This window comes from Corynebacterium sp. L4757 (assembly GCF_043673995.1).
Lineage (GTDB): Bacteria > Actinomycetota > Actinomycetes > Mycobacteriales > Mycobacteriaceae > Corynebacterium.
In genome coordinates, this window is record NZ_JBIMEN010000016.1 from 1 (window position 1) to 49,271 (window position 49,271).

General features: G+C 54.9%; 41 protein-coding genes and 1 other RNA gene. 20 read left to right on the forward strand and 22 right to left on the reverse strand.

Annotated features, from left to right (window positions below):
- From sucB to ACG98I_RS12560, 9 genes are all read left to right on the forward strand, one after another.
- A partial coding sequence (gene sucB / locus ACG98I_RS12520) for a 2-oxoglutarate dehydrogenase, E2 component, dihydrolipoamide succinyltransferase (RefSeq protein ID WP_394720956.1) occupies positions 1-1,398 on the forward strand: 1,398 nt, incomplete at its 5' end.
- Between the two features lie 355 nt (positions 1,399-1,753).
- Positions 1,754-4,609, forward strand: coding sequence for an aminomethyl-transferring glycine dehydrogenase (gcvP, locus tag ACG98I_RS12525; RefSeq protein WP_394720955.1), 2,856 nt, complete (start codon positions 1,754-1,756; stop codon positions 4,607-4,609).
- Between the two features lie 3 nt (positions 4,610-4,612).
- Positions 4,613-5,716 (forward strand): glycine cleavage system aminomethyltransferase GcvT, encoded by a 1,104-nt coding sequence (gene gcvT, locus ACG98I_RS12530; protein WP_394720954.1) that lies wholly within the window; start codon positions 4,613-4,615, stop codon positions 5,714-5,716.
- 178 nt (positions 5,717-5,894) lie between these two features.
- Positions 5,895-6,224, forward strand: a complete 330-nt coding sequence (locus ACG98I_RS12535; protein ID WP_394720953.1) for an antibiotic biosynthesis monooxygenase family protein — start codon at positions 5,895-5,897, stop codon at positions 6,222-6,224.
- A gap of 101 nt (positions 6,225-6,325) precedes the next feature.
- On the forward strand, positions 6,326-7,453 hold the full coding sequence (locus tag ACG98I_RS12540; RefSeq protein ID WP_394720952.1) for an FAD-dependent oxidoreductase: 1,128 nt from the start codon (positions 6,326-6,328) through the stop codon (positions 7,451-7,453).
- A 220-nt stretch (positions 7,454-7,673) separates the two neighbouring features.
- Entirely contained in the window at positions 7,674-8,066 is a 393-nt protein-coding gene (gene gcvH / locus ACG98I_RS12545; RefSeq protein WP_394720951.1) for a glycine cleavage system protein GcvH, read from the forward strand.
- A 59-nt stretch (positions 8,067-8,125) separates the two neighbouring features.
- Entirely contained in the window at positions 8,126-8,935 is an 810-nt protein-coding gene (gene lipB, locus ACG98I_RS12550) for a lipoyl(octanoyl) transferase LipB (protein ID WP_394720950.1), read from the forward strand.
- Between the two features lie 225 nt (positions 8,936-9,160).
- On the forward strand, positions 9,161-10,225 hold the full coding sequence (gene lipA, locus ACG98I_RS12555) for a lipoyl synthase (RefSeq protein WP_394720957.1): 1,065 nt from the start codon (positions 9,161-9,163) through the stop codon (positions 10,223-10,225).
- A gap of 149 nt (positions 10,226-10,374) precedes the next feature.
- On the forward strand, positions 10,375-11,160 hold the full coding sequence (locus ACG98I_RS12560; RefSeq protein WP_394720949.1) for a DUF4191 domain-containing protein: 786 nt from the start codon (positions 10,375-10,377) through the stop codon (positions 11,158-11,160).
- A 161-nt stretch (positions 11,161-11,321) separates the two neighbouring features.
- On the opposite strand, the gene ACG98I_RS12565 is transcribed toward ACG98I_RS12560, so the two are convergent.
- Entirely contained in the window at positions 11,322-11,792 is a 471-nt protein-coding gene (locus ACG98I_RS12565) for an RDD family protein (protein WP_394720948.1), read from the reverse strand.
- 272 nt (positions 11,793-12,064) lie between these two features.
- Between ACG98I_RS12565 and glnA the strand changes: the two genes are divergently transcribed.
- The 4 genes from glnA (at position 12,065) to ACG98I_RS12585 (ending at position 16,838) form a co-directional block, all read left to right on the forward strand.
- The gene (gene glnA / locus ACG98I_RS12570) at positions 12,065-13,501 is read left to right on the forward strand and encodes a type I glutamate--ammonia ligase (RefSeq protein ID WP_394720947.1); all 1,437 of its coding nucleotides are present in this window, start codon (positions 12,065-12,067) and stop codon (positions 13,499-13,501) included.
- A 255-nt stretch (positions 13,502-13,756) separates the two neighbouring features.
- A complete protein-coding gene (locus tag ACG98I_RS12575) occupies positions 13,757-14,086 on the forward strand; it encodes a hypothetical protein (protein WP_394720946.1) in 330 nt (109 codons plus the stop codon).
- Positions 14,087-14,101: 15 nt separating this feature from the next.
- Positions 14,102-15,193, forward strand: a complete 1,092-nt coding sequence (locus ACG98I_RS12580; protein ID WP_394720945.1) for a HigA family addiction module antitoxin — start codon at positions 14,102-14,104, stop codon at positions 15,191-15,193.
- Positions 15,194-15,359: 166 nt separating this feature from the next.
- Positions 15,360-16,838: an MFS transporter gene (locus tag ACG98I_RS12585; RefSeq protein ID WP_394720944.1), complete on the forward strand. Its 1,479-nt coding sequence runs from the start codon at positions 15,360-15,362 to the stop codon at positions 16,836-16,838.
- Here ACG98I_RS12585 and ACG98I_RS12590 read toward each other — a convergent pair.
- The 6 genes from ACG98I_RS12590 to thrC form a co-directional block, all read right to left on the reverse strand.
- Positions 16,835-17,791 (reverse strand): cation diffusion facilitator family transporter, encoded by a 957-nt coding sequence (locus tag ACG98I_RS12590; protein ID WP_394720943.1) that lies wholly within the window; start codon positions 17,789-17,791, stop codon positions 16,835-16,837. The genes ACG98I_RS12585 and ACG98I_RS12590 overlap by 4 nt on opposite strands.
- A gap of 51 nt (positions 17,792-17,842) precedes the next feature.
- Positions 17,843-18,376 (reverse strand): NUDIX domain-containing protein, encoded by a 534-nt coding sequence (locus ACG98I_RS12595; RefSeq protein ID WP_394720942.1) that lies wholly within the window; start codon positions 18,374-18,376, stop codon positions 17,843-17,845.
- A gap of 3 nt (positions 18,377-18,379) precedes the next feature.
- The gene (locus tag ACG98I_RS12600; RefSeq protein WP_394720941.1) at positions 18,380-19,318 is read right to left on the reverse strand and encodes a S1 family peptidase; all 939 of its coding nucleotides are present in this window, start codon (positions 19,316-19,318) and stop codon (positions 18,380-18,382) included.
- A gap of 70 nt (positions 19,319-19,388) precedes the next feature.
- Positions 19,389-19,583 carry a hypothetical protein gene (locus ACG98I_RS12605; protein ID WP_394720940.1) on the reverse strand — a complete coding sequence of 65 codons (195 nt, stop codon included), beginning with the start codon at positions 19,581-19,583 and terminating at the stop codon, positions 19,389-19,391.
- Positions 19,584-19,649: 66 nt separating this feature from the next.
- Positions 19,650-20,297 carry a siderophore-interacting protein gene (locus tag ACG98I_RS12610; RefSeq protein WP_394720939.1) on the reverse strand — a complete coding sequence of 216 codons (648 nt, stop codon included), beginning with the start codon at positions 20,295-20,297 and terminating at the stop codon, positions 19,650-19,652.
- A 479-nt stretch (positions 20,298-20,776) separates the two neighbouring features.
- Entirely contained in the window at positions 20,777-22,234 is a 1,458-nt protein-coding gene (gene thrC / locus ACG98I_RS12615; protein WP_394720938.1) for a threonine synthase, read from the reverse strand.
- 37 nt (positions 22,235-22,271) lie between these two features.
- Between thrC and ACG98I_RS12620 the strand changes: the two genes are divergently transcribed.
- Positions 22,272-23,600, forward strand: coding sequence for a nitrate/nitrite transporter (locus tag ACG98I_RS12620; protein WP_394720937.1), 1,329 nt, complete (start codon positions 22,272-22,274; stop codon positions 23,598-23,600).
- Here ACG98I_RS12620 and ACG98I_RS12625 read toward each other — a convergent pair.
- From ACG98I_RS12625 to ACG98I_RS12645, 5 genes are all read right to left on the reverse strand, one after another.
- Complete coding sequence (locus ACG98I_RS12625) at positions 23,493-24,482, reverse strand: AAA family ATPase (protein WP_394720936.1); 990 nt, start codon at positions 24,480-24,482, stop codon at positions 23,493-23,495. The two genes, ACG98I_RS12620 and ACG98I_RS12625, sit on opposite strands and share 108 nt — an antisense overlap.
- A gap of 40 nt (positions 24,483-24,522) precedes the next feature.
- Positions 24,523-25,059, reverse strand: a complete 537-nt coding sequence (locus ACG98I_RS12630) for a hypothetical protein (protein WP_394720935.1) — start codon at positions 25,057-25,059, stop codon at positions 24,523-24,525.
- Positions 25,060-25,258: 199 nt separating this feature from the next.
- Positions 25,259-26,581 (reverse strand): hypothetical protein, encoded by a 1,323-nt coding sequence (locus tag ACG98I_RS12635; RefSeq protein ID WP_394720934.1) that lies wholly within the window; start codon positions 26,579-26,581, stop codon positions 25,259-25,261.
- Between the two features lie 232 nt (positions 26,582-26,813).
- Entirely contained in the window at positions 26,814-29,933 is a 3,120-nt protein-coding gene (locus ACG98I_RS12640; RefSeq protein ID WP_394720933.1) for a bifunctional [glutamine synthetase] adenylyltransferase/[glutamine synthetase]-adenylyl-L-tyrosine phosphorylase, read from the reverse strand.
- 12 nt (positions 29,934-29,945) lie between these two features.
- Positions 29,946-31,283: a glutamine synthetase family protein gene (locus tag ACG98I_RS12645; RefSeq protein WP_394720932.1), complete on the reverse strand. Its 1,338-nt coding sequence runs from the start codon at positions 31,281-31,283 to the stop codon at positions 29,946-29,948.
- 242 nt (positions 31,284-31,525) lie between these two features.
- On the opposite strand from ACG98I_RS12645, the gene ACG98I_RS12650 reads away from it, so the two are divergent.
- Positions 31,526-32,644 carry a DUF2786 domain-containing protein gene (locus tag ACG98I_RS12650; RefSeq protein WP_394720931.1) on the forward strand — a complete coding sequence of 373 codons (1,119 nt, stop codon included), beginning with the start codon at positions 31,526-31,528 and terminating at the stop codon, positions 32,642-32,644.
- Between the two features lie 178 nt (positions 32,645-32,822).
- Positions 32,823-34,655: a CHAD domain-containing protein gene (locus ACG98I_RS12655; RefSeq protein ID WP_394720930.1), complete on the forward strand. Its 1,833-nt coding sequence runs from the start codon at positions 32,823-32,825 to the stop codon at positions 34,653-34,655.
- Between the two features lie 116 nt (positions 34,656-34,771).
- On the opposite strand, the gene ACG98I_RS12660 is transcribed toward ACG98I_RS12655, so the two are convergent.
- Positions 34,772-34,984, reverse strand: a complete 213-nt coding sequence (locus ACG98I_RS12660; RefSeq protein WP_394720929.1) for a hypothetical protein — start codon at positions 34,982-34,984, stop codon at positions 34,772-34,774.
- 161 nt (positions 34,985-35,145) lie between these two features.
- On the opposite strand from ACG98I_RS12660, the gene ACG98I_RS12665 reads away from it, so the two are divergent.
- Positions 35,146-36,417: a galactokinase family protein gene (locus tag ACG98I_RS12665; RefSeq protein WP_394720928.1), complete on the forward strand. Its 1,272-nt coding sequence runs from the start codon at positions 35,146-35,148 to the stop codon at positions 36,415-36,417.
- A 10-nt stretch (positions 36,418-36,427) separates the two neighbouring features.
- Positions 36,428-36,943, forward strand: coding sequence for a GNAT family N-acetyltransferase (locus ACG98I_RS12670; protein WP_394720927.1), 516 nt, complete (start codon positions 36,428-36,430; stop codon positions 36,941-36,943).
- Between the two features lie 157 nt (positions 36,944-37,100).
- Here the strand turns inward: ACG98I_RS12670 and ACG98I_RS12675 are convergent, their stop codons facing one another.
- The 6 genes from ACG98I_RS12675 to ACG98I_RS12700 all read right to left on the reverse strand — a co-directional run bounded on the left by ACG98I_RS12675 (position 37,101) and on the right by ACG98I_RS12700 (position 43,438).
- A complete protein-coding gene (locus ACG98I_RS12675; RefSeq protein WP_394720926.1) occupies positions 37,101-38,231 on the reverse strand; it encodes an HNH endonuclease signature motif containing protein in 1,131 nt (376 codons plus the stop codon).
- Positions 38,232-38,356: 125 nt separating this feature from the next.
- Positions 38,357-39,757, reverse strand: coding sequence for a ribonuclease catalytic domain-containing protein (locus ACG98I_RS12680; RefSeq protein ID WP_394720925.1), 1,401 nt, complete (start codon positions 39,755-39,757; stop codon positions 38,357-38,359).
- A 64-nt stretch (positions 39,758-39,821) separates the two neighbouring features.
- Positions 39,822-40,217, reverse strand: an RNA gene (gene rnpB, locus ACG98I_RS12685) — RNase P RNA component class A.
- A gap of 9 nt (positions 40,218-40,226) precedes the next feature.
- On the reverse strand, positions 40,227-41,441 hold the full coding sequence (locus ACG98I_RS12690; protein WP_394720924.1) for a bifunctional RNase H/acid phosphatase: 1,215 nt from the start codon (positions 41,439-41,441) through the stop codon (positions 40,227-40,229).
- Between the two features lie 90 nt (positions 41,442-41,531).
- Positions 41,532-42,257, reverse strand: coding sequence for a zinc ribbon domain-containing protein (locus tag ACG98I_RS12695; protein WP_394720923.1), 726 nt, complete (start codon positions 42,255-42,257; stop codon positions 41,532-41,534).
- Positions 42,258-42,289: 32 nt separating this feature from the next.
- Positions 42,290-43,438 (reverse strand): Nif3-like dinuclear metal center hexameric protein, encoded by a 1,149-nt coding sequence (locus tag ACG98I_RS12700; protein WP_394720922.1) that lies wholly within the window; start codon positions 43,436-43,438, stop codon positions 42,290-42,292.
- Positions 43,439-43,504: 66 nt separating this feature from the next.
- Between ACG98I_RS12700 and ACG98I_RS12705 the strand changes: the two genes are divergently transcribed.
- Both ACG98I_RS12705 and ACG98I_RS12710 read left to right on the forward strand, forming a co-directional pair.
- Positions 43,505-44,029 (forward strand): low molecular weight protein-tyrosine-phosphatase, encoded by a 525-nt coding sequence (locus ACG98I_RS12705; RefSeq protein WP_394720921.1) that lies wholly within the window; start codon positions 43,505-43,507, stop codon positions 44,027-44,029.
- A 13-nt stretch (positions 44,030-44,042) separates the two neighbouring features.
- Positions 44,043-45,131, forward strand: coding sequence for an SURF1 family protein (locus tag ACG98I_RS12710; protein ID WP_394720920.1), 1,089 nt, complete (start codon positions 44,043-44,045; stop codon positions 45,129-45,131).
- Between the two features lie 112 nt (positions 45,132-45,243).
- Here the strand turns inward: ACG98I_RS12710 and ACG98I_RS12715 are convergent, their stop codons facing one another.
- From ACG98I_RS12715 to ACG98I_RS12725, 3 genes are all read right to left on the reverse strand, one after another.
- Entirely contained in the window at positions 45,244-46,848 is a 1,605-nt protein-coding gene (locus ACG98I_RS12715; protein WP_394720919.1) for a PTS ascorbate transporter subunit IIC, read from the reverse strand.
- 21 nt (positions 46,849-46,869) lie between these two features.
- Complete coding sequence (locus ACG98I_RS12720) at positions 46,870-47,700, reverse strand: PTS sugar transporter subunit IIA (protein WP_394720918.1); 831 nt, start codon at positions 47,698-47,700, stop codon at positions 46,870-46,872.
- A gap of 208 nt (positions 47,701-47,908) precedes the next feature.
- Positions 47,909-49,252: an IS256 family transposase gene (locus tag ACG98I_RS12725; protein WP_394719581.1), complete on the reverse strand. Its 1,344-nt coding sequence runs from the start codon at positions 49,250-49,252 to the stop codon at positions 47,909-47,911.
- Between the last annotated feature and the right edge of the window lie 19 nt (positions 49,253-49,271).

Sequence of the window (49,271 nt, forward strand, 5' to 3'; positions counted from 1 at the left end):
GGCTCCTCTGACGCTTCCGGTGACGCAACCGATGTGGAGATGCCAGAACTCGGTGAGTCCGTCACCGAAGGCACCATCACCCAGTGGCTGAAGTCCGTTGGCGACACCGTCGAAGTAGACGAACCACTACTCGAGGTCTCCACCGACAAGGTCGACACCGAGATCCCATCCCCAGTCGCAGGCACCCTGGTAGAAATCCTCGCTGACGAAGACGACACCATCGACGTCGGCGCAGTTATCGCACGCATCGGCGACGGCAACGCCAAGCCAGCAGCAGAAGAAAAGAAGGAAGAGCCAGCAAAGCAAGAGGCTCCAGCCAAGGAAGACACTCCAAAGGAAGAGGCTCCAGCCAAGGAAGACACTCCAAAGGAAGAGCCAAAGAAGGAAGCTCCAGCTGCCGAGGAGAAGAAGGAAGAACCTAGGAAGGAAGCTTCTTCTGCGAAGGTAAACACCGGCGACAACGTTCCTTATGTCACCCCACTGGTACGCAAGCTCGCTGAAAAGCACGGCATCGACCTCAACACTGTTGAGGGCACCGGTGTTGGCGGCCGTATCCGTAAGCAGGATGTTCTGGCTGCAGCCGGCGAGGGAGACGCACCAGCTGCTGATTCCGCAGCCGCACCTGCTGGTGAGCGCGCTAACTGGTCCACCAAGTCTGTGGATCCAGCTAAGCAGGAACTGATTGGCACCACCACCAAGGTCAACCGCATCCGCGAGATCACGGCGACCAAGATGGTTGAGTCCCTGCAGATCACTGCGCAGCTGACTCACGTCCAGGAAGTCGACATGACCACCGTTGCTGCGCTGCGTAAGAAGGCAAAGCCAAAGTTCGTTGAGAAGTACGGCGCAAACCTGTCCTTCCTGCCAATCATCGTGAAGGCAACCGTTGAGGCTCTGGTGTCCCACCCGAACGTCAACGCGTCCTACAACCCTGAGACCAAGGAAATGACCTACCACGCTGACGTCAATGTTGCGATTGCAGTTGACACCCCACGTGGTCTGCTCACCCCAGTCATCCACAAGGCACAGGATCTGACGCTGCCTGAGATTGCACAGGCAATCGCAGACTTGGCTGACCGTGCACGCAACAACAAGCTCAAGCCAAATGACCTGACCGGTGCAACCTTCACCGTCACCAACATTGGCTCCGAGGGTGCACTACTGGATACTCCGATTCTGGTTCCACCACAGGCTGGTATCTTGGGCACCGCTTTGATTGAGAAGCGCCCAGTTGTTGTGACCGAAGATGGCCAGGATGCAATTGCTATCCGTCAGATGAGCTACCTGCCATTCTCCTACGACCACCAGGTCGTCGATGGAGCTGACGCGGGCCGCTTCATCACCACCATCAAGGACCGCCTTGAGACCGGAGACTTCGAGTCTGACTTCGCTCTCTAATCTCGCCCTTAATGAGGTAAGAAGCTAGAGGCTAGTGCCTGAAACAACAGCCGCTGTTGTGGAGAAATCCACGTCAGCGGCTGTTGCCGTTTTACCACCCCCGCTCTGTGACACTTTCGGGGGTGTGTAATGCTTACAAATTAACCTAACAAGCTTCACTTTTCGGGATTCGTTGATATCCGCGCTGGTACACGCGATAATCAAAAATGTGATGTGGTTCGCCATTACCGCGTGGGGGTGGAAAAGGCGATGGAAATGCGGGTCAAACCATATAATGAGGGGCGTTGACTGCGGTTCGTGGTCTTATTAGCAAGCCTGAACAAATGTTAGTTTCCTCAAAAGGAGTTTGACACATATGGATTTCATTGCCCGCCACCTTGGGCCAGATGCCGATGAATCAAAGGACATGCTGGCGCGAGTGGGTTATGACAGCGTAGAAGCGCTCGTCAACGCAGCTATCCCACGATCCATCCGCACGGAAGCGGACCTCGATATGCCAGCGGCACTGAGTGAGACTGACGCGCAGGCCAAGCTTCGCGCTTACGCTGACAAGAATGTCGTCTTGAAGTCCTTCTATGGACAGGGCTACTCCGATACCATTACCCCAGCTGTTATCCGCCGTGGTTTGGTCGAAGATGCCGGTTGGTACACCGCATATACCCCTTATCAGCCAGAAATTTCCCAGGGCCGCTTGGAAGCTCTGCTGAACTTCCAGACCATGGTCCAGGACCTGACCGGTCTGCCAATCGCTAACGCATCCCTTCTGGATGAGGCATCTGCTGTCGCTGAAGCAGTTGGTCTGATGTCACGTGCGGTCAAGAAGGGCCGTCGTGTTCTGCTGGATGCTCGCCTGCACCCACAGGTTCTGACTGTTGCTGCTGAGCGCGCTCGTGCGATTGACTTGGAAGTTGAAATTGCTGACATCAGTGAAGGCGTCGTCGGCGAAGACCTCGTTGGTGCAGTTGTTGCCTACACCGGTACTGAAGGCGATATCTTCGACCCACGCGCTGTGATTGAGGAAATCCACGGCCGTGGTGGCCTAGTTTCTGTCACCGCGGACTTGCTCTCGCTGCTCTTGCTTGAAGGCCCTGGTGGTTTCGGCGCCGATATCGTTATTGGTTCCTCCCAGCGCTTTGGTGTCCCACTCTTCTTCGGTGGCCCACACGCGGCGTTTATGTCCGTTTCCGACAAGCTCAAGCGTCAGATGCCTGGCCGCCTCGTCGGCGTGTCGGTTGACGCAGAGGGCCGTCCGGCATATCGCCTGGCACTGCAGACTCGTGAACAGCACATCCGTCGTGAGCGCGCGACCTCCAATATTTGTACTGCACAGGCACTGCTTGCCAATGTTGCGTCCATGTATGCGGTCTACCACGGCCCAGAAGGTCTGAAGAAGATTGCTACCCGCGCACATGAGCTGGCAGCTTCCTTCGCAGCTGCTGTTGAAGCACAGGGCCTGGAGATTTCTTCCAAGGACTTCTTCGATACAGTTACCGTTTCCGGTGTTGATGCTCAGGCCATTAAGGATAAGCTGCAGGACGCTGGCTACCTTGTCCGCGCTATTGGTGATGACAAGGTTTCTGTCTCCTTCGGTGAATCCGCTAATGAAGGTGACGTTTCTGTTCTGGCTGATGCTTTCGGTGCATCCGTTGCTGATAGCGCTGACTACCCACTGCCTGAGGCTCTGGTACGTACCACCGAGGTATTGACCCACGAGATTTTCAATAGCATCCACTCTGAGACCCAGATGATGCGTTACCTGCGCAAGCTTGCGGATAAGGACCTGGCGCTGGACCGCACGATGATTCCATTGGGTTCATGCACCATGAAGCTCAACCCAACTGCTGCGATGGAGCCAATCACCTGGCCAGAGTTCGCAAACGTTCACCCATATTCCCCAGAGAACACCACCGAGGGTTGGCGTGCACTCATTGATGAACTTGAGGGCTGGCTGTCTGAGCTAACCGGTTACGCGAAGGTCTCCATCCAGCCAAACGCTGGCTCCCAGGGTGAGCTTGCTGGTCTGCTCGCGATTCGCCGCTACCACGTGGCAAATGGAGACACCAACCGCGATATCGTATTGATTCCAGCTTCCGCACACGGCACCAACGCTGCTTCTGCAACGCTGGCTAACCTGCGCGTGGTTGTGGTGAAGACCGCTGAAGACGGCTCCATTAACCTGGAAGATCTGGATGAGAAGATCGCAAAGCACGGCGAGAACATGGCCGGCATCATGATCACCTACCCATCCACCCACGGCGTATTTGACCCAGAGGTGCGCGAGGTCTGCGATAAGGTCCACGCTGCAGGCGGCCAGGTCTACATTGATGGCGCCAACATGAACGCATTGACCGGCTGGGCACAGCCAGGCAAGTTCGGTGGCGACGTCTCCCACCTGAACCTGCACAAGACTTTCACCATTCCGCACGGTGGCGGCGGCCCAGGCGTTGGCCCAATCGGCGTGGCAGAACATCTCATCCCATTCCTGCCAACTGACGCGGCATCGGATGAACTCGATGCTGCCAACCCAACGCCAGTGGGCAAGGGTGTCCCAATCACCGCTTCCCAGTTCGGTTCCGCAGGCGTACTGCCAATTACCTGGGCTTACATTGCTATGACCGGTGCAGAAGGCTTAACCGATGCCACCGCTTATGCAATCTTGGGCGCCAACTACATCGCGTCTGAGCTCAAGGATTCCTTCCCGATCCTCTACACCGGTAATGAGGACTTGGTTGCTCACGAGTGCATCTTGGACTTGCGCGCGCTGACCGATGCCTCCGGTGTCACCGCAGCAGACGTGGCGAAGCGTCTCATTGACTTCGGCTTCCACGCTCCTACGCTGGCATTCCCAGTGGCAGGCACCTTGATGGTGGAGCCAACCGAGTCTGAGGACTTGGGCGAGCTGCAGCGCTTCATTGAAGCAATGCGCACCATCCGCGCTGAGATTCAGGAAATCATTGATGGCCAGGTCGCATATGAGGATTCCGTCATCCACAATGCTCCATACACCGCGCTGTCCGTGTCTTCTGATGAGTGGAACTACTCCTTCCCACGTGAGAAGGCAGCATGGCCTGTTCCTTCCCTGCGTCTGAATAAGTACTTCCCACCAGTACGCCGTCTGGATGAGGCATATGGTGACCGCAACCTGGTGTGCTCCTGCCCACCACCAGAGGCATTCGATTTCGATGCTGATTCCGAATCTGAGGAGGCTTAACTTATGTCTGAACTACGTCAATCCCCACTGCACGCAGAACACGAGAAGCTCGGCGCAACCTTTACCGCTTTCGGCCCATGGAATATGCCGTTGAAGTATGGCAAGGAGCTCGACGAGCACCATGCAGTACGCAACGCCGCTGGCATGTTTGATCTCTCCCACATGGGCGAGATTTGGGTCAATGGTCCAGATGCTGCCGCATTTATGTCCTATGCACTGATTTCCAACATGGATATCGTCAAGGTCGGCAAGGCAAAGTACTCCATGATTGTCGCAGAAGACGGCGGCATCATCGATGACCTGATTTCCTACCGTTTCTCTGAGACCAAGTTCTTGGTTGTTCCAAACGCCGGCAACACTGATGCTGTGTGGGAAGCATTCAATGCGCGTACCGAAGGCTTCGATGTTGAGCTCAACAATGAGTCCCTTGACGTTGCCATGATCGCTCTGCAGGGCCCTGAATCTGCCAAGATTTTGATCGAGCAGGTTGCTGAGGAATCCAAGCAGGAAGTTGAAGAGCTTTCCTACTACGCCTCCACCATGGCAAAGGTCGCTGGCATTGACACCATCGTTGCCCGCACCGGCTACACCGGTGAAGATGGCTTCGAGCTGATGGTCTACAACGCTGATGCCACCACGATCTGGGAGACCTTCGCTGCACACGAGAGCGTCACTCCTTGTGGCCTCGCAGCCCGTGACTCCCTGCGCCTCGAAGCTGGTATGCCACTTTATGGCAATGAGCTCACTCGTGAGATCACCCCGGTCGAAGCTGGCATGGGCATGGCATTTAAGAAGAAGACCGCTGACTTTGTCGGTGCTGAGGTTCTTCGCCAGCGCCTGGAGGAAGGTCCACAGAAGATCATTACCGCGTTGACCTCTCAAGAGCGTCGTGCAGCACGTGGCGGCGCAGAGGTCTACGTCGGCGACAACCTCGTGGGCACCGTGACTTCCGGTCAGCCTTCACCAACCTTGGGCCACCCAATTGCTTTGGCTCTCATTGACACCGAAGCAAACTTGGAAGAAGGTACTGAGGTTGAGGTAGATATCCGCGGTAAGCGCTACCCATTCACTGTCACCAAGACCCCGTTCTACAAGCGCGAGAATTAATCTCATTCTCCCCCGCTTAAACGCACTCCGTGTATTCAGCCCTTTCGGTTGAATGCACGGAGTGCGGTGGTTTTCACACTCAATATCCCTGCCGATCTATTCGAACTTTCGTTAAGCTAGATATCAACCTTAAGTTTGAAGGTTTCCCGTCCCGCATTACACGCAAGGAGTGTGCACCATGTCTGTTATCAAGATCAATGCCATCGAAGTTCCTGAAGGCCAGGGTCCTGAACTGGAATCCCGTTTTGCAGCTCGTAAGCATGCTGTTGATTCTTCCCCAGGCTTCAAGGGCTTCCAGCTCCTACGCCCCACCAAGGGTGAAGACCGCTACTTTGTTGTGACCGAATGGGAAACCGCAGACGACTTTGAAAATTGGCGTTCCAACCGAGCACCAGCGGAGCACGCCACCGGCCGCAAGCCAGTTGCCACCGGCGCATCCCTTTTGGAGTTCGAGGTTGTCAACCTCGACGAGGTAGAACCAGCAGCGCCCGCCAATCCAGAGGCTTAACAGCTTCCCACCCTCCCCACCTGCTACCAAAGCACTTATCCCCAAAGCCAGCATCCACTTTTAGGTGAAACGTCAACTAAATGTCGGGTATGCTGGCTTTTATGACATTCAAGGCAACTGTCGCAGTAATCGGCGCCGGTCAGGCCGGACTTTCTGCCGCCTATCACCTGGCACGGCGCGGATTCATCTCCGCGCTAAATCCAGATACCTCTGGCGCCGCCGGAGAGGCGCCAGAGACGTTCATTGTCTTCGATGCAGAAAATGCACCGGGTGGCGCGTGGTTGCACCGTCAGGAATCACTAACCATGGCTACGGTCAATGGAATCTTCGACCTTCCCGGCATGGAGCAGGTGGAGATCGACAAATCCACACCGGCACGCGAGGCCGTACCGGATTACTTCACCGCCTATGAAGAACAGATGAATCTTCCCATTATCCGCCCAGTCAGGGTGCGCGAAGTGCGTGAGAATCCTGCTGGCGGCTATATCGTGGAAGTGGCAGACGAAGGTAGATCCGAGTTGGCTGGCTCCACATGGGAAGTAGAAGCGGTCATCAACGCAACTGGTACATGGAATAACCCAGTTCAGCCCGATTACCCCGGCATCGATAATTTCCAGGGACGCCAGCTACATTCCAAGGACTATGTCACCCTCAACGAATTTTCAGGCCAGCGCGTGGCCATCGTCGGCGGGGGAATCTCCGCGGTGCAGTTGCTGGGAGAGGTCTCAGATGTGGCAGAGAAAACTTATTGGTACACACGCACTAAGCCAAAGTTTCGCTCGAAATTCACCGCGGAAGAGGGCGGGCGCCAAACCATTGAAAAGGTCACCGCACACACTGAGGCAGGCAATGCGCCTCGTTCCATCGTCTCTTATACCGGCTTAATCTATAACCAGGATGCCCAACGTGCGCACAAAAATGGCGCACTGCAGCGCCGCCCAATTTTTACGTCCATCTATGAAGACGGTGTCATCGAAGAAGACGGAACCCACGTGGAGCTCGATGCCATCATCTGGGCCATCGGCTTCCGTCCCAGTCTTGAACACCTCGCACCACTCGATCTCTTCAATGACAAAGGTGGAATCGACATCAAGGGAACCGGGGTGATTGGAAAGCCCAACCTGCACCTGATTGGCTACGGCCCTTCACAATCAACGGTGGGCGCTAACCGTGCGGGCCGCGATGCGCTCCTCAGCATCGTCAAAGCACGACGCGCAGCCAAGGTCTAACCCTGACCTAGCGCATCCTCTGCCCAATTTTCACCCATTGCCCGGGATACTTGGAGTAATACCTTTCTCAATACACCCCCACTAGGTGAGTCTTTGGACGCATTTGATGCATGAACAATGCTTCGGTGCGCTAAAGTAAAAGCGAAACGAACCCAATGCATCCCACCCAGGGCAATTCTGCGCGCGGGCGGGGGCACAGTCGATGAAAGGATAGTTCCTCATGGCTAACCTGCCTCAAGAATTTACCTACTCCGAGGATCACGAGTGGATCAATGCCGCTCAGGACGCAATTGTTGGCAACAACGTACGTATCGGCATCACCTCTGTCGCAGCAGACCGCTTGGGCGAAGTTGTCTTCGCTGAGCTTCCTGCAGTCGGCGACACCGTCACCGCTGGTGAGACCTGTGGTGAAGTTGAATCCACCAAGTCTGTTTCTGACCTGTACTCCCCTGTCACCGGCAAGATCACCGCTGTCAACGAAGCTGTGCACGATGACTACGAGGTCATCAACAACGATCCTTTCGGTGAAGGCTGGTTGTTCGAGGTCGAGGTTGAGGAACTCGGCGAGGTCATGACCGCTGAAGAGTACGCTAAGGAAAATGGCGTCGATTAATTTCGGTAATTAACTAAAAACACGCGGCGCAGTTTGCCCCAAGTATTACACTGAAGGGCATGACTGCGCCGCGTGACCCGTTTTTCCCTGCTGATCGTTCCATCCGTGCCTCAGAGAAGCCCATTGAGGTTTCGCACCTCGGGCTCATGGATTACCAAGAAGCCTGGGATTACCAAGCAGATGTTGCCGCCAAACGCGCTAAAGACGAGGTTGGAGACACCATCTTGGTAGTTGAGCATCCAGCGGTCTACACCGCGGGCAAGCGTACTCAGCCGGAAGACATGCCAACCAATGGCCTGCCTGTCATTGGTGTAGACCGCGGCGGCAGGATTACTTGGCACGGCGAAGGCCAGCTGGTGGTCTACCCCATCATCAAGCTTGCCGAGCCCGTGGATGTGGTGGATTATGTTCGCCGCTTGGAAGAAGCCATCATCCAGACCGTGCGTGAGATGGGTGTGACCACCGCCGGCCGTATCGATGGCCGCTCAGGTGTGTGGGTGCCATCCACCACGCAAGCTGCCGACCCTGCTGCATCCAAGCGTGACCGCAAGATTGCAGCCCTAGGCATTCGCATCACCCGCGGAGTAACCATGCATGGTTTGGCACTGAACTGCAATAACGTACTAGATTACTACGATCACATCATTGCCTGCGGTATTGATGACGCAGATATCACCACCCTGGCATTGGAGCTGGGCCGCGACGTCACGTTGGATGACGCCACCGACCCACTCCTCGTTGCGCTCGATGACGCTCTTGCTGGCCGGCTGACCGTAGCCGACCACACCTTCGCTTCTGCCCCTGATCCCATCAAAGTGGCCAATGAGAAAGCCCGGAAGGCCAAAGCACAATCCAACCTCGCGCATTAGGCACGCGCGTTCGCATGCCCGTTGATTCCTCCTGCATGCCCCCGTTTGGGTTCACACTATTGATAATGGAATATTCCTTAAACGGTTTTCATTGGAATACTTAAGGACTCAACCCGACCCCGACAACAGGGTCAATAATCCAAGGTCCGTACTATATTTAGTTGAATTCAAAATCGCACAACACGTAGGGTGGAATTTGTGACTATTAAGCCTGAAGGACGCAAGATGCTCCGCATTGAGAAAAAGAATGCGGAGTCACCCATTGAGCAGAAACCACGGTGGATCCGTAACCAGGTCCGCACTGGTCCGGGTTATGAAGACATGAAAAAGCGTGTTGCTGGCGCTGGCCTGCACACCGTCTGCCAGGAGGCAGGCTGTCCGAATATCCACGAATGCTGGGAGTCCCGCGAAGCTACCTTCCTCATTGGTGGTGACCGTTGTACCCGCCGTTGCGACTTCTGCGATATCGCAACCGGCAAGCCACAGGCACTGGATACTGATGAACCACGCCGCGTAGCAGAAAACATCAAGGAGATGAATCTGAACTACGCCACCATCACCGGCGTGACCCGTGATGACCTCCCTGATGAGGGCGCATGGCTCTACGCTGAGGTGGTCCGCAAGATCCACGAGGAAAACCCTCACACTGGTGTTGAGAACCTCACCCCTGACTTCTCCGGCAAGCCAGACTTGTTGCAGGAAGTCTTCGAAGCTCGCCCAGAGGTCTTTGCTCACAACGTGGAGACTGTCCCACGTATCTTCAAGCGCATTCGCCCTGCGTTCCGCTACGAGCGTTCCTTGGACGTTATCCGCCAGGCACATGACTTTGGCCTGATCACCAAGTCCAACCTGATTCTGGGCATGGGTGAGACCAAGGAAGAGATTCAGGAAGCGCTGAGTGACCTGCACTCTGCTGGCACTGACATCATCACCATTACGCAGTACCTGCGCCCAGGGCCTCGTTTCCACCCAATTGAGCGTTGGGTACGCCCTGAGGAGTTCATTGAGCACTCCCAATACGCAAAGGAAATCGGCTTCGGTGCTGTCATGTCCGGCCCACTGGTTCGTTCTTCTTACCGCGCGGGCCGTCTGTACACCCAGGCAATGAAGGCACGCGGCTTCGAGCTGCCAGAGAACCTCAAGCACTTGGAAGAGACCACTGAGGGCGCAACTGCTCAGGAAGCTTCTTCCCTATTGCAGAAGTACGGTCCTTCTGATGAAACTCCAGTCACCACCCGCATGGGCAAGGCTCCTGCGAATGAGACTAAGGTTTCTGCAACGATCCGCTAATACCGGCTCGGGCCTGTACTCGGCTAAAGCGTGAAACGCGACCGAGTTAAGGCCTGATGACTGCGGCTGCTGCTCGCCCTCAATAGAATGGGTGGGCGGTAGGCCGCAGATTTTTTTGTTTTCCACTGAACACCCCTAAAGTAGGAGCTATGGCACAAGGTCAAGATAAAGCAGCAATGAAAGCTGCCAAGAAGGAAGAGCGCGCAGCAAAGCGCGCAAAGCGTAAAGAGACTCGCGGGCAAATGTGGCAAGCGTTCCAGATGCAGCGCAAGCAGGATAAGGCGCTCATCCCGCTGATGCTGCTGGCCATCTTGGGTATTGGCTTGCTCTTCTTCCTCATTGGCCTGCTCTTTAATGGCCAATGGTTCATGCTGATTCTGGGTCTGGGTATTGGTTTCCTAGTTGCCATGATCATCTTCACCCGCCGCCTTGAGCGCGATATGTATAAGCGCGTTGAGGACCAGCCTGGTGTTGCCGGTTGGGCTTTGGACAATCAGCTCAAGAACACCATTGGTGTGGCCTGGAAGATTGAACAGGGTATCGCCATGACTCGCCAGCAGGACATTGTCCACCGCGTCATTGGTAACCCAGGTGTGGTTTTCGTGGCAGAAGGCTCCAAGCAGCGCCTTCGCCCTACCATGCAGCAGCTGCGTCGACGTGTGGATAAGCTCGCCGGTGGTGTTCCAATCCACGAGGTCTACGTCGGTGATGGCGAAGATGAGGTTCCAGTAGGCAAGCTACGCAATCACATCATGCGTCTGCCACGTAACTTCAACAAGAATGAAGTTTATGCCGTAGCCCGCAAGATTGAGGCTATGGATAACGCACCAGGCCAGATGCCAGGTGTACCAAAGGGCCCAATGCCACGTCAGGCGCAGAACATGGCCGGCATGAACCGCCGTATGCGCCGCGCTCAAGAGCGCAAAGGCAAGTAAAACAACTACATAATCAAAAGCATCCCGCTTCATTGACATGCACTAGACCTTGTGCCGAGAATCAAAGAATTCTTAGCCAATGCATGTGGTGAAGCGGGATGCTTTGTTATTTCTTCCCACTGTTCATGTTGATAGAGAAAAGCCCAGCGAGGCGGCGTTTTCTAAGAGCGGATTACGACAGTGCCGGTTGCACGGTCGTGGATACCGCGACCATCTGCATCCACCATTGCGGCCGGGAAGAGACACGCGGTGAGCAGGGTACGAACAATCCCGCGCCAGATTCCAACGCGGGTACCTGGGATATCCATGCGGGCCACGCCCATGCCCAAAATAGCCATGCCTGGGGTGCGAGCAAACAGGATGCCGCCGATGATGCCCATGCAGACCCACAAAATTAATGTCGCGGTGGAAGTGCCACCCAGCACGCCGGTGAAGCGAACAAGGACGCTTGCGATAAGAAGGCAGAGAATCCAGTCAATAAAGACTCCGGCCGCACGGCGGGATACGGATGCTAATGCACCAGGTCCATTTTCGGGGAAGCCCAAATTTTCACCGGGATAGCGTCCCGGTGCGTCAAAGTCATTCTCACCCGGAATATCGGGCCCATCCATCCAGGTTTTCTTATTCGCCATGACCACCAATCTAGTAGGCCAACCTAAGACTTGAAAGTTCCTTCACCCAACCATGACCAACCCCACTTTATGCAGGGCACAAATGACTGTTCCACCTAATTGGTAGGTGAAAATAAGGGGTGAATTCTAGTGTCTGACAGATAATTCGTTAAAATGAGTTTCGGACACTTTTTCAAGCCGCAATGCGCTCGTTTTCGTGTAGAAGCCACGTTTACGCGCGTAGACTTGTGAGGTAGAAATTATCTTGCGAACTATATTTATTAGGAGCACCCATGGCATTTGCAAGCGTCTCGGAGATAGTTAAGTTTATTGCTGATGAAGACGTCAAATTCGTTGACATCCGCTTTACTGACGTCCCAGGCACGGAGCACCACTTCAGCATTCCTGCATCTGAGTTTGATGAGGATGCTGCTGAAGACGGTATGGCCTTTGATGGCTCCTCCATCCGCGGTTTCACCACCATTGATGAATCCGATATGACTTTGTTCCCGGATCCACAAACCGCACACATTGATCCTTTCCGCACTGAGAAGACCCTGAACATCAAGTTCTTCGTGCATGATCCTTTCACTCATGAGCCTTTCTCCCGCGACCCACGCAATGTTGCCCGCAAGGCCGAGGAATACCTGATCTCCACCGGCATTGCTGATACCTGCCAGTTCGGCGCGGAAGCTGAGTTCTACCTCTTTGACTCCGTTCGCTACCAGGCTGACGCACACCAGGCTTTCTACGAGGTTGACTCCAATGAGGGCTGGTGGAACCGCGGCAAGGAAAATAACCTGGATGGCACCCCTAACTTCGGTTATAAGAACCGTGAAAAGGGCGGCTACTTCCCTACCCCTCCTTATGACCAGACCGTTGAGGTCCGCGACGCCATGGTGGGCGCGCTGCAGGAGGTTGGCTTCAACATTGAACGTTTCCACCGCGAGGTTGGCTCCGGCGGCCAGCAGGAGATCAACTACCGCTTCAATACTTTGCTGCATGCGGCAGATGACATTCAGACCTTCAAGTACGTCATTAAGAACACCGCCGTTGCATTCAACAAGACCGCAACCTTTATGCCAAAGCCCCTGGCTGGTGACAATGGCTCCGGTATGCACGCGCACCAGTCTTTGTGGAAGGACGGCAAGCCACTCTTCCACGATGAGGCAGGCTACGCGGGTCTTTCCGATATCGCGCGTTACTACATCGGCGGTTTGCTCCACCACGCTGGCGCGGTCTTGGCGTTTACCAACCCAACCTTGAACTCTTACCACCGTCTGGTCAAGGGCTTTGAGGCACCAATCAACTTGGTGTACTCCCAGCGCAACCGTTCCGCAGCAGTGCGTATCCCAATCACCGGTTCCAACCCAAAGGCAAAGCGTATTGAGTTCCGCGCGCCGGACCCATCAGGCAACCCATACTTCGGCTTCGCGGCCATGATGATGGCTGGCTTGGATGGCATCAAGAACCGTATTGAGCCACACGCACCAGTGGATAAGGACCTCTATGAGCTTCCACCGGAGGAAGCTGCATCCATCCCACAGGCACCAACCTCCCTGGAGGCGTCCCTCGAAGCTTTGGCTGCTGACAATGAGTTCCTTACCGAAGGCGACGTCTTCACCGAGGACCTTATTGATACCTACATCAAGTACAAGTATGACAACGAGATTGAGCCAACTCGACTGCGTCCTACCCCACTCGAGTTCGAGATGTACTTCGACTGCTAATCACGCTTAGCTAGCTCAACTTTTAGCCCGCGGTTTCCTTTGATGGTTTCCGCGGGCTTTTGGGATCTGTTGAAAGCTTTGCTTGCCGATGCCCGCTCCGTTTCCCTGATGAAATGCGTGTGGACAACGGCTTCTTTTGCTGCCTATGCAGTAACGTCAGGCCTCTAAGTTACTATTGAGCCAGGCTAAGAAAAATTTGCCTCTTCCCTTTTCACCCCTATAGACTACAATAGGATTTACCAAGTAGGTAAAGATTTGAAATTCGTCTATAAAGACAATCGCATCAAGACTCTAATAGAAGAAGATGCTGTATTTCTTAAACAATATGGCGCTTCCGCAATGAAAAAGCGAGATAGGCGGCTCAATGAGATTGCATCCTATGAGAACGTAGCTGAGCTCTTTAGACTCGGCCGCAACGGCCCTGGACGTTGGCACGTCCTAGACGGACGTAACGGCGGCAAAGACGAAGGAAAGATCTCAGGTGATCTTTCCGGCAATTATCGCCTTTTGTTGTCGCCGGTAAATACACCCTACGGCGTCGCCGTCGAAGTTGAGATCGCCGAAATTAAAGATACCCACAAATGAAAAGAGGTGAATTCCATGTCCATCCAACCAACCAAGCCCGCACCGATCCTTCCTCCCGGAACCTTTATTGAAGAATGGTTGGAGGATGAAAACAAAACCCAGCGTGAAATGGCCGAACGTCTCGATGTGTCTACAAAGCACCTCAATCAAGTCATTAATGGACACAAGGCAATCAGCCCTACACTGGCGGCAAAGCTAGCCACCGTGACAGGTTATCCTGCGGAGTTTTGGCTCGTCCATCAAGCGAAATATGATGCTCGCCGAACGAGTCTGAAGGTAAGCATCGAGGATATTTCGCAATGTAAGAACACTTTCAGCGGACAATGCCTAACTCGTCTAAGGGATGCAGGATTAATCCGAAGTAGTTGGCAGCAACCAGATACAGTGATTACGGAATTATTCACACTTGCTAAGGTTGCCAGCGTCAAGGCTCTGCACAAACTCGTCAACAATTCACCCCAAGTGGCATACCGCCAGAGTGCTGCTTACCAGGTAAAAAGCGCAGAAGTTTGGACGTGGTTAGAGATTGTTAAGTTTAAGGCCACACAACAATCCCCGCTTCCCGATTTCTCTTCGGCAAAGCTCGAATTGGCTGTGCCTGAGTTGAAGAAGATTACAACCGAATCTCCGACAAATTTCACTAGCTCCGTAACGAATATACTGAACTCCTGCGGAGTCGCCTTTGTTGCGGAGAGCGACATCGAGGGCGCTCGAATTTCCGGAGCTTCCTTCAAAATGGGTAGTAACCCCGTGATTGCAGTCACCGACAAACAGAAGCGTGAGGATGTTTTCTGGTTCACCCTATTCCATGAGATCGCCCATGTCCTCGCTGGGGATATCGATAGCGTTCACCTCGACTTAGGTGACGAATCAGAACTGCCTGATCAGGAAGCCAATGCAGATCAGTGGGCATCCGACACTCTTCTACCCTCGAGTTATGTTACTCAATTATTAAAGTCAGACCGGCCCACATCTGCGGAAATCGCTGAGACTGCTCAGCAGCATGGTATTAGCGAAGCAATAGTCATTGGCAGAATACAACACGTTCTGAAGGACTATCAATGGAGACGGTCTCGCATCAGAAGTTTTGAAATCCCAAAATCTTGACTTACCACTAGCTAGCTCATCACTTGATAAACCCCACTGGAAATATCCAAATAAATAACTATTTGCATGGCGCAAAAGTACTGTATATAGCGATTTCCGGGCTATACAAAGGACCGCAAAATGGAGTAGGGTTGGTGCAATGGCTGCCACTGGACCTCACTCACACATGAAATCGGAAGCAAATACTACTGATTATCCTGAGGGCCAGGATCCAGCGCGCTGGCGCATACTGATTATCCTGCTGGTCGCGGTGTTCATGTCACTGATTAGTGTGTCCATCGTCAATGTTGCTTTACCGTCGATTCAGGCAGGGCTGGATGCTTCTAATTCCTCTGTGCAGTGGGTGCTCTCCGGCTATGCACTGACTTTCGGCGTGGTGCTCGTGGCCGCTGGTCGCGCTGGCGACTTGGTGGGTCGCGGTGGCATGTTCATTCTTGGTGTCATCGTCTATACCAGTGCCTCATTCTTGGCGGGTTTCGCGCCCACTGCGGAAGCGCTAAATATCGCACGCTTCATTCAGGGCATCGGCGCAGGTCTACTGAATCCACAAAGCGTAGGCATGATTCAACAGTACTTCTATGGCCCTGAGCGCGGCCGCGCATTCGGTTATTTCGGCGCGACCGTAGGCATCGCAGTGGCAATCGGCCCAGTGATTGGCGGTCTACTTATCCAATTGGGTGGCGCTGACTTGGGTTGGCGTTTGACCATGCTGGTCAATGTTCCTTTCGGTCTCATCGCCATTATCTTGGCGTTGATGTGGTTCCCACGGCCATTACTGTCACGTGTGCGAGACCCGCGCACGGGCACAAAAGTGGGCACCTGGAATGCTCTGAAATCACTCGACCCCATTGGCGCACTATTGCTCGGTGCAGCCGTGCTCATGGTCCTCTTCCCCTTTGTCGAATCATCCGGTTCAACCTGGGTATGGGTGCTCTTGCCCATTGGCCTTTTGACCACATGGTTGTGGGTGAAATGGGAGCAGCACCATAAGCGCACTGGGCATGCACCAATGGTGGATCTCAATATCTTCCGCGCGCCGAGTTTCCGCAATGGCGCGATGATCGCTGGCCTGTGGTTCATGGGTGCGACCAGCATCTGGGTGCTCGTAGCTTTGTACTTCCAAAATGGGCTCGGATATTCGGCCCTGATTGCTGGCTGCGTCGGTATTCCCTCAGCGCTGTTGAACTCAGTTTCTGCCACTGTGGCCGGCCGCCTGGTATCCACGCACGGACGCAAGGTGGTCATTGGCGGCATGCTGATTGCCATCTTCGGCCTGGTGTCCACCATCGTGCTCATCTGGGCATCAATGCACTGGGATATCTCCGAGTGGTGGCTCGTGCTCACGCTTTCTTTCGCAGGTGCCGGCCAAGGCTCAGTCATCTCGCCCAACCAGACGCTGTCTTTGGCAGACGTTCCGCAAGAATACGCTGGTTCCTCAGGTGCGGTGCTGCAGACAGCTCAACGTATCGGCACCGCGATTGGTTTAGCGGTGGTCTCCGCAGCGGTCTTCGCTACCTTGCATGGCACGAATGCTGCGTATCCAGCCGCCATCATGGTGGGCTTTATGATGATTGCTTCCGTCTGCATCATCGCTCTATGTTTCGGCTTCTTAGACCTGCGGCAATCCAAGCGAGTATCTGCTTAATCACAGAATTCTTCGTGCGCGACGTGATTCGGGTGCTCCAGCTGGATAGTAGAGTGCTCAATGCCGAATTCGCGCAGGGCTTCTTGTGCTTGGTCCAGGATTCGATAGTCATGTTCTTCCACCACTAGGTGCGCGGTGGCCAGCTTTTCAATGCCATCAGTGGACCAGACATGCAGGTCATGCACCTTGGATACATCTGGCAGTGAGTTCAGGGCTTGCTCGATATCTATGAGGTCTACATCGCGAGGGACGCGCTCCAGGAGCACCTCGATGGTGGTCCACAATAGTCCCAGGGCACGCGGAAGAACAAAGGCGACGATGAGCAGTGACGCGATGGTATCGGCGAAGGTAAACCCAGTAAAACGAATGATTAGACCCGCGATAATCACGGCCACAGAGCCCATGAGGTCTGCCATGACGTGTAAGAATGCGCCACGGACGTTAAGATTTTCACCCTGTTGACGCGAGAGCACCCAGGCAGAAATCGCATTCGCGATCAGGCCGACGAAGGCCACAACCAACATCATGCCGGTATCGATCTCGTAATCGCTACCCAGGCGGCGAATGGCTTGCACGACGATGAAGACCACCACCAGGGTCACGGCGATGGCATTAAAGAGTGCCGCGAGTACTTCCACGCGGCGATAACCATAGGTTGCTTTATTCGTTGCGGACTTCCTACCCACAATCGCGGCGATAAGTGCGATGATGAGCCCGGCGGCATCGGAAAGCATGTGCATCGCATCAGAAAGCAATGCCAAAGACCCGGATACTAAGCCACCGATGAGCTCCGCGAAGAAGATGACACCGGTGACCGTGCTGGCAATCGCCAGTGCCTTCAGCGGGGTATTCACATACCCATGATCATGAGAGTGGGAGTGCCCGTTATTACCACCGTGGCTGTGCACGGTCGCATTCCCGCGGTCAGGTTGTGGAGTATGTGCCTTCGTCATATTTTCAACAGTATCCCGTTAATGAAAACATGTCTAGGGTGAACAGGGGTTTTAGGCGTTGCGCTTGCGATAACCCATGCGTGGGCGGAAACCGGCCGGGTGCTTCATTTGCGCCACGGCATCCGCGATGAGCAAGCGGTGCTGGCGATTGACCGAATCCGGCAGGTGTGCGACGGAGAACCATTGGACGTCGGTATTTTCATCATCGGAAAGCTTTGGCTCTGCACCATCGGGCACGGACAAGCGCATGGCAGTGTCCATGAATAGGCATTCATCGCCATTCTCAAAAGTCGTGGGCCCAACCAGCCCCACGCCGAGCAGTGCCTCGACCTTAGCGTCGAGGCCAACCTCTTCCTTGACCTCCCGCAATGCGGTGGTGGCGACTTCCTCACCTGGTTCACAAATGCCTGAGACCGGCGCCCAATTGCCATTATCAGCGCGCTTGGCCAATAACACCGTGGGCACTTCCCAGATGCCGGCATCTGCTGGAACAGGACGCACGATAATCATGGTGCAGGCAGGGAGGAAAAGCTGTTGGTGGCCGATGTGCTTGCGCAGGTTCACAATGAATTCAGGTGTGGACATGTCCTACAGTGTAGTCAGCGCCATGGGTGAGTCCAGCAGCTGGTCAATCACGCCCTGGATGTCCAAAATGGAGACGAAACTCAGCTCCATCTCCCCCACATCAGCGCAGGTCTGGCCCTCTTCCATGTGCTCCGTTGTACCGGACACTAGGCCGACGATGATGTCACGGCCATCGACCATAGCAAAGACCGGGCCGCCGGAATCGCCATTGCGGGCGCACACCTCCGCGCGGGCAGCGGTGGAACGAATCTCCTGATCACCGAAGCGCAACATGGACGACGCCGACTGGTGGGTAAGATCCCCACAAGTCTGATAGGTCATGCGCCCCATCTTGCAGACATACCCCGGCAGTGCCTCCATGCGTCCGGCGATATGGGTGTCCATCGGCCGGGGCGAATAGAACTCCGGGGTTGAGCCATTGAGCTCAATCAGGCCGATGTCCAGGTTTTCCGCGTTGTCGGAGTACAGACTGGAGTAGATAAACGTGCCAATCGGCTCCGCCGGGAAGGTGAAAGTATTGTCCGGGGTTCCCGCCCACACCAGATCTCCTTCGCGTCCACAGTGGGAGGCGGTCACCGCAAATTGACGACCATCTTCGGTGCTGAAGGAATACGCCACGGTGCAGTAACTGTAGTTGAAGTACTCCCCTGGCACTGGATAATCAGCAGAAACATCAATTGCCGTACCAGGCATCAGCGGCGAGTATTCCGGCGTCATCACTGAATCTGCTAACTCCGTCGGTTCCTGCGGAACCTGCAATTCCTCTTCATTAGCTTCACCAGTGGTGGCATCAATCGGTGAACCCGATGCGCTATCAACCGCCGTCTCAGTGTGGGGCCGATCAGAAGACGCCGAGCACGAAACCAGGCCTGCCATCAACAGCAGGCCGGTGATAGCCACTGCAAGAAATTGCAGGACATTCGATGCTCGGCGCCTTGTCACGGCCATAATCATACTCAGAAACTTCGAAAGTATTAACTACTTACCACCGTGTCCACGTGAAAGCGGTGCTTTAAGACTCAGCAGAGCCAGCGGATCCGTCTGATTTTTCTTCGCCTTCAGCCTTGTCTGCTGCGGCTTGCTCTTTGAGCTTCTTCAGGAAAGCCTCTGGGTCAAACTCGGTGTTGTAGTCCTCTGGCAGCGATTGTTCTTGCCCCATGGTGATTTCTCCTGATGTTTGTTGCTCTCCGAGGATGTAGTTAGTCATCCTACCCGAAGCTTTTGCATACGAAATGCGATTTCACCGATTCTTCGAACGGATTAAGAAGCTGAGTTAGATTGCTAGATCAAGGTCATCAAAGTCCTCAAGCTTTATCCCTCGCTCTATACCGCTCAGATACGCCGCTCTTCTATGTTCATCAATCTGGGCATTGGTCGTATCAATCTTCCAATACCCCGCAACGCACACCACCGATTTATCCAAACCCACTTCATTGCGGAAATAGCGACGTATCGCCTTCATTTCATCGCGCTCCCCCGCAGCCCAGACCCCTAGTCCGTCGCCATCATCGATTGAGAACACCGCAGTTGCCAAAGCGCTTTCCGATGCCCCCATGTAGTTCAGCTCAACCCCTGCCACCGAAGGCAGTTCATCAAAAGCTGCCTTATCATGTGTTCTTACCCAAACGCGAGCTGACTTTCCTACTGGCCATTGTTCAAGCAGTGTATACAGGGCAGGGATGGCAGTATCATCTGCAAATAGCGCCACGCGCTCAGTGTCGGGGAGACCAACATGGGGCCGCGGGCCGGTCAACGCAAACGTATTTCCTATCCTGACCGTGTCTGACCATTGCATCATCAAGCTAGGTTCGCCATGCTGGACCACATCAATCCCGGCAATCTCATGTTCTTGATCGTAGCTTCGCACCGTGTAGACACGGGTCCCATCCGGCAGGTAAAAGCGAACGGCTACATTCGGCACTTGCCAATCTCCATTCGCTCCAGAACCCGGAAGTTTACCGAAATCCTTAGCAATGATTTAGATGACCGCTCAATGCCCCCTACTCGAGCCGTAATTTCATTTAGAGCGGCATCATGCCCCTTCTCCCGAAGCGGTTTGCCGGTATTTAGATCTCGCATGGAATGTTCCCTCTGGTTTTCGGATATGTCTAACCTCAACTTGGCGGCGCCACGACCACCCGGCCGTTACACTTCCGCCTCCACAGCAAGATGCCGGGCCAACCCCAGCCCTCGTAACAGTTAGGTTAGGGTAACATAGCTAACTGCTTTCGAACAGAGCCAGAAAGTGCGGCAACCACTGGAGATCCATCAGCAGTTCACAACGCAATTAAGTCGCCCCGTCGATATGCCCTCCCAAACAAATTAAAGCCCCTGGATTTCCAGGGGCTTTAATTCAATACAGCAGAAAAACACTTTCAGCGAGTCATGCAATGCCTAATGCTATGAGACATCCGAAGACTTAATCGAGCTGGTGATGAAATCCTTAACTGCACCAACGTCATTAGGCAGGTCAGTAACAAAGCGGTCGGCTTCAAGAATCTTCGCAAAGCGCTCAGGGGTCTCAGGGGCCTTGCCGATCGCTTCTTCAATCGTCTCAGAGAACTTCACTGGCAGAGCGGTCTCTAGGACGATGATTGGAGTTTCAACGCCATACTCGGACTGTGCGTCACGTGCGGCTTTCACGCCATCAGCAGTGTGCGGATCCACCAGGTAGTTGAATTTCTCATTCACGTCCTTGATGGTGGCCAGGCGGTCAGCGTGGTCAGAGGTGGAAGAAACGAAGCCGTACTCTGCACGGGCTTTTTCCATGAGCTCGTCATCGAGAACAAAGCCGCCTTCTTTGACCTTGATGCCAAAGAGGTCCGCAACCTTCTCAGCATCACGTCCAACCAGGTCGAAGACGAAGCGTTCAAAGTTAGAAGCGCGGGAGATATCCATGGAGGGCGAAGACGTTGCCATGGTTTCTTCTGCTGGACGTGGGCGGTAGTTACCGGTGCGGAAGAATTCATCCAGGACATTATTCTCATTGGTCGCAACAATCAGGCGATCAACAGGTAATCCCATGGAACGTGCGATGTGGCCGGCGCAGATATCGCCAAAGTTACCGGTAGGAACGGAGAAGGATACCTTCTGCTCATTATTCTCGGTGACCTTCAGCCAGCAAGAGATGTAGTAAACCACCTGGGCCATCAGGCGTGCCCAGTTAATGGAGTTGACCGCACCAATCCGGTGTTCAGCCTTAAATTGTGCATCCGAGGAGACAGCCTTGACCACGTCCTGGCAGTCATCGAATACGCCGTCCAGCGCGATGTTGAAGATATTTGGGTCATCCAGTCCAAACATTTGCGCTTGCTGGAACTCGGTCATGCGGCCAGCTGGGGTCAGCATGAATACGCGAATGCCCTTGCGTCCACGCATTGCGTATTCGGAGGAAGAACCAGTGTCACCGGAGGTGGCACCCAAGATATTCAAGGTGGCCTCGCGGCGGCCCAGCTCATATTCAAAAAGCTCACCGAGTAGTTGCATCGCCATGTCTTTAAATGCAGCGGTGGGTCCCTCAGACAGGTGACCAATCAGCAAGGAGTCACCCAAGTCGGTAACCGGAACGATTTCCTCAGAGCTGAACTTCGGGTGTGTATATGCACGCGCGGCAATAGCTTCCAGATCTACTGCTGGAATATCGTCCACAAATAGCTTCAGCACTTCAGCTGCAAGCTTGCCGTAGCCGGCCGCATCGCCTGAAGTGACCAGACCACGCCATGAGTCAAGCGTTGCCTTGTCTAGCTGAGGGTATTCAACCGGCAGATACAGGCCGCCGTCTGGGGCCAAACCGCCGAGCAGAATATCGGTAAATTTTGCTGGTGTCGCATCTTTATCGCGCGTTGAAATATAGTCCACGCCCTTACCTTACTTACTCGGAGTACACTTAACACACGTGTCTACCCCTGAATTTGAGAAAGATCCCCGCCCTAATCCTCGCGAGGTAGTTACAACCAAGGCTCTAACCGTATGGATTGCAGCGCTGACAGTCTATGTCGGCGCTATTTTCGGCCGCACTTCTTTTGGTGTTGCCGGCGTGAATGCAATTGAGCGTTTCCAAGTTGATGCGTCTGCAATTGCGGTTTTTGCCTCCATTCAGATTGGTACCTATGCCCTAGCGCAGGTGCCCACGGGCATACTGATTGACCGATACGGGCCGCGCAAAATGCTGGTCATCGGCGCCATCATCATGGGCGCCGGCCAGCTCATCTTGGGCCTGACCACCAGCTACGGCATTGCCATTGGCGCGCGTGTTCTCATCGGCGCTGGTGATGCCACTGCATTCCTGTCGGTCATGCGCCTGCTGCCTTTCTGGTTCCCACTTCACCGCACCCCCATGTTCACCGCGGTCACCGCAGCCTGCGGCCAGCTAGGTCAGTTCCTGTCCGCGGTACCTTTCTTGTGGCTCCTCAATGCCACCAACTGGACCGTGGCCTTCGTATCCCTGGGCACCGTGGTCATCATCATCGCGATGGCCGCTGCCGTGGCGGTTGCCGATACCCCAGAGTCCGCCGGCGTCTACTCGGAACCACAATCAGATTCAGATAAATCTACTAATTCGATGTCCGTCGGGCAGCGAATTAAGCTCGCCGCGAGCTCACGCACGACATGGCAAGGCTTTTTTATTCACTATGCCGGCCTGCATGCCATCTTAGTCTTCCTCATGATGTGGGGCGTGCCGATGATGACCGAATCCATGGGCCTTACCTCCGCCCAAGCGGGTCTGGTTATCACCATTAACTCCATCGCCATGGTGGTCATCAGCCCCTTCCACGGCCGGCTATCCTCCCGTGCTGGGCGCAACCGCGATCTCGCAGCTTTCGTGCTTTCGGTATTCCACCTGCTCGCATGGGTGTGGTTCTTCATGAGCCCAGATCCACGCGGTTTTATCACGATCATCGTCATGGTTATCATCATCGCGATTTCCTCGCCGTCCTCGAATTACGGCTTTGACCAAATCCGTGAAACGCTCGACCGCAACGTGGTCGCTACCGCAACCGGCTTTGCCAACATGGGCGGCTTTACCGCCGGCATGATTGGCGCACAGGTATTCGGTATCTTGCTCGACCAGCACTCCGAGGGCCAAGCATTTGATTGGGGCGATTTCCGCTATGCGTCACTTGCTGTCTTGGTGGTCTGGCTCGTTGGCCTCATCGGTATCCTGGCGACTCGCGGCGGCACTCGCCCCCGCAAAATCCGGATGGAGACTGTCACCAAAGATTAAATCCAAGCTGCCCTGCGGATCATCCATAAATTCCCGCGTGGCACGCACGGTTTCGGTTTCCTCCCACTGCGGAAAGTTCACGTCCCCGTCGCCGCCGAGACCCAGTTCAGCAATCTGGGAGTGGCGGGCGGCCAAAAAGATGGGCGAATGCGTAGCGATGATAAATTGCGCACCGCGCTCAACCGCCTGTTGGATTTCGGCGAGCAAAGCCATTTGCCTAACGATGGACAGTCCTGCTTCCGGCTCATCCAAAATGTACAACCCCTTACCATCGACGCTTTCCAACAAAACGTCATAGATGGACTCACCGTGAGAGCGCTCCATGAGGTTATGTGAAACATCCAAATGATTGCGCCCTGCCCGTACCCTCGCGCCGCTTTCATTCTCAAGAAGCTTCATGTGCGATTCGGAACGTAAGTAGAACCCGCGCAGGATCGGTTCCCCTAAATCACACAGCATGTAGTGACTCAACGCCGATTCCGTGTTGGTGCCTTTGCTCGCATCCGGGTCACCATAACGACCACCGGCAACGCTGAAATTCAGATTCAGAGCCAGGCCTTCAAGAAATGTTGATTTACCCGAACCATTATCACCGGCAATCAGCGTCACCGGCTGACTGAATCGAAACCCACCGCGCTTCTGGATGTATTTAATCAGCGGCAATTCCCAAACATAGGGCGAATCAATGCGGGTATCCGTGACATCAGAGGGAACTACCTGGTTGAGTTTTTCTTCCAAATAATAGCGGCCGCGCTTGGCTTCACGTTCCATAGCGAGGCGCACTCCCGGAATGGTCGCGGCACCATCGAAGTACTCCGAGTCATCACGAACAGAAGACGGATCAACGGGTTCTTTACGGAATCTCACGCTGCGAAGGATCATGAGCCGAGCCTACCCGCGCCCAACTTTCCCTCGCTAGGAACTAATTGCTGCTTCCTAGCCCACCGCTGGTTTCAGAAGCTTCCGATGCTTCATCGCTGGCTTCTTTGCCGTCATCGGTGAGATTGACCGGTGCACTAACGATGCCTTCGTTATAGGCCTTGATGACCCCATCAGCTTCTACTGGGGTGAGTTTGCCCTGAGCGACCGCTTGGTTGACGAGCTCAATGAGATACGCCCGTGCTTCGTCGCGGTCCATGCCCATTTCAATGGCGCCCTCAGGCATCACTCCATCGGGCAATCCGAGCGCGGCAGCTAATTCCACCAGGCGGTAGCCCGGGTAGCGAGTAGACGATGTTCCATCACCTTGTTCCTGCTGTTCCGCAGCACTTTCTTTGCCGGACACCACATCCCCCACGGTCACGCTATTGGCATTCGTGGGTTTGAAAAATGCATTCCATAAAAGGCCAACGAAAATTGCGGTAATGATGATGACACCAATCAGCCACAGCACCACGCCTTTTGCGATAGTGCGTCCCTTCTGAGGATTCGAGGAAGCCTTTGGTGAAGTGGTGGTCATCCCTACTGCCGCTGTCCTTTTCTTAAAATTCTTACAAGCCTCAAAGTTACGCAGCTAAAGCTGCGCAAATGCCACAGGTGGCGTAAGGAGCATCATACTCCCCACACCACCTTAAGCGATAGCTACCTGGGCAAACTCTCAGAACCTTATACGCTCGCCCGAAGCTCAGCCCCTTCTCACTCACGGAAAGGGCCATGAACTACTTTCCTTGGGTGTCCTCGTCGCCATCATGATCTTCCTGATCGCGTGGGTCATCGTCATCATTGTCGGTGCCGTGTTCGGCGCTTTTATCTGAGTCCGCGTCTTTGTCGTCCATGTGCGGTTTGCCGAGGTTCTCTAGATCTTCGATGTCTTCAATCTTGTCGAATTGTGAGAAATCGGTGAACCTACCCAGACCTTCATCCTCATGTTGGTCTTGGTATGAGGTGCCCTCTGGGTGTCCTGCAGTCTCATCGGGATTGCCAAAGGTGCCATAGCCAGGGTACTGATTGCGCTGGCCGCCATCGGTACGGCGGTCAACACGGTCATTAATGAAATCAGAAAGCCCACGCAGGATATTCTCTCCAGCATTACGCAGCTCATTGAATTCACCACCACCGGCTTGTCCAAAAGGTCCTTGGGAACCAAATGGACCGTTCTCACCAAATGGAGAGCCAAACGGGTGCTGGTTTCCATTCCCACGTGTATCTTCATCACGTGGTTCACGGTCATTGCTACCGGGGCTAAACTCGCCACCATCCTGGTCGCGGAAATCCCGTTCACGCTGCTCACGTGAGCGGTCTTGGCTCTCATCTGGATGAGGCTGCAGACGGTCCTGCGGACGATCTTGTGGACGCTGTTGCTGCCGTGGCTGATGGCCAGAACCATCGGCAAACGGGTGATTCCAGAAATTATCTGCACGCGGACCATCACCCCATGGGCGTTGGCCTCGAGTACCGTCGCGGAAGTCCTGTCCGCGATATCCGTAGTTGCGGAAGTATTGCTCCGCTAGGCGGTGCAGGTGGTCAACGGACGGCATGTTTTGTCCCCATGGCCCGCGGCCAAAGCCACGGCCGAATCCGCGACCGCGGCCTCGGTGGTGATTGCGTCCTAGATTGAATTCATCAGCAACGTATTCGATGAAGTCATTGATAGCACCGGTGATATTGCCCAACGGATGCTCTGGGTGTGGTTCGCGGCCAAAGCCGTGGCCATGCTCGCGAAAGTCACGCTCACGGAAATATGGGTCTTCAAATCCGAAGCTGAAGTCGGAGTCTTCACCGAGGTCGCCGAAGTCATCGTGGTCCTCAAAGTCGTCGAAGCTGGGGTCATAGTCCGATCCCAGAAGTGAAAACTTACCCGGACCATCTGTCAGCAAGTCGGGTGCGATGGGGTCTTCAATGATGATTTTGATGATGCGTTGTTCTTCATCAATCTCGACCACACTAGAGTCATCCGCGCCAGCAGCACCTGCGGCAGAAATCAACGTGGCGAGGTCTTCAAATGTTGCGGAGTCTAAATCAATGGACAAGGTAAGAGCCATGGTTACGGGTTTCCCTTCCGTGTAAAAGGCAATCTAAAAGCTCAGGATCGTGCTGGGTATTTCTGTAAGTTCTGCAAGTTCACGTGGCATCGACGCGGGGCGCACGCGGGGTGCTCGTGGTGTACATCCCCCAGCTTAAACACATAGCGATGTGCCGGAAAGGTCCATGGGCAAAGATCAGGGTGATTCTCAGGGGATAACCAGTGCATACCCCGATCCTTGCCTGCGGTTTCTAGCCGTGCTCAAAGGATTCGGCTTCGCCCCAGAAGACTTCATCCACTACCCGGCGCGCGTGGCGCGTGGCCTTGAGATAGGCATCAAGGAAGTACTGGTTTTCTTCCGGTTTCCAGCCCGCCGCACCGGCAACTTGAGCCAGCTGCAAGCCGGGAGTTGGCAGCTGGTCCACGCGCTTGCCGCGCACCAGCACCAGGGCGTTGCGGGCATCGGTGGCCATGAGCCAGGCTTCCTTGAGACTTTCGACTTGCTCATGTGGCAGCACGCCGGTCTCATCGAGTGCATCCAAGGTGCCCAGTGTTGAAGGGTTATGCAGCTCTGGATGCTTGTGCGCGTGCATCATGGTGAGCAGCTGTACGGTCCACTCAACATCAGAAAGACCACCGCGGCCGAGCTTGGTGTGGGTATTGCGGTCAGCACCGCGCGGGAGCCTTTCATTGTCCACGCGTGCTTTCATGCGGCGGATGTCACGAATCGTGGCTTGTGAAACACCATTTTCCGGATAACGGAATTGGTTGATCATCTCGATGAATTGCTTACCCACGGTTTCATCACCGGCGAAGAAATCAGCACGCAGCAGCGCTTGGATTTCCCAGGGCTCGCCCCATTGGGAGTAGTAGCGCTCATAGCTTTCGATTGTCCGCACGATCGCCCCCGAGCGCCCTTCAGGGCGCAGTCCTAAGTCCACATCCAATGGTGGGTCAGAAGATGGCTTAGCCAGGCGGGTGCGCATCTTATCGATGATGGAGATTGCCCACTTAGTGGCCTCAGGTTCATCCACGCCAGGTGCTGGTTGTGCTGTCACCATGACATCAGCATCCGAGCCAAAGCCCAGTTCCATGCCGCCGAGACGTCCCATGCCAATCACGGCGATGCGCGCCAGCGGACGTGGTGCACTATCCTCCCCGGCTTCTTCCAGGCGGTCGGCTTCCTGGTGCATCCACCAGCGGATTTCCGCACGCAGTGATGCTTCCAGCACCGCTGCCCAAATGGTGGATAGCTCCCGGCAGACTTGCTGGACATCAAGGTATCCCAGCAGGTCACCAGCAGCAATGCGTGCGAGCTCCTGGCGGCGCAAAGAACGCGCCACACTCACGGCTTTGTCTGGGTCACGGTGGCGTTGCGCGGCATTCAGCAGCGCAGAAGAGACCTGCTCCGGGGTGGTATCCAGCAACTTGGGGCCATCGGAGCCATCGGAAAGCATTTTTACCACATCAGGTGCAGCAATAATCAGATCCGAGGTATAGGGCGAGGTGCCAAGAATCTGCATGAGCCGCTTGCCCACAATCCCCTCATCCCGCAGCATGCGCAAAAACCAGGTGCGGTCAAAGGCGGCATCGGAAAGCTTGCGGTAATTCAACAAGCCCGCATCCGGATCGGCGGTATCAGACAGCCACTCCATCAGTGTCGGCAACAAGATGGCCTGAATCCGCGACTTACGCGTAGAGCCCGACGCTAATGCAGTCAGGTGCTCGAAGGCACGATCCGGGGCACGGTACCCCAGTGCCGCCAGCTGCAGCTTCGCCGCTTCGGGCGTGAGCTTGAGCTCGGCCGAAGACATGGACACCACGGAATTGAGCAGCGGGCGGTAGAAGAGACGGGAATGCAGCTCGGAGATGCGCAGGCGAATCTTCTTTAGATGCCTATTCATCATTGCAACGGCGGAGCGGGAGCCCTGCGCGACAAAGCCGGACACATTCGCCAGCCAGGACAGCGCTTCTTCATCATCATCCGCCGGCATGGTGTGCGTGCGGCGGAAACGCTCCAGCTGCAGGCGGTGCTCAAGGAGGCGGAGGAATTCATAGGCCTCGATGAGCTGATTGCCATCATCCCTGCCGACATAACCAGCAGCGACCAGCGCGTCGAGCGCATCAACGGTCGCCAGCGTGCGCAGGTTATCATCGGAGCGGCCGTGCACCAGCTGCAGCAATTGAACAGCGAATTCAACATCGCGCAGCCCGCCAACGCCAAGTTTAAGCTCACGGGTTTTAAGGCTCTCTGGCACGTTTTCTAGCACGCGCCGGCGCATGGCTTGGATGTCTTCCACAAAGGAATCACGCTGGGAGGCCTCCCATACCATCGGCCGAATGGCCTCGGCATAGCCTTGGCCCAGAGCCATGTTGCCGGTTTGCGGGCGCAATTTAAGCTGCGCTTGGAATTCCCAGGTCTCCGCCCAGCGCTTGTAATAATGAATATGTGATTCTAAGGTGCGAACGAGCGCGCCGGATTTACCTTCTGGGCGCAGGTTAGCATCAACCTCGAAGAAGCATGCGGAGCCAATACGGTTGAACTCAGCAGCAACGCGGGTGGCTTTGCGCATGCCGCGTTCTTCTTCCTCGCCTAAAGCTTCACCGACGAAGATGACATCCACGTCCGAGATGTAGTTCAGCTCCCCTGCTCCACACTTGCCCATTGCGATAACAGCCAGTTTCATATTCAGCTCATCATCGCCATAAACCATGTGCACGGATAAGGCTAAGGCGGCGGTGAGGGCGGCATCGGCAAGCGCGGTATTAAGCTTTGTTACCTGCGTAAATGGCACCTGGGGCTGCGGCTGTGTCTGGCCTTTACGGGAGTAGAACGTACCCGCCAAGTCATGGGCGGCAACGCGCATGATGAGTGTGCGGTAGGTGGATTTCAAGAGCGGTTTCGCATCTTGCTCTTCGATGCCCGCGCGATACGTGCCCGGTGTGTGCAATTCCACGGTAGCTGGGTCTTCAACCTGCTCAGTGAAAGTAGCGGGCTCAGCCTCAATGACGCTTAAGAGCTGCTGTTGCATCTCTTCATAGTCGGGCAATGGTTTTTCTAGCTCCCACCACAGCTGCGGATTGGCAGCCAAGTGATCGCCTAAAGCCGTGGACCCTCCCAAAAGCGCTATTAGCCTAATGCGCAGGGCTTCATTATCAATCAGCGCCTGCGTCAGCTGTTGCGAATCCTCAAGGCCTGAGTACAAACGCACCAGCGTATTAAGCACGTGGTCCGGTTTATCGGTGGCCGCAATGGACCACAAAATGGGCAGCGTAGCTTGGGTATTAAAGCCCAAATCCTGCAAGTCCTGGCTGGCGGTGGGACGAGTCAACCCCAGGGTGGCAGGCGAAGGTAAGTCTTTGCGAGACACGAAAAGGTTCTCCTAGAGGTTTAAGTTATTAGCCAATTCGAACTTGGTGATTTGCTTCTGGTAGCTATGCCACTCATCCCACTTGGTGCGTAGGAAGTATTCAAAGACGTGCTCACCTAAGACTTCCGCGACGAAATCGGAGTTCTCCAGCATGCGTAAGCTGTGATCCAAGGAGGTAGGCAGGTCCTTATAGCCCATGGCGCGGCGCTCGCGGCGAGTGAGCTGATGGACATCATCTTCCGCTGGATCGCCTAAAACATAGCCCTCACGAATGCCCTTAAGACCTGCAGCCAGAAGGACTGCATACCCTAGATAAGGATTCACGCCCGCATCCACGGAACGGATTTCCACCCGGCGCGATTCTTCCTTGCCCAAACGATACGTGGGCACGCGCACCATGGCTGAGCGGTTGGATACGCCCCAAGTAGCAGCACCCGGTGCTTCATTACCGAATTGCAGGCGCTTATAGGAATTGGCCCACTGGTTAGTTATCGCCGTAAATTCCGGCGCGTGTTCTAGGATACCGGCGATAAATTGCTTGGCGGTCTCCGAAAGCGAGAATTCATCATCTGGGTCGTGGAAGGCATTGGATTCGCCTTCAAAGAGCGAAATGTGCGTGTGCATACCGGAACCAGACCACTGCTCAAAAGGCTTAGGCATAAATGTTGCTTGCACGCCTTGGCGCACGGCGACCTGCTTAATGATGTAGCGGAAGGTCATGATGTTATCCGCCATGGACATCACATCTGAATGCCGCAGGTCAATCTCCTGCTGGCCCGGTGCTGTTTCATGATGAGAGAATTCCGTAGCAATGCCCATCGACTCCAGCGCCAAGATAGCCTCACGCCGAAACAACGGTGCGGAGTTATGCGTGGCCTGGTCAAAGTAGCCACCATTATCAGTCGGCTGCAGGTTATCAATGTCTTCAGTCTGTTTGAGTAGGAAGAACTCAATTTCGGGTGAAACCATGCAGGTAAATCCATCACTGGCTGCCGCTTGAACCTGGCGGCGCAGAATATTGCGCGGGTCAATAAGGGATGGCTGACCATCCGGCATGATGACATCACAGAACATGCGCGCTGCTTGCATGTCAGGCATGTCTTGTTCAAAAGGCAAGACCTGGAATGTTGATGGGTCCGGCAGCGCAATATTGTCTGATTCGGAGATACGTGAGAAGCCTTCGATGGAAGAGCCATCAAAACCGACGCCTTCCTCAAACGCTGATTCCAGCTCTGAAGGACTCATCACCACAGACTTCAATCCGCCGACCAGGTCTGTAAACCATAAACGGATAAACCGGATATCGCGTTCTTCAACGGTGCGGAGGACGAATTCGTGTTGGCTGCTCATGACATTCGACTTTAGTGGAAAGTGCGCAATTGAGTGGGCGCATCAAAAAGATGTGTTTTGCCAGCTGGCAAGACAATCGTGGGGGTTAGAGCTGGGGGTATGACCGCGAAGTTTCGTCTGATACTCATGGCACCTTAAGTGGTGCTGAAACCAACTTGACCGCCTTTTAGCCTCACTGGTTTCAGCAGTGTAAATAGTCAATTTCTCTCAGCTGTTCTACCACGTATCAAAGGATGAAAGACATGAATAACCTACGCCACTTAGACCCGTATCTTTTGAGAAGCTTAGTTAATGACATCATTATGGTTGCCCAGCGCGGATGGGACCCAGATGATCTCATGCATGTGCTGGGTCCAGCTTCTGCTGCAGTATTAGAAAAGGCCGCGCCACAAGTGCCAGCGAACGTGGATATTCCCGCCACGCGCAGCGCTTGGTTAAAATTCCGCCCCTCAATCTATGACCTGAACTTAGCTTCCACTATTTCTGAGCGCACCGCTGCATCATGGTTGGACAAGATGTACCGCCTCCCCTGGCTACGCGATGTGGAGGTCATTGCGGATTCTAAAAATAGCGAACCAGTATTTGATAATCCGAAGCAAAAGAAGATGCATGAGAAAATCACCGCTTTATTGGCCAAAGCTGAGTCCACTCAATTTGAAGATGAAGCCGATGCCTTGATTGCCAAAGCGCAGAATCTGCGGCAACAATATCGTATTGATTCCGTCTTAGAAAACTTCGAGGATTCCGCCGAGGACATCATCGCGCTGCGCGTTCGTATTAAAGGTCCCTGGGTTAAACACCAACACACGCTGCTGGGTTCGGTGGCCTGCCCCAATGGTGGTGCCGCGGTATTGCTCTCAGATTTTGGCATTTGCACCGTCATGGCCACCCGCGATGATGCCGAGCACATCGTGGACCTCTATAACTCTCTTAACCGCCAGCGCGCATGGTTTATGAAAAACTCTGATGGTGCCAAGCTGGCTGCCCAAGATGGTGAGACTTCCTCTTATCGCCGCAGCTTCATCCTGGCTTATGCGTCCAAGATCCATCAGCTTCTCCACGAAGCCAATACCGAGGCCGCGAAGGCACAGCAGGAAGCTGTAAAACAGTCCTCGGCCTCAGGAGAAAGGGCGGTCAATGAACGCACTTATGAGATTGTCTCCCGCGCACTGCCTGTTCTTGCCCGTCGCCAGGCCGCGTCTGAGGAAGCATTAGATGACCTCTTCCCTAATCTGTCCAGTATGAACCTTTCAGCCAACCACACCCGCGGTATCATCGATGGCGTGGATGCCGCTGAGAAATCTCACCTGGGTGGTGATAAATCCGGTATCCGTACCGGACGTAATGAGCTTGCCTCCTAGCCCTATTGCTGGTCCTTGGAGCTGCTCTGGGTACTCATGCCGTTGGAATTTTCTGCAATTCCCAACGGCATGAGAATTTCACCTCACCAGAAATCATTTCCCATTTCAGCAAGGTATGGTGAGGGATAGAAAATATTTCAGGTCAGAGCAGATTTTCATATCGATTAAAGGTGGGTAAATGTCAGCCAATGTCTTTCTAGAAGTTGAAGCTAAGTTCTCCGTATCTGAGTCACTCCCAACTCCCGCAATCACTGAATTGCCTGGCGTGGAAGGTATTGGGGAAACCCGTGTGGAAGAGCTCTCAGCTATCTACTATGACACTGAAGATCTCCGCCTGACCCGCGCGAAGGTAACGCTGCGTCGCCGTACCGGTGGGCATGATGATGGCTGGCATATTAAGCTCCCTGCCAAGTTAGGCCGTACTGAAATCCGCGCTGAACTGGGCGAGCCAGTCGATGGCACTTACCAGGTACCTGCGGATGTACTCGCGCATGTTCGTGCGATTATCCGCAACCACCCGGTTGAACCCATCGCGCAGGTGGACAACAAGCGCACCGAACAGGTTTTGGTGGATGCCGATGCCAAACCAGTGGCTGAATTTTGCGATGACCGTGTCACCGCGTGGTCTTTACTGCCTGGTGGTGAGCAGACCTCCTGGCGCGAGTGGGAAATTGAGCTCTCCGGTGTACTACCTGGAACCGACGCTGGTTCTGAGTTCATTCGCACCGCCACCCGCCACTTCATTTCGGCGGGCGCGCGCGTGTCCTCTTCCCCATCGAAGCTGTCCTCCGCCTTGGGTGATTCGGTCAATAATGCACCACTACCTCCGGCATATCAGACCCCAGATGTGGAGGAGGGCTCCCCTGCTGCTGCGGTCATCACCGCTTTAGCTGCCAACCGCGACAAGCTCGTGGAATATGACCCAAAAGTCCGCGCTGATGAATGGGATTCTGTGCACCAGATGCGCGTGGCTACGCGTGAGCTGCGCTCCCACATGCAGACTTTCCACGGCATCATTGGTGGACCAGAAATCGCCCATATTGAAGCTGAACTGAAGATGCTCGCCGGCATCTTGGGTGTGGCCCGGGACGCTGAAGTGGTCGAAGAACGCTGGCAGTCTCTGCTGGCTGCGGAAGATTCCGACACGTTGGATGACACCACCCGTGAACACATCGCTCATGACATGGGCCGCGAATACTCCCGCGCCCACCGCAAGGTCATTGCTGCACTGGACTCCTCCCGCTACCTAGACCTCCTGGATTCTTTAGATGAGCTGCTGGCCAACCCACCTGTTGACCAGGTATCTGAGGATACTGAAGACGATGATGATGACATCACCGCCGAAGAAGCAGCCGAAGCACAAGCTACCGAAGCCCAGCTTGCCGCCGAAGAAACCGCTGCCGCTGAGTCTTCCCACGTCGCCGCTTCCGACTACGACGAAGATGAGTCATCAGATGCCGCAGTTGCTGAAGATACTGCCGACTCCGAAAAGTCCGATTCTGACCAGTCTGCTGAATTGAGCGAAAAGGAAAAGAAGGCTGCTGCCAAGCAGGCCGCTAAGGAGATGGAGCAGGTCATGGCTGCTCACCTAGCGAAGGCCTATGAGAAGCTGGTCAAGCGTCACCAGAAAGCAACGAAGAACTGGGATAATGAGGAACTGACGCTGCATGAGCGTGAGGAGTACTACCACGACATGCGTAAGGCGGCGAAAAAGCTGCGCTACGCGGCTGAGGCTGCCGGTTCTGCCACCAAGTTGAAGACCAAGGGGCTGTACAAGGCATGCAAGGATATGCAGTCTGTGCTCGGTGACTTCCAGGATTCCGTCACTTCCCGTGACAAGCTCCTGGACTTAGCGAAGAATGCCCGCCGCCGCGGCGAGGACACATTCGGTTATGGCCTGCTCTACCAGCGCGAGCGCGCCATCGGCCTCGAAGCCTTGGAAGATTACGAAGTCTCCATGAAGGCCATCAAGCAAGCTTTCAAGCCGCTCAAGAAGAAGATTGAGAAGTAGGAACTTCGTTAAAATGTAGGAACCGAGGCTACATAGCAAGCAGTCCCTTCCCCCATCCAAAGACCGGTAAAGGCGTGGATGCGGAAGGGACTGCTTCTCTAATTGAGGTCGGAAAATTACTTCTCCCAGGAAGGGGTCGCGCCCCAGTCGTCCTCTTTTTCTTCGTCATTGTCAGCGGCCTGGTTGCGGGCGGCGGCAATCTCGAGGGCGGCGCGGGCTTCGGCCTCAGAATCATAAGGACCCATGCGGTTTTCCCAGCCAGCTTGCTTGCCCTGAGACACAGTGCCGGTTGATGGGTCGAAGTACCATTGGTTTTCTTCTGCAGCCATGAGTTTCTCCTTAATGATCGGATGGATGACATCGGGGTGATTACCTAATGCCACCCACACTACCGGCGCAGAAATTATGATGCCCGCTAAACTACTAGAATAGTTAGCTTGACCCCTTTTTTGACGTACTCCAATCAGCACATGCAAGGAGCCTGATTAGCATGCCGATGTGGCCCGCACCCACAACTACAGCTACTACCCGCGCACATGACGCTCACGCGTCACACGCCGGCACCCCAGCGCAGGCGGTAGCAAGCGCGCCCGGCACGTGGTCGATTGCTGGTGAGCACGCGGATCATTATGGCGGCATCGTGGTTCTGGGAACGTCCGACCTGCGTGCCGCAGCGGCGGTTTCTCCGCGTACTGATGGTCAGATTAAGGTTCGCTTTATTGAAAATACCCTCGATGGTGAGAAGCAGACTGATGACGCCATCTCATTGGATGAGTTGGCAGATCGCGCTGCTGCACAGCAGCCGCAGATTGATGACAATGGCCGCACTGTCATCCCACCAGCGCCGCAAGGATCCATCGCGGCGCGTTTCGGCGGCATCATTTGGACGATGATTAACCGTCAGCTGCTCAGCCGTGAAACTGCCGGCGCGGATGTCACCATCGTGACCGATATTCCTATTGAAGCCGGCATGGGCGCATTATCTGCGGCTGATGTTGCAGTTGCGTTGGCCATGTTGCCTGCTGATTCTGAGCTCGACCATCCCCTGCGCGCACGTTTGGCCGATGTGTGCAGCCAAGCAGTGGATACGTTCTCTGCTATCCCTTCCCTACGTGCACGCCACACGGCGGCACTGCGCACTGAGGAAGGCTTTGTCAGCATCATTGACTACGCCGATAGCTCAGTCACCAAGGCCACTGTCCCAGTATCCGGCACGCAGCGTGTCTTTATTCTCTTCCCTGCTAATACTGAAGCACCAGACCAGTCCGCGCATATCCGCAGCCGCAACCAATTCGTGGATGCTGCCAGCCACGCCTTCGGTGCGGAGTCCCTGCGTCTGCTCCCTGATGCGCCGGAGCGCGTCATCGATTGGCTCAATGCAGTGCACAAGGTCCACGGACCTAAGGGCCAGCCAGCGGTCAAGGATGCTTCCGGTTGGCTGCATTTCTATGACGCTGAGACCACTCGCGCTCATCAGGTCGCGCGGGCGCTGCGCTCAGGCGCATGGAACGAGTTGGGAACCATTCTCGCTTCCTCCCAGCAGGATCTGGTTACCCACTATGGTCTGGATAATGCCGAAGCTCTCAGCGAACTCGCTAGCGCCCGCGGCGCATTCGCGGCCCGCGCCGCATCCGCTGGCACTTCCAATGCCGTACTCGCCTTCATCCCAGCTGCACGCGCTGAGAATTTCGCCGCAGACTTTGCCGCAGATGGTCTAACGGTCGTTCCTGTTGTGCACGGTACGGAAGCTGCGATTGACTAATGTTAAGTCCATGCCCAATTGTAATTTTCCACTTCTAACCACGGATCGGTTGATATTATCCGCACCGGATAGCTCAGCTGATGCGGCAATATTTGAGATTCACTCGGATGCTCGCACTTATGAACACCGCCCTGATTTAGTCATGGTCTCCCACGAGCAAGCAACCCTGCTCAGGCATGAGTGGCAACAGAACTGGGCAGAAGATGGGCTCGGCTATTTCGTCGTTTCACACAAAGAAGATCCCTCCCGCATCATTGGTTTCTGTGGAGTGAGTCAATCTCAGGAGAGAAACGAGGACGTCCTCAACGTCTATTACCGTTTCTCCCCTGACTCTCAAGACAGAGGCTACGCCTATGAAGCCACCACCGCGGCAATCGACTGGAGTCGGCGACAATGCGCCGAACTGCCAGTCATCGCAATTATTGACCCTGCCAACTCTGCCTCTATAAAGCTCGCTGAAAGGCTTGGGCTCTCCCTTGTTAAAGGCTCCGGCATCCCTGGAGATTATGACGTTTACCGCCGCTAACAATTCAGCCCCAAGGCAATCCGCGTAAGATTAGAACACCCACGGAGCCTGTGTAAGCTGCGGTTTTCGAGTGTTGGGCACGCCAAATCACGGCTGGCCCCTGGCAATCATGAAGCTAAAAAGGAGACAGCCGTTGGTCCGTGCTCGCGCTAGTGCGCTACGTGCCAATCAGGTCCATGGCTCCGAGGTTGGAGACGGGGTGGGTGTTTTTCAGGTTGCGCCCACCGGGTGAGGTGTATTCCACCTTGCCGTCTTTCCGATCCATACGTCCACGTCGCGGTTTCTCAGGGTCGTCATCGTTCACACCATTGTGATAGGGGCATAGGACACACAGGTTGCCGGGATGGGTCTGCCCACCGTGTTTGTGCGCATACAGGTGGTGGATTTGACTGCGATCAGCCGGGGTATTGCAGTCCGGCCATGGGCACACCAGATTTTCTGCCATGGCGAGGATGCGTTGTTTCAGGTTCGCAAACCGTGCTTGGTAGAGGTTTACCGGTCCTTCGGTGGGATGAAAGAGCCCGACGAAAATGTCACTACCAAGTGCACCACTGATAGCGGTATCGACGAGTTCGGCGCCAGTCATTGTGGTGCCATCAGAGAGTCCAACGATGACCTCATCGCTATCTCCGCTCATGATTTTGGCAGTATCGGAAAGACCTATCGTAATAACTGTGCGGTACTGCGGGCTAAAGGTGCCGCCGCGGTCGAGGCGCTGGCGGAAAGCGTTTAGAAGCGCTTGCTTACGTGGCATGGGCGGGGCGACTGGTTGCTCGTTTTCTGCGGCCTGGGTTTGGGCGATGATCGTATCGAGAGATTTTTCAAAATCGGTGATGAACCGTTGATCTGCGGTAATCGTGGCAGACCGAGTGCCGTCAGTATGGGGTTTGCTAAAGCTAATACCGTGTTCACGGGTTGTGGGCCCGGTGAGGTCTTTAACACGTTGAATGGCGTAAGCGTTTACTTCTTCGAAGTTGCCTTCATAGGCGATGAGCTCAGCGCGTAGTTTCCAAGCACCCCCGCGGGTCTTTATTCTGCGCGCATGCCGGTCGATCATTAGGAGATGCTCAAGGCTTAAACCGCGCGTTTCGGCGAGTGCGACGGCTTCGCGTTGAAGCCGGGGTGAGTCGGTGGGGCCGAAGAGGGCATCGGCAAGCTTGGTGTAGCTCTTGGCGGTCTTTAAGGCTATGCCGTACCCAGCGATATCGTACGGTGAATGGTTGTGAAAATGCCGCGCGAGGGCAACACCCTGGCTGGCGAGAAGAATAAAAGCATTCAGCGCATTCATGATTCACACGATATGGCGCACTGTAAACCCTTGCTAGAGCTTCATCAGCACCTTGTGGATAACTAGCTCCAAAACGCGGTTTTGGTTGATGCTTCAACGAAAAATATGCGAGTTATCCACAGTCGCTAGTCGGCAGGCCAGGCGAATTTCACTTCGCGCTTGTCGGGGTCGGCGGTAATGAGTGAGACGTGGGCGCTGCGGCCTTGGGGTGCAGCGCCAATGCAATCAGCCAGCACGGGCGGGTCGGCCACGAATACGAAAGACTTGCTCTTCTCTTTGTCGGAGGTCAGAACAGCGGCTTCAAAGTTGTGGCCCACCCAAGGTTGCAGCACGCGGGCTTCGAGCCAGTTGAGCACGGCCTTATCCACCTGTGAAGCCAGTTGCGAGGTCCGGCGCATGGCGGAGACAACGTCTTTGGCATTGTCGGTAACCCACGTGGGGATCTCTTCCCCATTGCTTAAGGCAAGGCAGATTTCCGATGCGAAGCGGTCCACCAGGCGGCGCAGCGGCGCAGTCACGTGCGCGTAATAGCCGCCGATGCCGGCGTGGATCTCGGCATTACCATCGGCTAGCCAGACGTAGTCAGCACCGCGCAAAAGGCGCTGCGCCAAGCGCATGACGGCCATACCGCGGGGTGAATCGGCATCAATTGATAATAAGAATTCAGAGATAGTCTGATCCCCGATGTCATATCCCAAGGCAGCGATTTCCTCGTAGAACTCAAGCTCAGCGTCCGGAGTAGCTGATGGCAGGGTGCGTAAGAAACCCACACCGTGTTCAGCCATGAGCTGGCCCGCGCACATGCCGGTCAGAAGGGAAATCTCAGAGTTATAATCCATCATTTCATGACGCGGTTCGATGACCAGCTCAAATTGGCCATCCTCATTTTCCACCACGCGCTGCGAAGGCAAGCGCAAAGAAATCGCATCACGGCGTAGCGAGGACGCCTGGCGTAACTTGCCCACTTCCGGCAGCAGCGCGATGGATGAATGCAGCTGGCCATTGATAAGGTCCTCATGCGCGCCGTCATAATCCAAGCGTGCGCGCGAGCGCACCAAGGCGCGTTCCACGGTGAAATTCTCAACCTCACCAGAGACATCCAAGTGGAAGGTCCATAGGACGGCGGGGCGGTCGGCATCGGGAAGCAATGAAGCATCACCCTCTGACAGCTCCGGCGGGTGCAGGCGTGCTGGTTCATCGGGAAGATAAATTGTTTGCCCGCGCTCCAGGGATTCTTTTTCAATAACTCCGCCGGGTTCCACAAAGGCCGCAACATCAGCGATAGCGTAATACACCACGTATCCCGCGCCACCGGTGGGTTTATCAATGCACACCGCCTGGTCCAGATCCATCGACCCCGGTGGATCAATGGTGACCAGCGGAATATCGCGCTTGTCTTTGCGCTGATTAGCAAAAGCATCTTTGGCGCGCGCGGCAGCCTCAGTTACCTCAGGCGCAAATGTGGTGGGCACGTTGAACTCCGCAGCGATAGCGGAAAAGTCCACGTGGGCTGCATATAACTTCATGCCGCCCTATTGTTCCACATTTCATCGCTGCAGGCAGCGCAATGAAATGATGAAAAAGTTGAAGCGAATGAGCCAGCCTATAAGCCGGATTCTGTGCCAAAAGGCGGTGAACATCCATCTGAGCGTATCGTTGCCAATACGCTTCAAGCAGCTACCTTCAGGTTCGAGCGAGCAGCTCTCAAACACCTGATCAAGCCCGCCATTAACGGGCCATGATGCCTTGCTCCCAGTGGGGTTTACCCAGCCGCCCCAATCACTTGGGACGCTGGTGCGCTCTTACCGCACCGTTTCACCCTTACCCCGCTTTCGCGAGGCGGTCTACTTTCTGTTGCACTTGCCCGCGGGTCGCCCCGGGTTGCTGTTAGCAATCACTGTGCTCTTCGGAGTCCGGACTTTCCTCGGCTTTTGCCTACCCCGGTAAACGGAGTGGTTCAATTGCCGCGTTCACCCGGCCGACTCATTCGTTGAATTATTCTAGCGCACCCAGGTGCCCAACATCATTTACGCAGCGTACAAGGGATCCATCAGCCCAAAATTCCACGTCACTAATGGATGCCACGCCAAGGAATACTTTGTCGAATACCGAAGCATTGCCATCGAGTGCCTGACGGATGAAGGACTTAATCGGATTGACGTGCGTGACCACCAGGACCGTCTTGCCGGCGAAGCGTTCTTGTAATTCTTTGCGTACCCTGCGCACGCGTTTATGTAGCTGCTGGATAGACTCCCCATCCGGGCAGGTGATGGAAGAGTCTTGCATCCATTTGCGCAGGCGCTCATTGTCATTTTGGTGCACATCATCGAAGCACAGACCTTCCCATTCACCGAAGTCCAGCTCAATGAGGTCATCGACAATCTCCACCTCATCCATGCCCAATGCCTGCGCAGCCGCATTGGCCGTGCTGTGGCAGCGCTTGAGTGGTGAGGACACAATGGCATCAAAGGTCAGCCCCCGGTTTGCCACCGCTTGTGCCGCGGCCAGCGCCTGCTTTTGGCCCAGCTCCGTCAGCTCCACATCCGTGTGCCCGGAGTATTGCTTATCCACGCTCATCTGAGTTTGCCCATGACGCAGCAACACGAACCGTGTGACTTCCCCACGGTTATGCAGCCAGTCCTCTGGCTTCAATGCGGTATCGGCTTGCTCAGGTGAAGTCCTAGTTTCGGGCTGTGCCTCAACAGCTGATTCCGTACGGACTTCTTCTTTCGCAGGTCCCTTGTCCGGTGCTTTTTCTGAAGCAGAAGCACCATCTTTGTGAACAATTCCTACCGGGTGGCCAGCAGCGCAGGCATCCATCGCATCATTGGAGAGCTTGTCTGCCACGGAGTTCTTGGCTCGCGCAACCCAGGAAAGGCTGAAGTTATCGAAGCCATTGATGATCTTCTTTGCTTCAACCGCGAGTTTTTGCATATCCGGGTGCTTGATTTTCCAGCGGCCATTGATTTGTTCCACCACCAGCTTGGAGTCCATGAAAAACTCCACATCGGTAGCACCTAATTCAGCGGCGCGTTCCACCCCGCGCAGCAAGCCGTAGTACTCGGCGACGTTATTAGTGGATTTCTTGCCCACCACATACACAATCTCATCCAAGATGGTCGTGCCATCGGCGGCGTAGATGACGGTGCCGCTGCCAGCTACCCCGGGATTACCGCGGGAGCCACCATCGGCGTAAATAACAACTTTCATTAATTTCTATCCTCGTTATCAAGCATTTCCGTCATCGAACTTCGCAGCCACTGCTACTCTCCCACTACTTAGCGCCGCCCACCGGCAGCGTTAGGCAGGGCGAATCAGGTAAGAACCGCAGTCAGAGCACTGCGGCATTTCATCCTTTGGCGCGTTCATAATGGCGGCGCGCTCTGCAGGTGGCAGGACCATGGAGCAAGAACCACAGGTCTTGCCAGACTTGAAGGCTTCTGCGCCAATGCCGTTTTCCTCACGCTGGCGCTCAAATTCTGCCAAAGTAGCCTCATCTAGCTGATCGCGCAGCTTGGAGATCTCAGCATCGATATCGCGCTCTTCCTCCACTGGCGCTGCCGCATCGGCTGCTTCAAAAGCGCGGCGGGCGGTCTCAACCTTCTTCGCCGTTTCATCCACGCGCGCGCCATGCACGTCACGGTTATTGCGCAGCGCATGGATTTCATTGTGGGCTTCCTGCAGCTCACTCATCAGATCCGCGATACGGGACTTAGCCGCATAACGGTCATGCTCGAGCTCACGGCGCTGCTCCGGGTCGGTGGCCGCAGATAGCTGGGCTTTATCATCGCGCTCACGCTTGCGCAGCTTGCGCTCATCAGCCTGGATGCGCAGGATGTCATTTTCCACATCATCCACGGCCATCTGTGCTGCCGCCGCAGCATCGAGCGCACGCTTGTGCTCCGCTTCAGCCTTGTCCAGCTCTACTTTTTCTTCCAGTTCCGGCGCCTGCGCGCCCACAGCGTTGAGCCTTAATACGCGGGAGAGCTGCAATAGGGTTTGTTGCTTTTCTGCCTCGAGCTTCATAAATGCCTTCTCCTCTTTAGTTTTCCAGTAACTTATTTCGCTTCAGGGTGGGCGGAAATAGTCCATGGATCGGTGCGTAGTGAAATAATCTCACACTCCACATTAGCCCCCGCAGCGACTACTTCCGAAGCCTGCGTTGTCCATGGGAATTCACTGGCCCAGTGCGCCGTATCAATCACGGCCGGACCACCCGCGCGCAGATGTTCATCCACCGGGTGATGGCGCAAGTCGGAGGTGACATACACATCCGCGCCAAGTACCCGGGCATTATCTAAAAAGCTATCGCCCGAGCCCGAAGAAACCGCAACACGCTTGACTATCTTCTCCGGGTCACCGGCCGCACGCACGCCCCAGGCCGTTTCCGGCAACGCATTCGCAACCTGCTGGGTAAATTCACGCAGCGTCATTGCTTCTTCCAGTTCACCGATGCGCCCCAGACCGAATGCTGTGTCCATATCCGCCGTCGGTGCCATTTCCACCACATCAAAGGCAGGTTCTTCATAAGGGTGCGCTTCACGCAGCTTGCCGATGATTTCCGCCCGCTTTGAGCTCGCCGCCACAAATTCCACGCGCAGCTCAGAATCAGAGTAATTCTCCCCTACTGTGCCAGTATGTGGGTCGGCGCCTTCAACAGGAGTGAATTGGCCTTGGCCTTCCCACTCGAAGGAGCATTCTTGATAGTCCCCAATGGAACCCGCGCCAGCTTCGAAGACAGCAGCCTTGACTTGGGCTGCAAATTCAGCCGGAACGTGCACGCCCCACTTATCAATGATCTTGGGGTCTTTCGGAACAATCGGGCGGCCAGGCTTAATGCCGACGAGCTCTGCCAGCTTGTCATTGACGCCTGGGCGAGCTGAGTCCGCGTTGGTGTGTGCGGCAAAGAGTGCCACTCCACCGCGGATGAGCGTGTGGATGACTTTGCCCTTCGGCGTATCTGCGGCCACGGTATTTACTCCGCGCATCAGCAGCGGGTGGTGAATGACCAGCATGTCCGCGCCCATCGCCACAGCCTCCTCGGCCACAGCCTGGGTGCAGTCCAATGCGAAGGCTACTTTCTTCACTTCATCGGCCGGGTCGCCGCAGATAAGTCCCACGGCATCCCACTTTTCGGCCAAGTAGGGCGGGTAGGCGGTATTCAGTACTGTGCGAATATCAGCAACGGTGACGTGTTCATGGCTCATAGCCATCCATCATATAGGTCGATTTCAATTGGTTCTGCGTCCGAAAAGCTGGTAAATACAGTCCATATGTCCGATACTTTTGTGTCCTCTTCACCCGCTTCCGAAGAACCTTCTACTGAGCTTTTCCACCTGTGCTTTGTCTGTACTGGCAATATCTGTCGTTCTCCGATGGCTGAGGTCATCATCCATGATGCTTTAGAAGCAGCCGGGCTCGATTCCATTACACGCACTTCTTCATGTGGTTTGGGCGGCTGGCATGCGGGCCAGAAGGCCGATAAGCGCACGATTGCTGAGCTACGCAAGTCTGGACATGATGGTGATTCTCACCGCGCAGCCAAATTGGGCAAGCAGCACTTGGGCGCAGATATCTTCATCGCGATGGATCATGGTCACCGCGATGGGCTCATTCACGCCGGTGTAGAACCGGAGAAGATCCGACTGATCCGTGAATTTGATCCGCACTCCCCCAAAGGCGCTGAAGTAGCTGATCCATATTATGGTTCACAGTCTGATTTTCAGCGCACCCGCCAAGAGATTGAAGCAGCTACGCCGGGCCTTGTGGAATGGGTGAAAGACACCGCTACGCGCTAGACTGTAGGGCATTATGCGCAGACAGGTTAAGAAGAAAAAATCATGGTGGTCCACCTTTTTAAAGCCTGGTTGGATCCTTTTTACTATCTTCGTGATCGCATTCACCTACTTCGCGTTTACCTGGCTCGCGCCGTGGCAGCTCAACAAGGATGATGACATTGTTGAGCGTAACCACCAACTAGAGGCCGCGTTTGAAGCAGATCCTGTCCCCTACCAGGAGGTCTTCAATGATGATGGCACTATTCCAGCTGACCGCGAGTGGTCCCGGGTGACCATGACTGGCCAGTACCTCACTGATGATGAGGTGCTGCTACGCATGCGCCCGGTAGCTTCCGGCCCGTCCTATCAGTCCCTGGTTCCTTTTGAAACCAACCAGGGTGACATCATTTTGGTCAACCGTGGCTGGGTCAATGCCGGTGAAGGCAACACGGTTCCCGATGACTTAGAGTCCGCCCCAACAGGTGAAGTCACGCTACTCGGCATGGTTCGATTCGGTGAGAATGTTCACCCTAATGAACCCATTGAGCGCGAGGGTTATTGGCAGTCATATTCCATTAACGCCAACACCATTGAAGAGATCACTGGCCTAGAGGGCATCGGCGATGATTATGTTCAGCTCAATGAGGACCAGCCTGGTGTCTTGAATCCGGTGCCGGTTCCTTCCATGGACCGTGGCAATCACCTGTCTTATGGTTACCAGTGGATTGCTTTTGGCATCATGGCGCCCATCGGCTTGGGCTACTTCATCTACTCTGAGATTCGCGAGCGTCGCCGCGCTGAAGAGGAGCAAGCTGAGTTGGAAGCCATGGGCTCCGATGGTCTTTCTACCAAGACCGGCGATAGCAAGAATGACACTGACCCCGCCGACGACAGCTACATCCACCCCGAAAATCTCTCCGAAAGTTTCTCCGAGGACCGCCCCGCTTCCGCACAGGATTCCTCCGACGTCCGAGAGCCTTCTGAGTCCGAGCCGAAGACTGAGCCTGAAGAACCAGCAGCTGCTAAGAACTCAGGGGCATCCGCACGTCGCCGCGCACGCTACGGTGACGCACACCCAGACCACTACGCAAAGTTCAACAAGCGTTCCCAAGACCGCGCTTAGTGAGCACATATACTCACTAAGTATGCTCGTCCATATCAGAACGTCAACACGAAGAAGCGGGCACCTACTCCAGCCAATTAAGGCTTGGGTAGGTGCCCGCTGAGTTATTTTCTTAGTATTGCGGTTTCGGTGGAACCGGTGCGCCTTGAGGTGGTGCGACCTTAGGATACTTGGCAGATGCAGCGGTCAATCCGGCGCTGACTGCACCGGAGGATTCGCCATTGCCATTAGTTGCGGTTGGGTCGCCTGCGGCCTCCGCAGCGCCTTCAGGAGATTCGCGCCACGGAGTTGGATCCCAATTGCCATCCACCAGCTTGCGCTGAGTCCACCAACCCAACGCGAATACTGCGATACCAACCAGGGCGACCAGGATGAGGCCCAATGCCCCACCGAGCTGAGCGGACCAACCAATAAGGATTCCGAACCAACCGAAGTCAGCGTCACCGAAGGTGGTATTGGCATCGCCGAAGGTGCCCAGTACGCCGAGCAGGAATGCCGGCAGGATGGTGATAATTAGACCGTTGACAAAGGCACCGAGGATAGCGCCGCGGCGACCACCGGTAGCGTTACCGTAGACACCCGCTGCACCACCGGTGAAGAAGTGTGGAACCAGGCCAGGCAGAATCAGCGCAACACCAAACATCGGGTTGAGCCAGGCTGCCAAGAGTGCCAACCCGGTGAGGCCACCAATGAAGGAGAAAATGAAGCCCAACAGCACAGCGTTTTGTGCATATGGGAAGACGATTGGTGCATCCAGCGCTGGAATAGCGCCAGGCACCACCTTGGCAGCAATGCCCTGGAATGCAGGAACCAGCTCACCAAGGATGGTGCGAACACCGAAGAGGATGATTGCCACAGCAACACCGAATTGCAGGCCCTGTGTGAAGGACTGCATGAGGAAGTTGCCCACATTCGTGGCGCCGCCCTCAAACGCGGTGAATGCTTCTTCCTGGCCAGCACGTGCCAAAAATAGCAGTGCCAAGATGATGTACATGATCGCCATGGACAGTGCGGTAGAGACCATGGAGTCGCGCAGGAAGCGCAGGCCTTCAGGCATTTTGAGGTCTTCAGTAGATGGGGACTGCTTTTCCTTCGTCTTACCGCCCACCAGCTTGCCGGTGGCGGCTGCCGCAACATAGCCCAGGGTGCCAAAGTGACCGATAGCGATTGAGTCATTGCCGGTAATACGACGAGTCCATGGGTGCGCGATGGCTGGCAGAGCGACCATCAAGATGCCCAACAGGATGGCACCAACGACGACCACGATCCAGGTTGCGTTGCCGCTAGTTGCCAGGATGATGGTGATCATCGTGGCCATAAAGAGCACGTGGTGACCGGTCAAGAATACATAGCTTAATGGTGTAAAGCGCGCGAGCACCAGAGATACCGCGAAGCCGAGAATCATCAGCCAAGCGACCTGACTGCCGTATTCAGCCTGCGCGATTCCGGCGATGGCCTCATTAGTCGGGACCACCCCGCGCATGCCGGTGGCGCCTTCAATCATGACACCAAGTGGTTCCAGCGATGCGGTGACCAAACCAGCACCGGCATTGATAAGCAGGAAGCCGAGGGTGGCTTTGATGGCGCTGCCGGCTACTTGGCCGGCACTCTTGCCTAGTGCCGCCATACCTACGGCGGTGATTATACCGATGAGGAACGCAGGGACGGCCAAGATTTCATTGACCAGAAACTGCGCGATGGAAAGTATGACATCCATGACTTAAACTTCTCTTTCTTCTTAGACCGCGTAGAGCTCACGCAGCGCAGCATCAATTTCACTTAAAGACGTGAAGTCTTTAATCACCCACACGGGCACGCCAACATCACCCAAGGTCGCTGCGATTTCACCAGACGTCAAGATGAAATCTGCTTCCTTAGCGCGTCCTTTCGCAGAAATAGTGTCGGTGGCTTCCACGTTGACGAGCTTGCCCCATCCCCAATCGGATAAGACTTCGTCCAATGAGTTCTTCAAAAATAAAGAGGTGCCCAGACCATTTCCGCAAACGGTGAGCACCTTGCCTTTAGATTCCACAGCATCAGCGTCGTGAGCGTTCGCTGTCGACGCTCCCGCGTTCGCAACACCTGCGGACGTTGCGGCATCTGCATCGGCAGGCTTCTTGCCTACTCCCTCGAGAACCTCACGAAGTTCTTCAACGGTAGTAAGACTGTCGAGCTTCGCACGGGTCTGCTTCTTCGCCAAAAGCTTGGAGAGCTCTTTCATCGCCTGCAAGTGCATCTTGTCGTCTTCAGCAGCCAGCGCCACTACCAAGTTAACTGGGTCATTAGAATCATGACCAAACTCAACTGGCTGGTTAAGCCTTACCCACGAGATGGCAGTGCGCTTTACTGCTTCGGATGGCCGTGCGTGGGCAAAAGCAAAGCCCGGAGCAACAACGATATAAGGGCCGTTATCTTCGACGCTTCTAATCATCGCAGCAGTGTAATCACTGCTAATTGCCCCGGTATTCTCCAGTAACTGCCCGGACTGAGCGATGGCATCTTGCCAATCACTCGCAGTGGTGTTTAAATCCACTGCGGCAGAATCCAACAGTTCATTTAACTGAGACATGAGGTTCCTTTCATTAACTTCGGTCACTTTTGATCATAAACCTAATGATTGTTATCCCCTAGGTACTGTGACCATTCCTGATAACGCCCTAAAGCCCGTGCATTGATGTGTACAAATTAATATTTGGATCGCATTCTTGAACGCCACTGACTGTTCCCAGCGAGGAGCGTGTCAAGTATTTTGTGTGTGGGGCTTTCGGTCTGAGTGTTTATAGGTAGTTCGTAAAGCGTTCGGGATAGGCCACGGCCATTTGGTTGATGGCTTGTTTCCAGTTGGTGACTTTCCTGCCTTCGATGAGTCTTCCGCTGGTCGCGGCGGCTTTTCGACCTTCTTTAGCTCGTTTGGCCGCGCGTTTATCTTCGATATTGCAGATCATCAACCACAGCGTCTTAATCGCGGAATCATCATTGGTAAACTGCACGCGGTTGCGAGTGGCTTTACGCAGCTCGTTATTCATCGACTCAATGGAATTAGTCGTATAGATGACCTTTCTGGCCATGGGTGGGAACTGCAGAAACGGCACGAACCGCTCCCACGCATCGGACCAGACTTTCACTGATTGCGGATATTTCTGGCCCAATTCTGATTCGGCGAATTCATCCAACGCTGCGCGCGCGGTTGACTCATCTGGGGCAGTGTAGACCTTCTTTAATGCCGCAGATACCGCCTTACGGTCGCCATAAGCCACCCACCGATTCGCAGCCCGAATCAGGTGCACGACACAGGTCTGCACCATCGAATCCGGCCAGGTCGCTTCGACAGCTTCCGGCAAACCCTTCAAACCATCGCAGCAGACGATGAACACGTCCTGGATACCGCGGCTAGCTAAGTTTGCGCATACATGTGCCCAAAAGGATGCGCCTTCTTCTTTCGCCAACCAGATGCCCAGGATGTGTTTGATACCGTCCATATCCACCCCGATGGCCAAATACGCGGACTTATTGACCACGCGCCCACCGTCACGGACTTTAATTCGTAGCGCATCAAGAAATATCACCGGGTAGAACTCGTCTAACTGCCGGTTCTGCCACATCATGACCTCATCTAAGACAGCATCCGTGACTGCTGAAACTGTCTCATGGGAGATATCAACTTTCATGGCTGTGGCCATATGATGCTGAATATCACGAACGGTCATACCCCCGGCATACAAACTGATGATCATGTCATCAACATCAGTCAGCCGCCGAGAGCCTTTCGGCACCATAGTAGGCAAAAACGTGCCTTCACGATCCCTAGGCACAGTGACATCAACCGGACCATAGTTCGAATCAACCTTTTTGACATAGGAACCATTGCGGTAATTATCGCCGCCACCGGCCGCTTTAGCCTCACGATCGCCTTTGGAATACCCCAGGTGAGCATCCATTTCCGCTTCCAGGCCGCGAGTGACCGAGGCCTGCAACAAGCCACGCACTAAATCATTAGCATCCGTTGCTGTTGAGCCGAGCTCGTCAATAAGCTTGGCTATCTCCGGGTTCGCCAGCAGCTTTTGCTCGATTGCTTTGATCTTCGCGGAATCTTCCGGGTCTCGTTTCGCCACAGAATCCATTATGGTTTATCTCCTTCAT

What these genes read in the sequence shown, in the direction of transcription:
- gcvP (WP_394720955.1), top strand. Translation starts at nt 1,754, where the DNA reads ATGGATTTCATTGCCCGCCACCTTGGGCCAGATGCCGATGAATCAAAG.
- gcvT (WP_394720954.1), top strand. Translation starts at nt 4,613, where the DNA reads ATGTCTGAACTACGTCAATCCCCACTGCACGCAGAACACGAGAAGCTC.
- ACG98I_RS12535 (WP_394720953.1), top strand. Translation starts at nt 5,895, where the DNA reads ATGTCTGTTATCAAGATCAATGCCATCGAAGTTCCTGAAGGCCAGGGT.
- ACG98I_RS12540 (WP_394720952.1), top strand. Translation starts at nt 6,326, where the DNA reads ATGACATTCAAGGCAACTGTCGCAGTAATCGGCGCCGGTCAGGCCGGA.
- gcvH (WP_394720951.1), top strand. Translation starts at nt 7,674, where the DNA reads ATGGCTAACCTGCCTCAAGAATTTACCTACTCCGAGGATCACGAGTGG.
- lipB (WP_394720950.1), top strand. Translation starts at nt 8,126, where the DNA reads ATGACTGCGCCGCGTGACCCGTTTTTCCCTGCTGATCGTTCCATCCGT.
- lipA (WP_394720957.1), top strand. Translation starts at nt 9,161, where the DNA reads ATGCTCCGCATTGAGAAAAAGAATGCGGAGTCACCCATTGAGCAGAAA.
- ACG98I_RS12560 (WP_394720949.1), top strand. Translation starts at nt 10,375, where the DNA reads ATGGCACAAGGTCAAGATAAAGCAGCAATGAAAGCTGCCAAGAAGGAA.
- ACG98I_RS12565 (WP_394720948.1), bottom strand. Translation starts at nt 11,792, where the DNA reads ATGGCGAATAAGAAAACCTGGATGGATGGGCCCGATATTCCGGGTGAG.
- glnA (WP_394720947.1), top strand. Translation starts at nt 12,065, where the DNA reads ATGGCATTTGCAAGCGTCTCGGAGATAGTTAAGTTTATTGCTGATGAA.
- ACG98I_RS12580 (WP_394720945.1), top strand. Translation starts at nt 14,102, where the DNA reads ATGTCCATCCAACCAACCAAGCCCGCACCGATCCTTCCTCCCGGAACC.
- ACG98I_RS12585 (WP_394720944.1), top strand. Translation starts at nt 15,360, where the DNA reads ATGAAATCGGAAGCAAATACTACTGATTATCCTGAGGGCCAGGATCCA.
- ACG98I_RS12590 (WP_394720943.1), bottom strand. Translation starts at nt 17,791, where the DNA reads ATGACGAAGGCACATACTCCACAACCTGACCGCGGGAATGCGACCGTG.
- ACG98I_RS12595 (WP_394720942.1), bottom strand. Translation starts at nt 18,376, where the DNA reads ATGTCCACACCTGAATTCATTGTGAACCTGCGCAAGCACATCGGCCAC.
- ACG98I_RS12605 (WP_394720940.1), bottom strand. Translation starts at nt 19,583, where the DNA reads ATGACTAACTACATCCTCGGAGAGCAACAAACATCAGGAGAAATCACC.
- ACG98I_RS12625 (WP_394720936.1), bottom strand. Translation starts at nt 24,482, where the DNA reads ATGATCCTTCGCAGCGTGAGATTCCGTAAAGAACCCGTTGATCCGTCT.
- ACG98I_RS12630 (WP_394720935.1), bottom strand. Translation starts at nt 25,059, where the DNA reads ATGACCACCACTTCACCAAAGGCTTCCTCGAATCCTCAGAAGGGACGC.
- ACG98I_RS12635 (WP_394720934.1), bottom strand. Translation starts at nt 26,581, where the DNA reads ATGGCTCTTACCTTGTCCATTGATTTAGACTCCGCAACATTTGAAGAC.
- ACG98I_RS12645 (WP_394720932.1), bottom strand. Translation starts at nt 31,283, where the DNA reads ATGAGCAGCCAACACGAATTCGTCCTCCGCACCGTTGAAGAACGCGAT.
- ACG98I_RS12650 (WP_394720931.1), top strand. Translation starts at nt 31,526, where the DNA reads ATGAATAACCTACGCCACTTAGACCCGTATCTTTTGAGAAGCTTAGTT.
- ACG98I_RS12655 (WP_394720930.1), top strand. Translation starts at nt 32,823, where the DNA reads ATGTCAGCCAATGTCTTTCTAGAAGTTGAAGCTAAGTTCTCCGTATCT.
- ACG98I_RS12660 (WP_394720929.1), bottom strand. Translation starts at nt 34,984, where the DNA reads ATGGCTGCAGAAGAAAACCAATGGTACTTCGACCCATCAACCGGCACT.
- ACG98I_RS12665 (WP_394720928.1), top strand. Translation starts at nt 35,146, where the DNA reads ATGCCGATGTGGCCCGCACCCACAACTACAGCTACTACCCGCGCACAT.
- ACG98I_RS12670 (WP_394720927.1), top strand. Translation starts at nt 36,428, where the DNA reads ATGCCCAATTGTAATTTTCCACTTCTAACCACGGATCGGTTGATATTA.
- ACG98I_RS12675 (WP_394720926.1), bottom strand. Translation starts at nt 38,231, where the DNA reads ATGAATGCGCTGAATGCTTTTATTCTTCTCGCCAGCCAGGGTGTTGCC.
- ACG98I_RS12680 (WP_394720925.1), bottom strand. Translation starts at nt 39,757, where the DNA reads ATGAAGTTATATGCAGCCCACGTGGACTTTTCCGCTATCGCTGCGGAG.
- ACG98I_RS12690 (WP_394720924.1), bottom strand. Translation starts at nt 41,441, where the DNA reads ATGAAAGTTGTTATTTACGCCGATGGTGGCTCCCGCGGTAATCCCGGG.
- ACG98I_RS12695 (WP_394720923.1), bottom strand. Translation starts at nt 42,257, where the DNA reads ATGAAGCTCGAGGCAGAAAAGCAACAAACCCTATTGCAGCTCTCCCGC.
- ACG98I_RS12700 (WP_394720922.1), bottom strand. Translation starts at nt 43,438, where the DNA reads ATGAGCCATGAACACGTCACCGTTGCTGATATTCGCACAGTACTGAAT.
- ACG98I_RS12705 (WP_394720921.1), top strand. Translation starts at nt 43,505, where the DNA reads ATGTCCGATACTTTTGTGTCCTCTTCACCCGCTTCCGAAGAACCTTCT.
- ACG98I_RS12710 (WP_394720920.1), top strand. Translation starts at nt 44,043, where the DNA reads ATGCGCAGACAGGTTAAGAAGAAAAAATCATGGTGGTCCACCTTTTTA.
- ACG98I_RS12715 (WP_394720919.1), bottom strand. Translation starts at nt 46,848, where the DNA reads ATGGATGTCATACTTTCCATCGCGCAGTTTCTGGTCAATGAAATCTTG.
- ACG98I_RS12720 (WP_394720918.1), bottom strand. Translation starts at nt 47,700, where the DNA reads ATGTCTCAGTTAAATGAACTGTTGGATTCTGCCGCAGTGGATTTAAAC.
- ACG98I_RS12725 (WP_394719581.1), bottom strand. Translation starts at nt 49,252, where the DNA reads ATGGATTCTGTGGCGAAACGAGACCCGGAAGATTCCGCGAAGATCAAA.